General features: G+C 72.4%; 50 protein-coding genes (1 of these 50 running past the window's edge). 19 read left to right on the plus strand and 31 right to left on the minus strand.

Features of this window, described 5'->3' with window-relative positions; genetic code table 11:
• Positions 1 to 1816, plus strand: partial view of a RecQ family ATP-dependent DNA helicase gene (locus tag CJ226_RS02035; RefSeq protein ID WP_102208167.1) — the 3' portion only. The gene continues 311 nt to the left of window position 1, outside the view; only the last 1816 of its 2127 coding nucleotides appear in the window; its start codon lies off the left edge, out of view; its stop codon occupies positions 1814 to 1816.
• 31 nt (positions 1817 to 1847) lie between these two features.
• On the opposite strand, the gene CJ226_RS02040 is transcribed toward CJ226_RS02035, so the two are convergent.
• Entirely contained in the window at positions 1848 to 2615 is a 768-nt protein-coding gene (locus CJ226_RS02040) for an IclR family transcriptional regulator (protein ID WP_102208168.1), read from the minus strand.
• Between the two features lie 148 nt (positions 2616 to 2763).
• On the opposite strand from CJ226_RS02040, the gene dhaK reads away from it, so the two are divergent.
• The 6 genes from dhaK (at position 2764) to CJ226_RS02070 (ending at position 9497) form a co-directional block, all read left to right on the plus strand.
• On the plus strand, positions 2764 to 3756 hold the full coding sequence (dhaK, locus tag CJ226_RS02045) for a dihydroxyacetone kinase subunit DhaK (protein ID WP_062635993.1): 993 nt from the start codon (positions 2764 to 2766) through the stop codon (positions 3754 to 3756).
• Positions 3756 to 4397, plus strand: a complete 642-nt coding sequence (gene dhaL / locus CJ226_RS02050) for a dihydroxyacetone kinase subunit DhaL (protein ID WP_102208398.1) — start codon at positions 3756 to 3758, stop codon at positions 4395 to 4397. The genes dhaK and dhaL overlap by 1 nt, the downstream gene beginning before the upstream one ends.
• Complete coding sequence (ptsP, locus tag CJ226_RS02055) at positions 4394 to 6943, plus strand: phosphoenolpyruvate--protein phosphotransferase (RefSeq protein WP_102208169.1); 2550 nt, start codon at positions 4394 to 4396, stop codon at positions 6941 to 6943. The genes dhaL and ptsP overlap by 4 nt, the downstream gene beginning before the upstream one ends.
• A gap of 108 nt (positions 6944 to 7051) precedes the next feature.
• Positions 7052 to 7477 (plus strand): hydroxyphenylacetyl-CoA thioesterase PaaI, encoded by a 426-nt coding sequence (paaI, locus tag CJ226_RS02060; RefSeq protein ID WP_102208170.1) that lies wholly within the window; start codon positions 7052 to 7054, stop codon positions 7475 to 7477.
• 31 nt (positions 7478 to 7508) lie between these two features.
• The gene (gene paaK, locus CJ226_RS02065; RefSeq protein WP_102208399.1) at positions 7509 to 8825 is read left to right on the plus strand and encodes a phenylacetate--CoA ligase PaaK; all 1317 of its coding nucleotides are present in this window, start codon (positions 7509 to 7511) and stop codon (positions 8823 to 8825) included.
• Positions 8826 to 8888: 63 nt separating this feature from the next.
• Positions 8889 to 9497, plus strand: coding sequence for a TetR/AcrR family transcriptional regulator (locus CJ226_RS02070; protein WP_102208171.1), 609 nt, complete (start codon positions 8889 to 8891; stop codon positions 9495 to 9497).
• Positions 9498 to 9582: 85 nt separating this feature from the next.
• On the opposite strand, the gene paaZ is transcribed toward CJ226_RS02070, so the two are convergent.
• The 8 genes from paaZ to CJ226_RS02110 all read right to left on the minus strand — a co-directional run bounded on the left by paaZ (position 9583) and on the right by CJ226_RS02110 (position 19616).
• Positions 9583 to 11664: a phenylacetic acid degradation bifunctional protein PaaZ gene (paaZ, locus tag CJ226_RS02075; protein WP_102208400.1), complete on the minus strand. Its 2082-nt coding sequence runs from the start codon at positions 11662 to 11664 to the stop codon at positions 9583 to 9585.
• A gap of 14 nt (positions 11665 to 11678) precedes the next feature.
• Positions 11679 to 12554, minus strand: a complete 876-nt coding sequence (locus CJ226_RS02080) for a 3-hydroxyacyl-CoA dehydrogenase family protein (RefSeq protein WP_102208172.1) — start codon at positions 12552 to 12554, stop codon at positions 11679 to 11681.
• Entirely contained in the window at positions 12551 to 13297 is a 747-nt protein-coding gene (locus CJ226_RS02085) for an enoyl-CoA hydratase/isomerase family protein (RefSeq protein ID WP_180964512.1), read from the minus strand. Before CJ226_RS02085 ends, CJ226_RS02080 begins: the two co-directional genes overlap by 4 nt.
• Entirely contained in the window at positions 13294 to 14484 is a 1191-nt protein-coding gene (locus tag CJ226_RS02090; protein WP_102208173.1) for an acetyl-CoA C-acyltransferase, read from the minus strand. The genes CJ226_RS02085 and CJ226_RS02090 overlap by 4 nt, the downstream gene beginning before the upstream one ends.
• Positions 14485 to 14603: 119 nt before the next feature.
• Positions 14604 to 15923, minus strand: coding sequence for an MFS transporter (locus CJ226_RS02095; RefSeq protein WP_102208174.1), 1320 nt, complete (start codon positions 15921 to 15923; stop codon positions 14604 to 14606).
• A 134-nt stretch (positions 15924 to 16057) separates the two neighbouring features.
• Entirely contained in the window at positions 16058 to 17482 is a 1425-nt protein-coding gene (locus tag CJ226_RS02100) for a dihydrolipoamide acetyltransferase family protein (protein WP_102208175.1), read from the minus strand.
• Positions 17479 to 18507 carry an alpha-ketoacid dehydrogenase subunit beta gene (locus CJ226_RS02105; protein WP_102208176.1) on the minus strand — a complete coding sequence of 343 codons (1029 nt, stop codon included), beginning with the start codon at positions 18505 to 18507 and terminating at the stop codon, positions 17479 to 17481. Before CJ226_RS02105 ends, CJ226_RS02100 begins: the two co-directional genes overlap by 4 nt.
• On the minus strand, positions 18504 to 19616 hold the full coding sequence (locus tag CJ226_RS02110) for a thiamine pyrophosphate-dependent enzyme (RefSeq protein ID WP_102208177.1): 1113 nt from the start codon (positions 19614 to 19616) through the stop codon (positions 18504 to 18506). Before CJ226_RS02110 ends, CJ226_RS02105 begins: the two co-directional genes overlap by 4 nt.
• 150 nt (positions 19617 to 19766) lie before the next feature.
• Here CJ226_RS02110 and CJ226_RS02115 point away from each other — a divergent pair, with 150 nt between their 5' ends.
• From CJ226_RS02115 to CJ226_RS02130, 4 genes are all read left to right on the plus strand, one after another.
• Positions 19767 to 20204 (plus strand): Lrp/AsnC family transcriptional regulator, encoded by a 438-nt coding sequence (locus CJ226_RS02115; protein ID WP_062636010.1) that lies wholly within the window; start codon positions 19767 to 19769, stop codon positions 20202 to 20204.
• A gap of 161 nt (positions 20205 to 20365) precedes the next feature.
• Positions 20366 to 21979, plus strand: a complete 1614-nt coding sequence (locus CJ226_RS02120) for an HNH endonuclease signature motif containing protein (RefSeq protein ID WP_102208178.1) — start codon at positions 20366 to 20368, stop codon at positions 21977 to 21979.
• Positions 21980 to 22027: 48 nt separating this feature from the next.
• Positions 22028 to 23506 carry an aldehyde dehydrogenase family protein gene (locus CJ226_RS02125; protein WP_257996451.1) on the plus strand — a complete coding sequence of 493 codons (1479 nt, stop codon included), beginning with the start codon at positions 22028 to 22030 and terminating at the stop codon, positions 23504 to 23506.
• Between the two features lie 2 nt (positions 23507 to 23508).
• Positions 23509 to 24999, plus strand: coding sequence for a GMC family oxidoreductase (locus tag CJ226_RS02130; protein WP_102208179.1), 1491 nt, complete (start codon positions 23509 to 23511; stop codon positions 24997 to 24999).
• 66 nt (positions 25000 to 25065) lie between these two features.
• Here the strand turns inward: CJ226_RS02130 and CJ226_RS02135 are convergent, their stop codons facing one another.
• The 5 genes from CJ226_RS02135 to CJ226_RS02155 are packed head-to-tail and all read right to left on the minus strand — an operon-like array spanning position 25066 to position 29826.
• Positions 25066 to 25452, minus strand: a complete 387-nt coding sequence (locus CJ226_RS02135) for a DUF202 domain-containing protein (protein WP_102208180.1) — start codon at positions 25450 to 25452, stop codon at positions 25066 to 25068.
• Between the two features lie 13 nt (positions 25453 to 25465).
• Positions 25466 to 25822: a YidH family protein gene (locus tag CJ226_RS02140; RefSeq protein WP_025103854.1), complete on the minus strand. Its 357-nt coding sequence runs from the start codon at positions 25820 to 25822 to the stop codon at positions 25466 to 25468.
• 25 nt (positions 25823 to 25847) lie between these two features.
• Positions 25848 to 27491, minus strand: coding sequence for an amidohydrolase (locus CJ226_RS02145; protein ID WP_102208181.1), 1644 nt, complete (start codon positions 27489 to 27491; stop codon positions 25848 to 25850).
• 1 nt (position 27492) lies between these two features.
• Positions 27493 to 28332: a molybdenum cofactor biosynthesis F family protein gene (locus tag CJ226_RS02150; RefSeq protein WP_062636018.1), complete on the minus strand. Its 840-nt coding sequence runs from the start codon at positions 28330 to 28332 to the stop codon at positions 27493 to 27495.
• Between the two features lie 39 nt (positions 28333 to 28371).
• Positions 28372 to 29826, minus strand: coding sequence for an APC family permease (locus tag CJ226_RS02155; RefSeq protein ID WP_102208182.1), 1455 nt, complete (start codon positions 29824 to 29826; stop codon positions 28372 to 28374).
• 243 nt (positions 29827 to 30069) lie between these two features.
• Here CJ226_RS02155 and CJ226_RS02160 point away from each other — a divergent pair, with 243 nt between their 5' ends.
• Positions 30070 to 30819: an SDR family NAD(P)-dependent oxidoreductase gene (locus CJ226_RS02160; protein ID WP_102208403.1), complete on the plus strand. Its 750-nt coding sequence runs from the start codon at positions 30070 to 30072 to the stop codon at positions 30817 to 30819.
• 53 nt (positions 30820 to 30872) lie between these two features.
• Positions 30873 to 31688, plus strand: coding sequence for an SDR family NAD(P)-dependent oxidoreductase (locus tag CJ226_RS02165; protein ID WP_102208183.1), 816 nt, complete (start codon positions 30873 to 30875; stop codon positions 31686 to 31688).
• A gap of 38 nt (positions 31689 to 31726) precedes the next feature.
• Here CJ226_RS02165 and CJ226_RS02170 read toward each other — a convergent pair whose 3' ends face one another.
• From CJ226_RS02170 to CJ226_RS02205, 8 genes are all read right to left on the minus strand, one after another.
• Complete coding sequence (locus tag CJ226_RS02170; protein ID WP_102208184.1) at positions 31727 to 32377, minus strand: HAD-IA family hydrolase; 651 nt, start codon at positions 32375 to 32377, stop codon at positions 31727 to 31729.
• A 111-nt stretch (positions 32378 to 32488) separates the two neighbouring features.
• Positions 32489 to 33181 (minus strand): ABC transporter ATP-binding protein, encoded by a 693-nt coding sequence (locus CJ226_RS02175; RefSeq protein WP_025103863.1) that lies wholly within the window; start codon positions 33179 to 33181, stop codon positions 32489 to 32491.
• Entirely contained in the window at positions 33178 to 34950 is a 1773-nt protein-coding gene (locus CJ226_RS02180; RefSeq protein ID WP_102208185.1) for an ATP-binding cassette domain-containing protein, read from the minus strand. The genes CJ226_RS02175 and CJ226_RS02180 overlap by 4 nt, the downstream gene beginning before the upstream one ends.
• On the minus strand, positions 34937 to 35797 hold the full coding sequence (locus CJ226_RS02185) for a branched-chain amino acid ABC transporter permease (protein WP_102208186.1): 861 nt from the start codon (positions 35795 to 35797) through the stop codon (positions 34937 to 34939). The genes CJ226_RS02180 and CJ226_RS02185 overlap by 14 nt, the downstream gene beginning before the upstream one ends.
• Before the next feature lie 80 nt (positions 35798 to 35877).
• Positions 35878 to 37044, minus strand: a complete 1167-nt coding sequence (locus CJ226_RS02190) for an ABC transporter substrate-binding protein (RefSeq protein ID WP_102208187.1) — start codon at positions 37042 to 37044, stop codon at positions 35878 to 35880.
• A 33-nt stretch (positions 37045 to 37077) separates the two neighbouring features.
• Positions 37078 to 37500, minus strand: a complete 423-nt coding sequence (locus tag CJ226_RS02195; protein WP_102208188.1) for a nuclear transport factor 2 family protein — start codon at positions 37498 to 37500, stop codon at positions 37078 to 37080.
• A gap of 112 nt (positions 37501 to 37612) precedes the next feature.
• The gene (locus CJ226_RS02200; protein ID WP_102208189.1) at positions 37613 to 38401 is read right to left on the minus strand and encodes a MoaF C-terminal domain-containing protein; all 789 of its coding nucleotides are present in this window, start codon (positions 38399 to 38401) and stop codon (positions 37613 to 37615) included.
• A gap of 818 nt (positions 38402 to 39219) precedes the next feature.
• Positions 39220 to 40176, minus strand: coding sequence for a helix-turn-helix domain-containing protein (locus CJ226_RS02205; RefSeq protein WP_025103869.1), 957 nt, complete (start codon positions 40174 to 40176; stop codon positions 39220 to 39222).
• Between the two features lie 105 nt (positions 40177 to 40281).
• Between CJ226_RS02205 and CJ226_RS02210 the strand changes: the two genes are divergently transcribed.
• Positions 40282 to 41424: a DUF998 domain-containing protein gene (locus tag CJ226_RS02210; RefSeq protein WP_257996452.1), complete on the plus strand. Its 1143-nt coding sequence runs from the start codon at positions 40282 to 40284 to the stop codon at positions 41422 to 41424.
• A gap of 15 nt (positions 41425 to 41439) precedes the next feature.
• Here the strand turns inward: CJ226_RS02210 and CJ226_RS02215 are convergent, their stop codons facing one another.
• Positions 41440 to 42297, minus strand: a complete 858-nt coding sequence (locus tag CJ226_RS02215) for a MurR/RpiR family transcriptional regulator (protein WP_062633434.1) — start codon at positions 42295 to 42297, stop codon at positions 41440 to 41442.
• Positions 42298 to 42399: 102 nt separating this feature from the next.
• Between CJ226_RS02215 and CJ226_RS02220 the strand changes: the two genes are divergently transcribed.
• Together CJ226_RS02220 and murQ are read left to right on the plus strand one after the other, a co-directional pair.
• Complete coding sequence (locus CJ226_RS02220; RefSeq protein WP_062633436.1) at positions 42400 to 43290, plus strand: BadF/BadG/BcrA/BcrD ATPase family protein; 891 nt, start codon at positions 42400 to 42402, stop codon at positions 43288 to 43290.
• Entirely contained in the window at positions 43280 to 44212 is a 933-nt protein-coding gene (gene murQ / locus CJ226_RS02225; protein ID WP_062633437.1) for an N-acetylmuramic acid 6-phosphate etherase, read from the plus strand. The genes CJ226_RS02220 and murQ overlap by 11 nt, the downstream gene beginning before the upstream one ends.
• A gap of 104 nt (positions 44213 to 44316) precedes the next feature.
• On the opposite strand, the gene CJ226_RS02230 is transcribed toward murQ, so the two are convergent.
• Complete coding sequence (locus CJ226_RS02230) at positions 44317 to 46305, minus strand: primary-amine oxidase (protein ID WP_102208190.1); 1989 nt, start codon at positions 46303 to 46305, stop codon at positions 44317 to 44319.
• 103 nt (positions 46306 to 46408) lie between these two features.
• Positions 46409 to 46993, minus strand: a complete 585-nt coding sequence (locus CJ226_RS02235; protein WP_102208405.1) for a TetR/AcrR family transcriptional regulator — start codon at positions 46991 to 46993, stop codon at positions 46409 to 46411.
• 66 nt (positions 46994 to 47059) lie between these two features.
• On the opposite strand from CJ226_RS02235, the gene CJ226_RS02240 reads away from it, so the two are divergent.
• Positions 47060 to 47593 carry a hypothetical protein gene (locus CJ226_RS02240; protein WP_146008187.1) on the plus strand — a complete coding sequence of 178 codons (534 nt, stop codon included), beginning with the start codon at positions 47060 to 47062 and terminating at the stop codon, positions 47591 to 47593.
• 36 nt (positions 47594 to 47629) lie between these two features.
• Positions 47630 to 48295 carry an SDR family oxidoreductase gene (locus CJ226_RS02245; protein WP_102208192.1) on the plus strand — a complete coding sequence of 222 codons (666 nt, stop codon included), beginning with the start codon at positions 47630 to 47632 and terminating at the stop codon, positions 48293 to 48295.
• On the opposite strand, the gene CJ226_RS02250 is transcribed toward CJ226_RS02245, so the two are convergent.
• The 6 genes from CJ226_RS02250 to CJ226_RS02275 form a co-directional block, all read right to left on the minus strand.
• A complete protein-coding gene (locus CJ226_RS02250) occupies positions 48289 to 49509 on the minus strand; it encodes a multidrug effflux MFS transporter (RefSeq protein WP_257996455.1) in 1221 nt (406 codons plus the stop codon). The two genes, CJ226_RS02245 and CJ226_RS02250, sit on opposite strands and share 7 nt — an antisense overlap.
• On the minus strand, positions 49506 to 50489 hold the full coding sequence (locus CJ226_RS02255) for an alpha/beta hydrolase (RefSeq protein WP_102208193.1): 984 nt from the start codon (positions 50487 to 50489) through the stop codon (positions 49506 to 49508). The genes CJ226_RS02250 and CJ226_RS02255 overlap by 4 nt, the downstream gene beginning before the upstream one ends.
• Positions 50486 to 51457 carry an alpha/beta hydrolase gene (locus CJ226_RS02260; protein ID WP_102208194.1) on the minus strand — a complete coding sequence of 324 codons (972 nt, stop codon included), beginning with the start codon at positions 51455 to 51457 and terminating at the stop codon, positions 50486 to 50488. The genes CJ226_RS02255 and CJ226_RS02260 overlap by 4 nt, the downstream gene beginning before the upstream one ends.
• Positions 51458 to 51480: 23 nt before the next feature.
• On the minus strand, positions 51481 to 52440 hold the full coding sequence (locus CJ226_RS02265) for an aldo/keto reductase (protein WP_102208195.1): 960 nt from the start codon (positions 52438 to 52440) through the stop codon (positions 51481 to 51483).
• Positions 52441 to 52448: 8 nt separating this feature from the next.
• Positions 52449 to 53549 carry a zinc-binding dehydrogenase gene (locus CJ226_RS02270; RefSeq protein ID WP_102208196.1) on the minus strand — a complete coding sequence of 367 codons (1101 nt, stop codon included), beginning with the start codon at positions 53547 to 53549 and terminating at the stop codon, positions 52449 to 52451.
• A 95-nt stretch (positions 53550 to 53644) separates the two neighbouring features.
• A complete protein-coding gene (locus CJ226_RS02275; protein ID WP_102208197.1) occupies positions 53645 to 54379 on the minus strand; it encodes an SDR family NAD(P)-dependent oxidoreductase in 735 nt (244 codons plus the stop codon).
• Between the two features lie 100 nt (positions 54380 to 54479).
• On the opposite strand from CJ226_RS02275, the gene CJ226_RS02280 reads away from it, so the two are divergent.
• Positions 54480 to 55442 carry an aldo/keto reductase gene (locus tag CJ226_RS02280; RefSeq protein ID WP_102208198.1) on the plus strand — a complete coding sequence of 321 codons (963 nt, stop codon included), beginning with the start codon at positions 54480 to 54482 and terminating at the stop codon, positions 55440 to 55442.
• The last annotated feature ends 751 nt before the right edge of the window (positions 55443 to 56193 follow it).

Below are 56193 nucleotides of genomic sequence, written 5' to 3' on the forward strand. Positions count from 1 at the left end.
GACGAACGCCCACGAGTGGGCCGAGGTGCAGGAGCGGCTCGCCGGAGACGACGTCGACGTGCTGCTCGTCTCGCCGGAGCGGCTCAACAACCCCGCCTTCCGCGAGGAGCAGCTGCCCGCGCTGGTGGCGCGGCTCGGCATGCTCGTCGTCGACGAGGCGCACTGCATCAGCGACTGGGGGCACGACTTCCGTCCGGACTACCGCCGACTGCGCGACCTCATCGCGCAGATGCCCGCCGACGTGCCGGTGCTGGCGACGACCGCGACGGCGAACTCCCGTGTGGTGGCCGACGTGGCCGAGCAGCTCGGGGTGCTGCCGAGTGGCGCGGGCGGAGCGGAGGCGGTGCCCGTGCTCACGATCCGGGGGCCGCTCGGCCGCACCTCGCTGCGGCTCGGGGTGCTCCGCCTCAAGGACTCGGCGAGCCGTCTGGCCTGGCTGCTCAGCCACCTCGACGATTTCCCCGGCAGCGGGATCATCTACACGCTGACGGTGGCGGCTGCGGTCGACACCGCACGGTTCCTGCGCGATCACGGCCATGACGTGCGCGCCTACACGGGGCAGACCGACCCCGAGGAGCGTGCGGAGTCGGAGGGCATGCTCAAGCGCAACGAGGTGAAGGCCCTCGTCGCGACCAGCGCCCTCGGCATGGGGTTCGACAAGCCGGACCTCGGATTCGTCGTGCACCTCGGCGCGCCGTCCTCGCCCGTGGCGTACTACCAGCAGGTGGGACGAGCGGGGCGTGCCAGCGAGAGCGCCGACGTGCTCCTGCTCCCCGGTGTCGAAGACCGTGAGATCTGGCACTACTTCGCGACCGCGTCGATGCCGGATCGGGAGCGTGCGGAACGGGTGATCGCGGCGCTCGGCGACCGGCCGATCTCGACGCCGGCACTGGAGGCACTCGTCGACATCCGCCGCACGCCCCTCGAGCTGCTGCTGAAGGTGCTCGACGTGGATGGTGCCGTGCGTCGCGTGCAGGGTGGGTGGGTCGCGACGGGACAGCCGTGGACGTACGACGCCGAACGCTACGAGCGCATCGCCGCCGAGCGGGTGGCGGAGCAGGAGCACATGCTCGAGTACGAGCGCACGGACGGCTGCCGGATGGCCTTCCTGCAGCGGGCCCTCGACGACGACACCGCGGCTCCGTGCGGCCGGTGCGACAACTGCGCGGGCGTGTGGTTCCCGGCGGAGGTCGCGCAGACGGCGAGCGCGCAGGCGGCCGCCTCCCTCGACCGGGTGGGCGTGCCGGTCGAGCCGCGTCGCGCGTGGCCGACAGGCGCCGACCGCCTCGACGTGCCGGTGCGCGGCCGTATCCCCGCGGGAGAGCAGGCCGATGAGGGGCGTGCCCTCGCCCGGCTCACCGACCTCGGCTGGGGCGGCACGCTGCGCGAGATCTTCGCGGCAGGTGCCCCGGACGCGCCGATCAGCCCGGCGCTGCTGCAGGCCTGCGTGCGCGTGCTCGCGGGGTGGGACTGGGCGGAGCGGCCGGTGGCTGTGGTCGCGATGCCGTCGCGGTCGCATCCGCAGCTCGTCGACTCCCTCGCCCGCGGGCTGTCCGAGATCGGGCGGCTGCCGTACCTCGGCGCGCTGGAGTGGCGCGGCGGAGGGCCTTCGGGGCAGGCGGGCGGGAACAGCGTGTTCCGGCTCGCGGGGGTGTGGGACCGCTTCGACGCGGCGCATCTCGAGGTACCCGCCGGCCCGGTGCTGCTCGTCGACGACCTCATCGACAGTCGCTGGACCCTGACGGTCGCGGCGCGCGCGGTGCGGCAGGCCGGGGCCACGGCCGTGCTGCCGTTCGCACTCGCCCTGCGCGGCTGACCGCCGGGATCGAGGGTGGACGCGCCCGCCGTCAGTCCTCGGCGGGGGCCACGGGCGGTGGCCAGGACGTCGCGCCGAGTTCGCGGGAGATGTTCCGTGCCGTCTCGCGGAGCGCGTGCACGACGGCGTCGGATGCCGGTGCCTCCGCGGTCGGCAGCACGACGGCCACCGCGGCGACGATCGTGTTCGAGGCGTCGGCGATCGGTGCCGCGAGGGACGACTCACCGAGGACGGCCTCATCGCTCTCCGCCGCCGTCCCGCGCTCCGCGATCCCCGGCAGCTCGAGGGTCAGTCGCGCCACGTCGGTGACCGTGTCGCCGGTGAGGCTGCGCAGGGGCTCGGCGAACACGCTCTGCTGGAAGCCCTGGTCGTACGCGAGGAGCACCTTCCCCATCGCGGAGGCGTGCGCGGGGACCGCCATCCCCGTCTCCAGCATCTGCGGGCTGTCGTCGGGGCGGAGGTTGTGGTGGATGACGAGGACGTCCGTGAGGTGCGGGGCGCCGAGACGCACGGACAGCTCCGTCCGCCGCGCCAGGTCCTGCGTCCAGCGCATCGCCCGCGCCCGCACGTCCAGGGTGTCGAGATACACGTTGCTCAGTCGCAGCAGGGTGGGGCCGAGCATGTACCGCTGTCCGCCGCGCTCCTTCGCGACGAGGCCGTGCGCGCGCAGCGACTTCACCAGGCCGTGCACGGTCGACGGCGGCAGGCTCAGGGCCGCGGAGAGGTCCGTGATGCCGAGGTGGCGGGCGCCCTGGAGCAGGTCGAGGATCTTCGCCGCGCGGTCGATCGCCTGGATCATGCGTGTCCTCCTTCCGGTCGTCGTCGAGCCGGGTCTCCGGTCGCCGGATCGACCTTGACAACCCGGCAGGCTCCGAGCATATTCGACATTGACGAATCCTTTTCGGATTTTCGCTCGAGACTCACGCCGCATCAAAGGAGATCGCAGGATGAAGAAGCTCATCAACGCCCCGGAGGACGTCCTCGTCGAGTCCCTGAAGGGCGTCGCCGCCGCACACCCCGAACTCTCGGTCGACCTGGAGAACCACGTCATCACCCGGGCGACGCCGAAGGCTCAGGGCAAGGTGGCCGTCGTCTCCGGCGGCGGATCCGGCCATGAGCCCCTGCACGGCGGCTACGTCGGCACCGGGATGCTCGACGCGGCCGTCGCCGGCGAGGTCTTCACCTCGCCCACCCCCGACCGCGTGCAGGTCGCCACCCAGGCGGTCGACCGCGGCGCCGGCGTGCTGCACATCGTCAAGAACTACACGGGCGACGTGCTGAACTTCGAGATGGCCGCGGAGCTCGCCGCCATGGAAGGGATCGAGGTCGGCACGGTCGTCGTGGACGACGACGTGGCCGTGCAGGACTCGCTCTACACCGCGGGGCGCCGAGGCGTCGGCCTCACGGTCCTGCTAGAGAAGCTCGTGGGGGCCGCTGCGGAGGAGGGCCGCGACCTCGGGGCCGTGGTCGACCTCGCGAAGCGCATCAACGGTCAGGGGCGCTCCATGGGCATGGCCCTCACCAGCTGCACGGTCCCCGCCGCGGGCAAGCCCACCTTCGACCTCCCCGACGACCAGATGGAGATCGGCATCGGCATCCACGGCGAGCCGGGCCGCCACCGTGAGCCGCTCGCCCCCGCGTCGGAGATCGCGCGGCAGCTCGTCGAGCCGATCCTGGGCGACCTCGACGCCACCGGCCCCGCGATCGTGATGCTCAACGGCATGGGGGCCACGCCCCTGATCGAGCTCTACCTCATGTATGGCGAGGTCGCGTCGATCCTGGAGAAGTCCGGCGTGCAGATCGCGCGCAACCTGGTCGGCAACTACATCACCTCCCTCGACATGGCCGGATGCTCCGTCACGGTGCTCAAGGCCGACGACGAGTTGCTGCGCTTGTGGGACGCCCCGGTGATCACCCCCGGCCTGCGGTGGGGCGCGTGATGGCGGCCGTCGGCACCGACGCCCTCGTCGACTGGATCTCCCGGTACCGGGAAGCCGTCACGGCGCAGCGGGACTGGCTCACGGAACTGGACTCCGCGATCGGGGACGCCGATCACGGCGCGAACATGGCGCGGGGCTTCTCGGCGGTGGGGGAGAAGCTCGCGGCGACGACGCCCGCGACGATCGACGAGCTGCTCAAGACCGTCGGCATGACCCTGGTGAGCTCGGTGGGCGGCGCGAGCGGCCCCCTCTACGGCACGTTCTTCCTGCGCATGGGGATGTCCGCCGGTGCGGTGACGTCGCTCGACGGATCGGCGCTCGCTGCCGCGCTCCGGGCGGGCCTCGAGGGCCTCGTCGCGCGGGGCAAGCCCGAGGCGGGCGACAAGACGATGTTCGACGCCATGGCGCCCGCGGTGGACGCCTTCGACGCGGCCCTCGCCGGAGGAGCCGATACCGCGGCCGCCGCCAGGGCGGCGGCGGATGCCGCGGCCGCCGGCCGCGACGCCACGGTGCCGCTCGTCGCCCGGAAGGGCAGGGCGAGCTACCTCGGTGAACGCAGCGCGGGCCACCTCGACCCCGGAGCCGCCTCGACCGCGCTCCTGTTCGAGGCGCTCGCGGCGGCCCTCGCGGACGCCGGATGATCGGGATCGTCGCCGTCTCCCACAGCGCCCGGCTCGGGGAGGCGGCGCTCGAACTCGCCCTGCAGATGGTGCCGGGCGGCGGCGTGCGGGTCCGCGTGGCGGCCGGGGCCGGCGTGGACGCGGACGGCGCGCCCATCCTCGGGACGGACGCCGTCGCGGTCTCGGCGGCGATCGATGAACTCGCCGCCGAGGTCGACGGCGTGCTCGTGCTCATGGACCTCGGGTCGGCCGTGCTGAGCGCCGAGCTCGCGCTGGAGCTGCGCAGCAGCGACGTGCCGGTGCGGCTCGCGCCCGCGCCATTCGTCGAGGGGCTCCTCGCCGCGGTGGTGGCCGCGGCGGCCGGGGGAGACCTCGATGCGGTCGCCGCTGAAGCCGCCTCGGCGCTGGCCGCGAAGACCGGTCAGCTCGGCCCGACGGACGATGCGACGGCAGGGGACATCGAGACGTCGCCCGCGGAGCGCGCTCCTGACGGGTCGGAGCCGGCCGGGGAGACGGTGTCCCGTCGTGTGCGGGTGCGCAACCCTCTCGGCATCCATGCCCGCCCCGCCGCGCTGATCGCGGAAGCGGCGGCGGGCGCGGACGTGCGTCTGCGGCGGTTGCCGGACGGCCCGGAAGCCGCGGCCGGGAGCTTGACCCGGTTGCTCGCACTCGGCGCGCGGCAGGGGACCGAGTTCGAGCTCACGGGTCGGGGAGCGGATGCCGAGGCGGCGATCGAGCGCCTGGTCTCGCTCTTCCAGGGCGGGTTCGGCGAGGGCGTCGAGACGGACGAGGGCGCCGCCGGCAGCCCCGGAACCGCACCCGCACCCGCGCTCGGCACGGCCGGGGACGACCAGACCGGAACCGGGGCCGACCACGCGTCCGCGCCGCCGCCGGAGATCGTCTCCGGGACCGTGCTGCAGGGCCGTGGGGTCAGTCCCGGACGGGTGGCCGCGAGGGCGGTGTCCCTCGCACCGGCACTCCCGGAACCGGATGCCGAGACCGTCGTCCCGCCGGAGGGTCGGGAGGCGGAGGTCTCCACCATCGAGTGGGCGGCGGTCGCCGTCGCCGATCAGCTGCGTTCGCGCGCCGAACGGGCCCGCGGAGAGGCGCGGGCGATCCTGGACGCGTCCCGGCTCCTCGCCTCGGACCCCGAGCTCGTCGCCGAAGCCACCGCCCTCGTGCGCGCACAGGGGCGGACGGCGGCGCGGGCGGTCTGGGAGACGTCCGCGGCACACGAGGCGGCGCTCGCAGCGCTCGGCGGGAGGATGGCGGAGCGCGCCGCCGACATCCGTGACGTCCGCGACCGCATGATCGCCGAGATCCTCCGGGTGGACATGCCCGGGGTCCCCGAGCGCGACGAGCCGTTCGTGCTCGTCGCGACCGACCTCGCTCCCGCCGACACGGCAGCGCTGGACGGCGGGAGCTGCGTCGCTCTCGTGACCGCGGACGGCGGGCCCACGTCGCACACGGCGATCATCGCGCGGGCGCTGGGACTGCCCGCCGTGGTCGGAGTGCCAGGGGCGACCGGCATCCCCGAGGGCGCCATGCTCCTCGTCGACGGGGATCGCGGCACGGTCCACGTCGACCCGGACGAGGCGGAGATCGCCGAGGCGCGGGCCGCGGCGGTCGTGGTGACCTTCGACGGACGGGGCCGTCTCGCGGACGGGACCCGCGTGCCGCTCCTGGCCAACGTCGGGGGCGCCGCGGATGCCGGGAGCGCGGCCGCGGCGCACGCCGAGGGGGTCGGACTCTTCCGCACCGAGTTCTGCTTCCTCGACCGGACAGCGGCGCCGAGCATCGAGGAGCAGGTCGAGGCATACCGCGGGGTGCTGCGCGCATTCCCCGGGCGGAAGGTCGTCGTGCGCACGCTGGATGCGGGGAGCGACAAGCCGTTGCCGTTCGCGAACGACGACGACGAGGAGAACCCCGCGCTCGGTGTGCGGGGCCTGCGCCTCTCCCGTCGCCGGCCCGCACTCCTCGACGATCAGCTCCGCGCGCTGGCCAGGGCCGCCGATGCGGAATCCGCCGAGGTGGAGGTCATGGCCCCGATGGTCGCCACGGTCGACGAGGCCGCGGAGTTCGCCGCGCGGTGCCGTGCCGCGGGGCTGGACAGAGCGGGGATCATGATCGAGACCCCGGCGGCGGCGCTGCTGGCCGCCGAGCTGTTCGAGGTCGTGGACTTCGTGAGTCTCGGGACCAACGACCTCGCGCAGTACACCCTCGCCGCGGACCGGCTGTCCAGTGCGCTCGCCGATCTCAACGATCCCTGGCAGCCGGCGGTCCTGCGGCTCATCGGGACGGTCGGGGCGGCGGGACGCGCGGCGGGCAAGGCCGTCGGCATCTGCGGGGAGGCGGCCGGTGACGCGGCACTCGCCCCCGTGCTCGTGGGGCTCGGCGCGACCTCGCTGTCGATGACGCCGCGCGCCCTCGGGCGGGTGGCGGCCGCCCTCGAGGCCGTGGGGCCGGACGAGTGCCGGCGGGCGGCGGAGGGCGCGAGCCGCGCGGCGACCGCTGCGGAGGCACGGCAGGCAGCAGCTCTCGTGCTCGGCGGGGGCGGCGCCGGCTGAGCCGTACGGCTCCTGCGTCCCGTCTTCTTGTGTTACTGACCGATCGTTCAGTTAGTATGGGCGGACGGGACGCGGTCGTCCCGTCCCAGCGCGACGAGGAGGTCGGCGATGACGGAGGCGACGGATACGGCGGAGGCCGTGCGGCCGAACCGGGCCATGATGGAACGCGACCGGGCCTCGGCGATGCTCGGGCTCGTGGTCGAACGCGACGACCCGGGGCACGCGGTCGTGTCGATGCGCGTCCGTGAGGACATGACCAACGGCTTCCAGATCACTCACGGTGGGCTCGTGTTCGCGCTCGCCGACACCGCCTTCGCGATCGCCTGCAACGAAGACGATCGGGTGACGGTGGCCGCCGGTGCCGACATCTCGTTCCTCAAGCCCACCGTCGCGGGGCAGACGCTCACCGCGACGGCCATCCGCCGCACCCGCACCGGTCGCTCCGGCCTCTACGACGTGACGGTCGTGGACGAGCAGGGCGACGCGGTCGCCGAGTTCCGCGGCCGCTCCCGCACCACCTCCCAGACCTTCTGATCCGCCGTTCCGAGGAGTCCCCGTGTCGACGATGACCGCCCCCGCCTCCGCCCTCCGCCCGCCGACGACCGACGAGCTCGACCCCGAGGAGCGGATGAGCCGCGCCGAGATCGAGCGCCTGCAGCTCGAGCGCCTCCGGTGGACCGTGCAGCACGCCTATCGCAACGTGCCGCTCTACACGCGGAAGTTCGACGAGGCGGGCGTGCATCCCGACGACATCCGCACGCTCGACGACGTGCACCGGCTGCCCTTCACCACCAAGGACGACCTGCGCGAGACGTACCCGTTCGGGATGTTCGCGGTGCCGATGGCCGACGTCGCCCGCATCCACGCGTCCAGCGGCACCACGGGCCGCCCGACCGTCGTCGGCTACACGCGCGGCGACCTCGACCGCTGGGGGACGCTGGTGGCCCGGTCGCTCCGCGCCAGCGGCATCCGGCGCGGCATGAAGGTGCACAACGCCTACGGGTACGGCCTGTTCACGGGCGGGCTCGGGGCGCATGCCGGCATCGAAGCCCTGGGCGCCACCGTGATCCCGATGTCGGGCGGACAGACCGCCCGACAGGTGCAGCTCATCCGCGACTTCGAGCCGGACGCGATCCTGTGCACCCCGAGCTACCTCCTCACGATCGCCGACGCGATGGCCGCGCAGGGTATCGACCCGCGGTCCACCTCGCTCCAGGTCGCGGTGCTCGGCGCGGAGCCCTGGACCAACGAGATGCGGCACGAGCTGGAGCAGCGGCTCAACATCGACGCCCTCGACATCTTCGGGCTCAGCGAGGTGATGGGGCCGGGCGTCGGCAACGAGTGCCTCGAGACCAAGGACGGCCCGCATCTGTGGGAGGACCACTTCCTGCCCGAGGTGATCGACGGCGACACCCTGCAGGCGCTGCCGGACGGCGAACGGGGCGAGCTCGTCTTCACCTCGCTCACCAAGGAGGCGTTCCCCGTCATCCGCTACCGCACGCGCGACATCACCCGCCTGCTCCCCGGCACGGCGCGTCCTGGCATGCGGCGGATGGAGAAGGTCACCGGGCGCAACGACGACATGATCATCCTGCGCGGCGTCAACCTCTTCCCGACGCAGATCGAGGAGCTGGTGCTCGGGATTGAGCAGCTCACGCCGCACTTCATCCTGGAGCTGACGAAGGAGGGCCGGATGGACGCCCTCACCGTGCGCATCGAGCGGCACCCCGACCTGTCCGTGGAGACGTGCGAGGCGGCGGCGCAGGTGCTGGTGCAGCGCATCAAGGTGTTCATCGGCTCGTCGGTCGCCGTGCGGCTCGAGGAGCCGGGGGCGCTGCCGCGCAGCGAGGGCAAGTACAAGCGCGTCTACGACCTGCGCTGACACGCGGGGGTGTCGGCGTCGACCTCCGCGATGCGCGCGGCGGGCGGTGCGAGACTGAGGGGGATGTCCGAGATGCAGACCACGCGGCGCGGCCGCCCCGGGTACGACCAGCAGGGGATCCTCGCCGTCGCGGTGGCCGCCTTCAACGAGCACGGCTACGACGCGACCTCGATCGGGATGCTCGCCGAGCGCCTCGGGCTGTCGAAGTCGGCGATCTACCATCACTTCGGGTCGAAGGACGAGATCCTCGACCGGGCCCTCGACAGCGCTCTCGGCGGGCTGGAAGCGGTGGTCGACGCGCCCCTCCCGGACAGCGGGGGAGCCGCCGATGCGGTCGCCCGCCTGGAGCACGTGCTCCGCGGGGCCGTCCATGTGCTCGTGGACCAGCTCCCCGCCGTGACGCTGCTGCTGCGCGTGCGCGGGAACACCGACGTCGAGCGCCGCGCCCTCACCCGGCGGCGGGCGTTCGACCGCCGCATCACGGCCCTCGTCGCGGAGGCGCAGGCCGAGGGTGCCCTGCGCTCCGACATCGATGCGGCCGTCGTCGCCCGACTGACGTTCGGCATGATCAACTCGATCGTCGAGTGGTATCGCCCCGGTGGTCGCGAGGGCGCTGACCGCCTCGCCGACGACGTCGTCGCGATCGCCCTCGACGGCCTCCGCCACCCCTGACTCGCGAGACCCCGTCTTCGCGCCGAGGCCCCGCCGTCTCCGCGTGGGAAGGGCGGGGCCTCGACGAGAACCCGGGGTCTCGAGATCAGGCGGGGGTGAGCTCCTTCGCGACGAGAGTCAGGACGTCGTAGGTCGCGACGAGCTCGTCGTCCTGGTTCTTCAGCACCGCGTCCCAGCGCACCTCGCCGTACTCGTCGGTCTCCCGCGGCGTGATCTGCTTGGCGGTGAGCTCGACGCGGATCTCGTCGCCGGGGGACACCGGGGTCACGAAGCGCAGGTTCTCCAGCCCGGAGTTCGCGAGCACGGGCCCGGGAGCCGGGTCGACGAAGAGCCCCGCCGCCCACGACACCAGCAGGTAGCCGTGGGCCACGCGTCCGGGGAAGAACGGGTTCGCCGCCGCCGACGCCTCGTCCATGTGCGCGTAGAACGTGTCGCCCGTGAACGCCGCGAACGTCTCGATGTCGTCGAGGGTGACGGTGCGCGAGGGGCTGACGACCTGATCGCCGATGCGCAGCTCCGCCAGCGACTTCCGGAAGGGGTGCACGCCGTCGTCGGTGTCGAACGGGCGGGCCGAGGCCCCCTGGTGCCAGACGCCGGTGAGCGCGGTCATCATCTCCGGGGAGCCCTGCACCGCGGTGCGCTGCATGTGGTGCAGCACCGCCCGGATGCCGCCGAGCTCCTCGCCGCCGCCGGCGCGACCGGGGCCGCCGTGCACGAGGTTCGGGAGCGGGGAGCCGTGGCCGGTCGAGCTGCGGGCGTCGTCGCGGTCGAGGAAGAGTACGCGGCCGTTGTACGCGGCGATCCCCGCGGCCAGCGTCGTCGCGACCTCCGGGTCGTGCGTCGCGACGCTGGTGACGAGCGAGCCGCCGCCGCGGGCCACGAGTGCCGCCGCCTCGTCCAGCGTGCGGTAGCCGAGGATGCTGGAGACGGGGCCGAACGCCTCGATCTCGTTCACGGCGGGGCTCGTCGCATCGGTGAAGCGCAGGAGCATGGGCGCCACGAACGCGCCGTCCTCCGCGGGGCCCTCGCTGCCGTCCGCGCGGCGGACGGTCGGCGTCTCGGGGGAGCCGATCACCAGCTCGCCCCCACCCTCGCGGAGCCGCGCCACCTGCCGGAGCACCTCGTCGCGCTGAGCCGTCGAGGCGAGCGGTCCCATCGTCACGCCCTCCGCGCGCGGGTCGCCCACGACGATCCGCGCGGCGAGCCGGTCGCGCACGGCGGCGATCACGTCGTCCACCGCGTCCTCCGGCACGATCGCCCGCCGGATCGCGGTGCACTTCTGCCCGGCCTTCGACGTCATCTCCGCCACGAGCTGCTTCACGTAGGCGTCGAACTCCGGGGTGCCGGAGGCCGCATCCGTGCCGAGCACCGAGGCGTTGATCGAGTCGGTCTCGCTGATGAAGCGGACCCCGCCGGTCTGCACGGCGTCGTGCGCCCGCAGCCGCTCCGCCGTCGACGCCGAGCCGGTGAACGCGACGAGGTCGCCGAGGCGGAGGTGGTCGAAGAGGTCCGGCACACTGCCGGACACGAGCTGCAGCGACCCCTCGGGCAGCAGACCCGACTCCACCATCACGCGCACCATGGCCTCGGTGAGATACCCGGTGGGGGTGGCGGGCTTCACGACCGTGGGGACACCGGCGAGGAAGGCCGGCGCGAACTTCTCCAGCGAGCCCCACACAGGGAAGTTGAAGGCGTTGATCTGCACCGCCACCCCGGGCAGCCGGGTGTAGATGTGCCGACCGAGGAAGGAGCCGTCCCGCGACAGGTTCTCCACGGCGCCGTCGACGTAGACCTTCGCGTTCGGCAGCTCCCGGCGGCCCTTGCTGGAGTACGCGAAGAGCACGCCGATGCCGCCGTCGATGTCGACCCAGGAGTCCTGTGCGGTGGCGCCGGTGCGGCTGGAGAGCGCGTACAGCTCCTCCTTGCGGGCAGTCAGCGCGAGCGCGAGCTGCTTGAGCAGCACGGCGCGCTGGTGGAACGTGAGCTCGCCGAGCGCGGCCTGACCGGTGGTGCGGGCGAAGTCGAGCGCCGCGCCGAGGTCGAGACCGGTGGTGGAGACGCGGGCGACCGTCTCCCCGGTCGAGGCGTCGCGCACCTCGGTGGCGTCCGTGTCGGAGGCGGGCGTCCACCAGGAGCCCTGCACGTAGCTGGGGAGGATCTCGGTCATGGGGGTTCCCTTCATCAGTCGTCCCATTCGTAGAAGCCGCGTCCGCTCTTGCGGCCGAGGTGTCCCTCCGCCACGAGGCGGCGCAGCAGGGCCGGGGGTTCGAAGCGCGCGCCGAGCTGTGCCGCGAGGTACTCGGCGATGCCGAGCCGGACGTCCAGCCCGACGATGTCGGTGAGCCGGAGCGGTCCCACCGGGTGCTTGTAGCCGAGGGTCATGGCCGCGTCGATGTCGGCCGCGGAGGCGACGCCGTCCTCGAGCATCCGGATCGCCTCGAGGCCGAGGGCGACGCCCAGACGTGACGACGCGAAACCGGGGGCGTCGGCGACGACGATGGGCGTCTTCCCCAGCGCGCGGACCCAGGAGGCCGCGTCCGCGACGAGAGTCTCCGCGGTCGCGCCGCCACGGACCACCTCCACGAGGGTCGAGGCGGGCACCGGGTTGAAGAAGTGCATCCCGAGGAAGCGCTCGGGGCGGTCGAGCACCGCGGCGAGCTCGTCGATCGAGATGGACGAGGTGTTGGACGCCAGGGCCGCGTCGTCGGCGAGGTGGCGCTCGACGCGGGTGAGGGCGTCGATCTTGAGCGACAGCTCCTCCGGGACGGCCTCGACGACGAGGGTGCAGTCCGCGAACAGGGCGGCGTCGGTCCCAGTCGCGAACCGGGCGCGATACGCCTCGGCGGTCTCGATCGCCGTGCCGCGGGAGAGCGAGGCGTCGATCGACCCGTGCACGCGGGCGGCGGCGGCCGCCGCGGCGTCGTCGTCCCGCTCGACCACCGTCACGGGGGCTCCGGCGAGGAGGAAGGCGTGGGCGATGCCGGCGCCCATGCGTCCACCGCCGAGCACGCCGACGCGGGCCGGGGCTGCGGCTTCGGGGGAGGAGGGCGCGCTCATCGGTCTCTCCGTTCCAGGAAGGCGGTCATGCGACGGTGCTTCTCCGCGCTCTCGAACAGCGCGGCCTGCTCCTCGAGGTCGACCGCGGGGTGCTGGTCGCGCGGCGCCCGGAACACCCGCTTGGTCGCGATGGTCGCCGCGGGGTCGTTGCGGGCGATGCGGTCGGCGACCGCGTGGGCGGCGGCGAGAAGGTCGGCGGGTTCGTGCAACGAGGAGACGAGACCGATGCGGACCGCTTCCTCGGCGTGCACCGTGCGGCCGGTCAGCAGCAGCTCGATGGCGCGGGCGTCGCCCACGATCTCCTTGAGGCGCCAGCTCGCTCCGGCGGCGGCGAGGATGCCCAGGCCGGTCTCCGGGTTGCCGATCTTCAGGGTCGGCGTCGCGAGGCGGATGTCGGCGGCATACGCGAGTTCCGCGCCACCGCCGAGCGCGTAGCCGTCGATCGCGGCGATGACGGGCATCGGCAGCTCCGCGACGCGGACGAACGCGTGGGCGTTGATGCCGCGACGGGCGTCGTCGGCGCGGCGTTCGCGCAGCTCGGCGATGTCGGCGCCCGCCGCGAACACCCCGTCGGCGCCGGTGAGGATGAGCGTGCGCGGCGTCTCCTCCAGCTCGGCGCACAGCGCGTGCAGGGCGTCGATCGTGGCCTGGTCGATCGCGTTGCGCTTGTGCGGACGGTTCAGGGTCGCGACGACGCGGTCCGCGGTGCGGGTGACGAGCAGCGGCTCGTCCGCGCCGCTCACACCTTCTCCAGGATCACGGCGGTGCCCTGGCCGACGCCGACGCACATCGTGGCGAGGCCGTAGCGGGAGTCCTCGCGCTCCATGCGTCCCATCAGCGTCACGAGCAGGCGCGAGCCGGACGAGCCGAGCGGGTGCCCGAGAGCGATGGCGCCGCCGTCGGCGTTCACGCGGTCCTCGTCGAGGCCGAGCCGCCGGATGCAGGCGAGCGACTGCGAGGCGAACGCCTCGTTGAGCTCCACGGCGCCGATGTCGTCGAGGGAGAGCCCCGAACGGCGCAGCGCCTTCTCCGTCGCGGGGACCGGTCCGAGTCCCATGATCTCCGGAGCCAGGGCGGCGGAGGTGCCGACGACGATCCGGGCGCGGGGCGTCAGTCCGTGGCGCTCGACGGCTTCGGCGCTCGCCACGAGCACGGCCGAGGCGCCGTCGTTGAGGGCGCTGGAGTTGCCGGCCGTGACGACCTCTCCGCCGGCCACGACGGGACGCAGGCGCGCGAGCACCTCGAGGGTGGTATCCGGGCGCGGGCCCTCGTCGACGAGCACCTCGCCGTCGCGGACGGGAACGCCGACGATCTCCGGGGCGAATCGCCCGGCGGCGATCGCGGCGACGGCGCGCTGCTGCGAGCGGACGGCGAAGGCGTCGGCCTCGGCGCGGGTGATGCCGTCGACGCGGGCGACCTCCTCCGCGGTCTCCGGCATCGTGAAGGTGGCCTTGTCGCGTGCGGCGAGGCGCGGGTTCGGGAAGCGCCAGCCGATCGAGGTGTCGAAGGCAGCGCCGGGCTTCGCCCACGCCTTCTCCGGCTTGGCCTGCACCCAGGGGGCGCGGGTCATGGACTCGACGCCGCCGGCGACGAGGAGATCGGCGTCGCCCGCGCGGATCGCCTGCGCGGCCATGGTGACGGCGGACATCCCGGAGGCGCACAGGCGGTTGACCGTGATGCCCGGCACGGTGTCGGGGAGGCCGGCGAGGAGCACGGCCATCCGGGCGACGTTCCGGTTGTCCTCTCCGGCCTGGTTGGCGGCGCCGAGGATGACCTCGTCCAGCTCCGTACGCGCCGGGTCGAGCCCGGCGCGGCGCACGGCCTCGCCGACGACCAGCGCCGCGAGGTCGTCGGGACGGACAGCGGAGAGGGTGCCGCCGTAGCGGCCGACCGGGGTACGGACCCCTCCGACGAGGTAGGCCTCTGGCATGCGGATCTCCTGACTTCGTCGTCCTAGTGTGGTCCGGGAGCGGCCGGTCGTGAATTACTGACCGATCGTAAGGTAATTATGGCACAGGCGCACGGCCGGCCGCGATCCCGGACCAGGAGTCAGACGCTGAGATCCACGCCCTTCGTCTCCTTCACCAGCGAGACGCCGATGAGCGAGATGAGCGACGCGACCGCGATGTAGACGCCGATCGTCCACGCGGCGTGGAACTGGTTCAGCAGCGCCTCCGCGATCATCGGTGCGAATGCGCCGCCGAGGATGGCGCCGAGGGCGTAGCCGATCGAGACCCCCGAGTAGCGCACGTTCGCGGGGAACATCTCGGCGTACAGCGCCGCCTGCGGCCCGTACGAGAGTCCGAGCGCGAACGTCATGACGAACAGGGCGACGAAGTACCAGACGATGTTCGCGGTGTCGATGAGGAACCACATCGGGATGGCCCACACCGCGAGGGCGACGTACCCGATCTGGAACGTGCGGATGCGGCCGAGGCGGTCGGACAGCGCGCCGCCCCACAGTGTGAAGATCAGCCAGCCGAACGAGGCGAGCGTGGTCGCCAGCAGCACCGGCGGGCGCTCCATGCCGAGAGCCGTGACGGCGTACGTCGCGAAGAACGCGATCAGCAGGTATCCGGCGGCGTTGTTGGCGATGAAGATGACGGCCGTGAGCACGACCTGCTTCGTGTGTGCGCGGAAGAGCTGCCCGAGCGGCGCCGAGGCCTCCTTGCGGCGGCGACGGAGGTCTTCGAACACGGGGCTCTCGTCGACCGCGCGACGGATGACGTAGCCGACCGCGATGAGCGCGATCGAGAGCAGGAACGGGATGCGCCAGCCCCACTCGAGGAAGGCCTCGGGGGACATCGAGCTCGTGAGGGCCCAGAGGGTGAAGGTGGCGAGGATCATGCCGACCGGCACGCCGATCTGCGGGAACGCGCCGAAGAGGCCGCGCCGCGTCGTCGGTGCGTGCTCGACGGCCATGAGGGCTGCGCCGCCCCACTCGCCGCCGGCCGAGAAGCCCTGCAGGATGCGCAGGAGGATCAGGAGGATCGGGGCGGCGACGCCGATGGCGGCGTACGTCGGCAGCAGGCCGATGAGGGACGTGGACAGTCCCATCATCACGAGGGTGAAGACGAGCATCTTCTTCCGGCCGAGCTTGTCGCCGAGGTGTCCGGCGACGATCGCGCCGAGTGGGCGGAAGAGGAACGAGATGCCGATGGTCGCGAACGAGAGCACCTGGGCGAGCCCGGGGCTCGACTCCGCGATAGGAGCGAGGAAGAGCGGGGCGAGCACGAGGCCCGCCGCCTGGGCGTAGATGAAGAAGTCGTACCATTCGATCGACGTCCCCACGAGGGTGCCGGCGAGGACGCGTCGCTCCTCGGCGGGCATCCTTCCGGTCGACGAGGCGGCTGCGGTGGCTGAGGTCATGCGAACTCCGTTGTTCTGCGAGGGGGAGCGCCGACGCGGGTACGTCGGCGATGACTTACCGAATGATCGGTCAGTAATCGCCGAGCGTAGCGTATCGGCGCTCCGCCCACGAGGGTTCGCGGGCCGGGTCGACCTCAGACCCGCCCGAAGGCGCGGAGCGGATGCTCGATGAGCTCCACCACGCGACGGAGGAATCCGGCCGCATACCCGCCGTCGCAGACCCGGTGGTCGAACACGAGCGAGAGCTGGACGATGCGACGCGGCACGATCGCCCCGTCCACGACCCAGGGCCGCTCGATGATCCGGCCGATGCCGAGGATCGCGACGTCGGGGTGGTTGATGATCGCCGCAGAGCCGTCGACGCCGAGCCCGCCGTAGTTGTTGAGGGTGAAGGTCGAGCCGCGGAGCCGCTCGGGCGGGAGCGTGCCGGCGCGCGCGGTGGCTGCGAGCTCGCGCAGGGCGGCGTCGAGGTCGGCGACCGTGAGCCGGTGCGCGTGCGGGACGACCGGGACGAGGAGGCCGCGTTCGGTGTCGGCCGCGACGCCGAGGTTCACGCCGTCGAACGAGATCAACTCGGAGCCGTCGTCGCTGAGCCGCGAGGCGAGGACCGGGTAGTCCTCCAGTGCGAGCAGCACGAACCGCGCGAGGAGCGCCGTGATCGACGGGGCCTTCCCGCCCTCGGGAGCCATCTGCCCGCGGAGGTTCCAGAGCTCGGTGGCGTCGACGTCGACCCACACGGTGGCCTCGGGAATCTCGGAGCGGCTGCGGGCGAGCCGGGCGCTCACGGTACGGCGCAGCGGGGACAGGCGCTCGCGACTGCGGACCGGGAGGCCGTCGATCTCGCCGCTGGGAGCGGTCGCGGAGGTCGGCGCCGGGGCCGCGGCGACGCCGTCCACCGCATGGTCCACGGCGGCGCGCAGCACGTCGGCGCGGGTGATCGCCCCGTCCGCTCCGGTGGGGGAGATCGCGTGCACATCGAGGCCCAGATCGCGGGCGAGGCGCCGCACGAGTGGCGACCGCACGGCGACCGGAGCGGGTCGCGCGGCGTCGCGGGCGGCCGGTGCGGGCGACTCCGGAGCGGTCGCGGCGGGTGCGGCGGGTGCGGGTGCGGGTGCTGACGAGGCGGGGGCCGGTGTGGGGCGTGGCGCCGCGGGGCGCCGTCGCCGACCCGTCGAGGCGGACGCGGAGGTGCCGTATCCGATGAGGACGTTGCCCGACCCCGCACGCTCCTCCTGCCGATACGCCTCGTGCTCGGGCTGCGCGGCGGGAGTCTGCGGGGCGGACGCGGTCTCCTCACTGCCGGGGTCGTCGACCTCCAGCACCGGGGCCCCGACGTCGATGGTGTCGCCGGGCGTGCCGTGCAGCGCCGTCACGACGCCCGCGAACGGCGAGGGCAGTTCCACGACGCTCTTCGCGGTCTCGACCTCGGCGATGGCCTGGTCGGTCGCGATCGTGTCGCCGACAGCCACGAGCCACTGCACGAGGCCGGCCTCGGTGAGTCCCTCGCCGAGGTCGGGGAGGCGGAACACGCGGGTCGCGGTCTTCACCGGGGTGCTCATGCCTCGTCCTCCCAGTGCAGCGTGTCGATCGCGTCGAGCACCCGATCGACGTCCGGCAGATACCAGTGCTCGAACTTCGGCGGCGCGTAGGGGGTGTCGAAACCGGTCACCCGCCGCACGGGGGCCTCCAGGTACTCGAAGCAGCGCTCGAACACCCGGGCCTGGATCTCGGAGGCGACGCTGGCGAATCCCGGGGCCTCGGCGATCACGACCGCGCGTCCCGTGGAGCGCACCGCCGCGGTGACCGTCTCGTCGTCGAAGGGGGAGAGGGAGCGCACGTCGACCACCTGCGCGCTGCGCCCTTCGCCTGCGGCGACCTCCGCCGCCTCCAGCGCGAGCGGCACGGAGGCCCCGTACGCGAGGAGGGTCACGTCGGTGCCCTCCCTGGCGATGCGCGCCGCGCCGATCTCCGCCGTCACCGCGGTGTCGACCTCGCCCTTCGACCAGTAGAGCTTCTTGGGCTCGAGGAAGACCACCGGGTCCGGCGAGGCGATGGCCGCGCGGAGCAGCGAGTAGGCGTCCTGCGGGGTGGACGGGCTCACGACGGTGAGGCCGGGCGTGTGCGCGTAGTACGCCTCGGACGAGTCGCAGTGGTGCTCGACGCCCCCGATGCCGCCGCCGAACGGGATGCGGATCACGAGCGGCATGCGCATCCCGCCGCGGGTGCGGTTGCCGAGCTTCGCGACGTGGCTGACGATCTGCTCGAACGCGGGGAGGGCGAAGGCGTCGAACTGCATCTCGACCACGGGGCGCATCCCGTTCATCGCCATGCCGACGGCGGTGCCGATGATGCCGGACTCCGCGAGCGGGGTGTCGAAGCAGCGGTCCTCGCCGAAGCGGGCGGTGAGTCCGTCCGTGATGCGGAAGACGCCGCCGAGGGCTCCCACATCCTCTCCGAACACGACCACGTCGGGGTCGGCGGCGAGGGCGTCGGCGAGGGCGCGGTTGAGAGCGGCGGCCATGGTCATGGTCGTGGTGGTGCCGGCGTCCGTCGCGACCGGCGTCTCGTGCTCGGCGATGGTCATCGGGGGCCTCCGGTCGTCATCGTCTCAGCGGGGTGGGAGCGCTCGATCTCGTCCCGGAGGAGCTGCCACTGCTCCTCACGCTGCGGCGAGCGGGTCGCGGTCACGAAGCGGAAGAGGTCTTCCGGGTCGAGCTCCGCATCGGTGTTCAGGGCGGTGCGCATGGCGGCGGCGATCTCCTCCGCGCCCGCGGCGAAGCGCGACTCGGCCTCGTCGTCCAGCGTCCCCGTCGCGGTGAGGTGCGCGCGCAGGCGGAGCAGCGGATCGCGGGCGAGCCACGCCTGCACCTCGTCGCGCTCGCGATAGCGGGTGTCGTCGTCGGCGTTGGTGTGCGCCTGCATGCGGTACGTGTGGGCCTCGACGAGGGAGGGGCCGCCGCCGGCGCGGGCGCGGTCGACGGCTTCCGTGAGCACCGCGAGGACCGCGGCCACGTCGTTGCCGTCGACGCGCTGTCCCGGCATGCCGTAGCCGACCGCCTTGTGGGCCAGGGAGGGGGCGGCGGTCTGCCGGGAGAGGGGAACCGAGATCGCGAACTCGTTGTTCTGCACGAAGAACACGACGGGCACGTGGAACACTGCCGCGAAGTTCATCGCCTCGTGGAAGTCGCCCTCGCTCGTCGCGCCGTCGCCGCAGAGCGCGAGCACCACGGTGTCCTCGCCGCGGTGCTTCGCCGCCTGCGCGAGGCCGACCGCGTGCAGGAGTTGGGTCGCGAGCGGGGTGGCCTGCGGGGCGACGCGGTGCGCGCGCACGTCGTAGCCGGAGTGCCAGTCGCCTTTGAGGAGCACCATCGCCTCGGCAGGCGCGACGCCGCGGGCGATCACGGCGACCGAGTCGCGGTACGTGGGGAAGAGCCAGTCGGTGTCGCCGAGCACCATCGCCGCGGCCACCTGGCAGGCCTCCTGGCCGTGCGATGACGGGTAGACCGCGAGGCGTCCCTGGCGCACGAGCGCGCCGGCCTGATCGTTGATGCGACGGCCTTCGACGAGGCCGCGGTAGGCCGCCAGCAGGACGTCGGCGGCGGGGAGCGCGTAGGTCTCGTCGGGGAGGGTGGTCCCGTCCTCGGCGATCAGTCGTACCGCGGTGTCTCGCGGGAGCATGTCGTGGGAGTGCATCCGTCCGCCTTCCTTGCCGAACTCGATGAGGACAGCATGCCGCGCGTGCGACAGTCATCCAAGATCCGTCGCGGGATCGTGGACGATTGCTCGCGACGTGCCAAAATGGCTTCCGAAATGTCAGGATTTCCCGGACGGGAGAGGGGTGCCATGGCGGCGCTGGACGAGACGGATCGCGCGATCCTCGCGGAGTTGCGGCGGGATGCGCGGGCGTCCATGACCGCGATCGCCGAGGCGGTGCACATCTCCCGCGCGGGGGCGCATGCCCGCATCAAGCGGCTCACCGACGCCGGGGTGATCACCGGGTACACCGTGCGCACCGACCCCGTGCTGCTGGGGCATCACGCGAGCGCGTACGTGACCCTCGCGATCGAGCAGGCCACGTGGCAGGAGGTGAGCGCGCGGCTGCGGGCGATCCCGGAGATCGAGCACATGGCGCTCGTCGGCGGCGACTTCGACGTGCTGCTGCTCGTGCGCGCCAACGACGCCCGCGACCTGCGCCGCATCGTGCTGGAGGACATCCAGGCGATCCCGTCGATCCGCTCGACCCGGACGATCCTGATCTTCGAGGACTTCGACCGGGTGTGACGTTTGTTTCCTGCGGCGGGGGTCGTTGGGGTGCGGTGGTGTGGAGGGGGGATCGCGGGTCTCTTCGTGTGCAGGAGGAGTCCTTCGCGCGTGCTGGAATATCGCTCTGAACAGGGGTAATCGGGCCTCGCAATGTCGGTGGCCATCTGTTGAATCGTCGTATGGAAGGCACCCCGGCAGCGGTTCTCGACGACACGGTCGTCGCTCTCGACGCCGTGCTGCAGTCCGGCGCCGTGCGCGCTCTCGATGCCGGGGAGATGATGGACCTGCTGCGGCTCGCGGGCGAGATCCAGCGCCGTGTGGAGGCGGTGATCGTGGAGACGGTCGCGAGCGCCGATCCGCGTCCGGCGGGGTCCGGGGAACCGGCGTTCTGCGGACGGTTCGGCTGTCGCTCGATGAACGAGTTGCTGCAGAGGGTGCTCCGTACCGACGGCGCGTCCGCCGCGCGGGTGGTGAAGGCCGCGCGGTTGGTGCGGCGCGAGGTCGATCTCTCCTCCGGGGAGTGGCTGCCGGCGCGGTGGCCGGCGCTGCGCGAGGCCCTCCTCGACGGGGCGATCGGCGTGACGGGGCTCTTGGCCGCGACCGGGCCGATCGAGCAGGCCGGCCCTCGCGTGCGCCTCGCCGACCGCTGGGAGGCGGACGCGTATCTCGCGGACGTCGCTCGTGGCGAGGAGAGTTGCGACGGTGCCGACAGTGATGGCGCCGAGAACAGTGATGACGCCCAGAACGAGCCCGGTCCGGCGCCGACGCCCGAGGAGCTGCGGGTGCGGGCGCAGCTGATCGTGCAGTACCTCGACCCCGACGGCGCGGAGCCTGCGGAAGACATCGCGCTGCGAGCACGGGGTGTGGTGCTGGGGCGCGCCAAGGACGGCGTGATCCCGGTCCGGGGCGCACTGCTGCCCGAGGTCGCGGGGCAGCTGCAGCGGATCTGGGACGCCTACCTGAACCCGAAGGTCGATGGTCCGCCGCTTCCCGGTGTGCACTTCGTCCCGTCCGCGGAACTCGCGGATGCCGAGCAGCGGGACACGGCGGTGTCCCCGGACGACGATGTGCTCCCGGCCGGCGACCCCGGCGGCATGGTCGACGGGCGCACGCGGGCACAGAAGCAGCACGACGCGCTCGCGGCGGCTCTGGGGATCGCGGCACGGCACGACGACATGCCGCGGCTGGGCGGCGCCGCCCCGACACTCGTGGTCACGGTCGGCGCCCAGGACTATGCCACCGGGCGCGGCTGGGCGCGGGTCGAGGGCGTCGAGACGCCGGTGTCGACGCGGGTCGCTGCGCACACGGCGTGCGGAGGGACGGTCCAGCGGGTCGTGCTGGGGGCCGGCGGGAGGATCGTCGGGCTCGAGTCGAGCGACCGGATCTTCACCCCCGCGCAGCGCCGGGCGATCGGCGTGCGGGACGGCGAGTGCCTGATCCCCGGGTGTCACGTCCCCGCGGCCTGGTGCGAGATCCACCACGTCACGGAGCACGCGCACGGGGGTCCGACGCACACCGACAACGGGGTCGCGCTGTGCTGGCACCATCACCGCACCCTGGACACCTCGGGGTGGCAGATCCGCATGCGAGAGGGAGTGCCGCAGGTGCGAGGGCCGGCGTGGTGGGATCCGAGGCGACGATGGCGCACGCCGCGCCCGGCGCCTCCCGGCTCCACCCACCGGACGGGGGCCCGATTCGCTCACGCGGGACCGGCTCGGGAGCGCATCCTTCGCGCGGGGACATCTCCGGCGCGCTCCGCGACAAGTGCGGCGGCAAGGGCCGACCGAGAATGAGAAGAAGACCGGCGTCCGCGCCGTGACCCGCTCGAAGGAGAGACACCGATGTCCGATTCCGCCGTTCCCGTAGCCGTCGACTCCGGATCCGCCGATGCCGCGGCGTCCGCCGCTGCGGCGCTGCTCGACCGCATCCAGGCCCCGCAGGGCGAGGGGCGCGAGATCCCCGACGCCGCGACGCGGGAGGTCATCGGACGCGCGCCCGTGGCCACCGTCTCCGACCTCGACGACGCCATCGCCCGCGCGAAGGCCGCGCAGCCCGCGTGGGAGGCGCTCGGGCACGAGAAGCGGAGCGCACTCCTCCTGGCCGCGGCCGACGCGATCGACGCGAACGCCGAGGGGCTCGCCTACCTCCTGTCGCGGGAGCAGGGGAAGCCGCTGAACGGCCCCAACGCGCGGTTCGAGCTCGGCGCCTGCTCGGCCTGGCTGCGCACCAACGCCACGACCGTCCTGGAGCCGCAGGTGCTCGTCGACGACGAGACGCTGCACGCCGAGCTCGTCTATAAGGCGGCCGGTGTGGTCGGCGCCATCGGGCCGTGGAACTGGCCGCTCATGATCACGATCTGGCAGATCGGTCCGTCGCTGCGCATGGGCAACACGGTCGTCGCGAAGCCCAGCGAGTACACCCCGCTGAGCGTGCTGGCGATGCTCGCGGTGATGAACGATGTGCTGCCCGCCGACGTCCTCATCGGCGTCTCCGGCGACCGCGAGGTGGGCGCCCGCCTCGCCTCGCACCCCGACATCGCCAAGATCATGTTCACTGGCTCCACCGCGACCGGGCGCCGCATCATCGAGAGCTCCGCGGGCAACCTCGCCCGCCTCACGCTGGAGTTGGGCGGCAACGACGCGGGCATCGTGCTCCCCGGCACCGATCCCTCCGCGATCGCGGAAGACCTCTTCTGGGGTGCGTTCATCAACACCGGACAGACCTGCGCCGCCATGAAGCGCCTCTACGTGCACGACTCCGTGTACGACGAGGTCGTGGACGCGCTCGCCGCGATCGCCGCGCAGGTGCCGATGGGCAACGGGCTCGACGAGGGCAACGTGCTCGGACCGCTGCAGAACCGCCCGCAGTTCGACATCGTCCGTCGCCTCGTCGACGATGCGCGGAGCCGCGGCGCCCGGATCGTCACGGGTGGCGAGCCGGCCACCGAGCTCGGCGAGCTGTTCTACCGGCCCACCATCGTCGCCGACATCGACAACGACGCGGCACTCGTGCAGGAGGAGCAGTTCGGTCCCGCGCTTCCCGTCATTCGCTACAGCGACGTCGACGAGGCCTTCGCGCTCGCGAACGCGCTCGACGTGGGCCTCGGCGCCTCGGTGTGGGCGAGCGACCCGGAGGAGGCCCGCGCCGTCGCCGCGCGCATGCAGTCCGGCACGGTGTGGATCAACTCGCACGGCGGGCTGCACCCGATGGTGCCGTTCGGCGGCGTGAAGAGCTCGGGCTACGGGCTGGAGTTCGGCGTCGAGGGGCTCAAGTCCGTCGCCGTCACCCAGGTCGTCTCCGGACCCGGCCGGAAGGCGTGAGCGTGACCGCGGCGAACAACGGCGCGGTGCGCTCCGCCATCGTCGTCGGTGCCGGCACGTCGGGAGCCATCGTCGCGCGGCGTCTCACCGACGCCGGTGTCGCGGTGACGCTCGTCGAGGCGGGTGGCTATGACACGAACCCGGCCATCCACGACCCCTCGCGGGCGGGCGAGCTCTGGCACTCTGCCGAGGACTGGGACTTCTTCACCGTGCCGCAGCCGCACGCGGCCGGTCGTCGGCTGCATCTTCCTCGCGGCAAGGTCACTGGTGGGTCTCACGCGCTGAACGCCATGATCTGGGTGCGCGGCGCGGCCTCCGACTACGACGCGTGGGAGGCGGCCGGCGCGACCGGATGGGGCTGGGCCGAGGTCGAGCCGATCTACGACGCGATCGAGAACGACCTGCTGCCCGTGACCGACGACTACGCGCTCGCACCCATCCAGGCTTCGATCATCGACGCCGCCGTCGAGGAGGGGCTGCCGCGCAACCCGAACTACAACGGGGGCACGCTCGACGGGGTCTCGCAGGAGCAGGTCACGATCACGGACGGCCGCCGCGTCAACACCTGGACCGCCTATGCGCAGCCCGTCGCCGACCGGATGACGATCCTCACCGGTCGCGCCGTCCACTCCGTGATCGTGCGCGCCGGTCGTGCGGTCGGCATCCGGCTGGGGGAGGGCGACGACGCCGAGGAGGTCTTCGCGGACCAGGTCATCCTCTCGGCGGGAGCACTCGGCACTCCTGTCATCTTGTTGCGCTCGGGCATCGGTCCCGCCGCTGAGCTGAGTGCCCTCGGCATCCCCGTCGTGCACGACGCCCCCGCTGTCGGCAAGAACCTGCACGACCACCTCCTGTCGCCGGTGATCTTCGCGACGGAGAAGAAGCCCGTCGGCCCGCCGCAGCCGGGGGTCTCCGTCACGCAGAGCCACCTGTTCTGGCGCAGCCGCGACGGCCTCGCGCAGCCGGACACGCAGCCCATCCACTTCTCCGTCCCGATGTGGGGAGAGCTCGAGCCGAAGGGCACCGACGGGTTCACGCTCATGGCGGGCCTGGTGACGCCGTACAGCCGCGGCGAGCTGCGCCTCGCCGGTCCCGGCCTCGACGACCTGCCGCACATCGACCTGGCAGCGCTGGAGGATCAGCGAGACGCCGACGCCCTCGCGGCCTCCGTGCGCCAGTGCCGCCGTATCGGCAGGCAGCCCGCGCTCGCCGAGGAGTGGGGAGCGGTCGAGGTCTACCCCGGGCCGGACGTGGCGGACGACGACGTGGAGGAGTGGGTGCGCCGCACCGCCATCACCTATCACCACCAGGTCGGCACCTGTCGCATGGGCTCCGACCCGGAGTCCGTGGTCGATCCGCAGCTCCGGGTGCGCGGGATCGAGGGGCTCCGAGTGATCGACGCCTCGGTCATGCCGACCGTGCCCACCGGCAACACCAACGCGCCCGCGGCCATGATCGGCGAACGCGGCGCGCGGTTCCTCCTCGCGGACTGAGGGAGGGCGGCAAGGGGACGCGGGGCGTTCACGGCATCTGTCGCGTTCGCCCCGCGCTCCTGCGTGTCAGCGCGTGAGCAGCGTCACGGCCACGAGCGCGAGGGCGACGAGACCGAAGCCGGTCGCGAACACCGTCAGCGCGAGCGGGAGTGCGCCGCCGGGCAGCGGCCCGCGCGCCCGGGCGGTGAGCACCGCGGTCGTCCGGCGCTGCCGACGGCGCGCGGCGATCCAGAGCAGCGCCGCCGTGCCGACGCCCAGCACGCCCGGGACGAGGCCCCACCCCTCGGCGCCGGTCGGCAGCACCAGGGGGAACACCCGCAGCGACAGCAGCGAGCCGACCGCGATCGCGAGGGCCGTGCGCCGCCAGGCCAGCTCCGTCCGCTCCGGCTGCAGCCCGGGATCGTACAGATCGGGCGCCGAGGTGTCGGGCACCGGAGTATCGGGGGCGGTCATCGGCAGGGCTCCGTCAGCGCCACAGCACCCCGGCGAGGACGAGCAGCCCCGTCGTCACGACGACCACGGCGAGCACCACCGCCGACAGCGCGCCCGGCAGGGGCCGTCCCTGCCGGAGGGCGCGTTCGGCCCGCATCCACTCGAACCAGGCGAGCGGTGCCACGGCCGTGCCGGCGATCATCAGCAGCAGCGAGGCGGCCAGCCGGAAGCCGGGGTGCAGGTCGAGGCCGAGGACCTCGAGCGCGACGCCACCCGCGATCAGGGCCAGGCCGGTCCGGGTCCAGGCCAGGAACGTGCGCTCGTTGGCGAGGGAGAAGCGGGGATCGGGCTCGTCCCCGACCCGGTAGACGGAGGCGGGGAAGCGGCGCATGCGCCCATCGTACGGCGTGGCGCGCTCAGCGCTCGTGCACCGCGCGCCCGGCGAACCACGTCGAGACGACCTCGGTGTGCACGATCTCCTCCGCCGGTCCGCCGATCGCATCCCGTTCCAGGATCACGAAGTCGGCGGACTTGCCGGGGGTCAGGGAACCGGTCTCCGCGCCGAGCCCCATCGCCGTCGCGGCGTTGATCGTGAAGACCTCCAGCGCCTCCTCGGCCGAGATCGCCTGCTCCGGCCACAGCGTGCCTGCGGCGCGGCCGAGCGGATCGGCCCGTGTCACCAGCCCCTGCAGGCCCTCGAGCGTGTTCGGCGACTCGCTCACCGGCCAGTCCGAGCCGCCGGCCACGAGAGCTCCGGCGTCGAGGAGGGCACGGTTGGGCTGGGAGTGCTCGGCACGCTCTCCCAGCACGTCCGCCAGCGCCTGGGGGATGACGCCCGGGTACCAGATGAACGGGGAGATGTCGGCGGAGACGTCGAGGGCCGCGAGCCGGGGGATGTCGCTCTCCGCGAGGAACTGCCCGTGCGCGATCTGCAGCGGCGTCGTGAGGCCCTCCGCGCGCAGGCGCTCGGCGGCGTCGAGCACGAGGCGTGCCGACCCGTCGCCGGTGCAGTGCACCTTGGCCCCGAGACCGCGGGCGGCGACGGCCCGGAGCCAGTCGGTGAGCTCGTCGAGGGTCATGGTCGTCTCGCCGTGGAAGTGTGCCCCGTGCACCGGATCCGCCGGATACGGGTCGAGGAAGGAGGCGGTGCGAGCGGGCGGCACACCGTCGAGGAAGATCTTCACGAAGTCCGGGCGATGGTGCGGCGTGCGGAACTCCTCGCCCCGGTCGAGGAGGGGAGCGCCGATGGGGTCGAACCCGAAGATCTCGTCGTTGATGAGGAGCGAGGAGACGACCCAGGCATGCAGCTCGTCGGCGCGGTCGAGCCCGGCGAGCGCGCCGAGGATGTCGACGGAGACCCCCGCGTCCTGGAACGCCGTGATCCCGAACGAGTTCAGCAGCTCGATGCCGCGGCGCGACGCGGCGGCATGCTGCTCCGGGGTGAGTCCGCCGCTGCGGTCGTACGCCTCCTGCACCGGGATGCCCGCGGCCTCCAGGAGCACGCCGGTGGGCGTGCCGTCGTCGGGGTCGAGCAGCGTGACCCCGGAGGTCGGGATGCTGTCCGCCGTGATGCCGGCGAGCTCCAGGGCCCGGGTGCTGGCCCAGCGGTTGTGGCGGGAGTCCTCCATGAGCGCCACCGGCCGTCCGCCCGCCGCCTCGTCCAGCCGGCGCCGCGTGGCGGTGTTCGCGAGGGTCGGCAGCAGGGTCGTGGCCACGGCGCCGCCGACGATCCACGCGTCCTCGGGCAGCGCCTGCGCCTTCTCCCGCACCCGGTCGAGGATCTCGTCGAGCGTGAGGGACGGGGCGAGCGACAGTTCGAAGAGCTCGGTCCGTCCGGCGAGCGCGTGGTGGTTGTGCACGTCCACGAAGCCGGGGTAGACGGCCGCGTCGCCGACCTCGACGACCCGCGTGCGGCGGCCCCGGAACGCCTCCACGTCGGCGCGGTCGCCGACGGCGAGGATCCGTCCGTCGCGCACCGTGAAGGCCTCGGCGCGCGGACGGGCGCGGTCGGACGTGCGGATCACGGAGCCGGTGACGAGGAGGTCGGCGACGTCGGTCATGTCAGGCGTCTCCGAAGGTCGCGGGCTCGAGCGCGGGCGTGTGGTGGGTGGTCGACAGCAGGCGGCCGTGCGCGCCGAACGTGAAGTGCGTCGGCACCTCGCCCGTCTCGTCCAGACCGAACAGCACGCCGTGGGAGCGGATCGCGTTCACGTCTCGGTGGTCGGCGATCGTGACCGAGGCGCACGGGATCACCTTCTCGCGCCACGCGAAGATGTAGATCCCGGGGCGCACCTCCCACACGCTGTTCTCGTCGGTGTCGGCGAGCCCGCGCTCCGGACCCGCCAGGCACTGCCACGAGTACCAGCGCGGGGAGAGGTACACGTGCTCGTAGGCGTGCTCCTCGCTGTAGACCCACTCCACGCGGCGCCCGATGAGCGTGGTCGCGGGGGCGGCCTCGGTGCCGGTGACGTCGGCGCCCTCGATGGTGCCGGGGGCGAAGTGGTGCTGCACCCGGGTGCGGCCCTGCTCGGGCGCGGGGAGGATCTCGGAGATCACCGCGAGGGAGCGTCCGTGCCGCAGGTCGAGCACGAGCGAGACGGCCTCGTTCGGGAGGTAGCGGTGGTGGAACTGCACGAAGTAGAGCTCGTCGTCGACCTCGAACGCCTCGTAGTCGTCGGTGTCGGACGCCGCCTCGGTCGGGTCCTCGGCGCCGGGCTGGTACTCCCAGGCCACCGTCGAGTTGTCGAAGCGGTGGACGATGCGGGTGCCGCGGGCGTCGACGACGGCGACCTCACGACCGCTCAGGGCGGTGCTGTGCGGGGCCTTGTTGGCGTCGAAGCCGGGGGCGAGCCCTTCCAGCGGCAGCCAGGTGGAGGTGTCGGCGGGGTTGAGGGTCGTCATGGGGTTTCCTTCCTTCGGAGAACGGGGTCGGCGCGGGCGTCAGCGGTCGCTGAACCGCTCCAGATCGGTGGCGAGGCCGTCGTAGACGGCGGGCTTGGCACGGCGGAGGTACGCGGCGTAGACGATGCCGCCGATCAGCGCGAGCACGAGCAGGAGCGGCATCAGGCGGATCGCGAGCTCCTCGGAGCCGGCCACGATGTTGAAGTTCACGATCGCCAGGATCGAGATGGCCGCGATGCCGAGGAAGCCGATGCCCGGAGCGATGAAGGTGCTCCACCACCGCGGGTCGTTCCGGCGCCGGAAGTACACGACGATCGAGATCGCCGCGAGTCCCTGCAGGATCAGCACGCTGAGGGTGCCGAAGCCGAGCATCGCGGGCACGAGCGTGACGATGGGATCGGCGCCGGCGAGGGCGAACAGGATCGCCACGATCGCCGCGAAGCCCGCCTGCACGATGCCCGCGAGCTGCGGGGCGCCGTTCGCGCGGGTGCGGGCGAGGGCCTGCGGGAGGATCTTCGCGCGGCCCAGCGAGTACAGGTAGCGGGTGGCGGAGTTGTGGAAGGCGAGCATCGCCGCGAACAGGCTCACCAGGAGCAGCACCATCATCACGGTCGTGAGCGGTCCGCCCAGGTACTGCTGCGAGAGCGAGAAGATGAGGTCGCCCGTGGGCAGGTGCTCCAGCGCCGTGGCCTGGGCCTGCGCGACGCCGGTCGCGCTCACCACGGCCCAGGTCGTGACGCCGAGGATCACGCCGATCGCGATGATCGAGGTGTAGGTCGCCCGCGGGATCGTGCGCAGCGGCTGCTTGGCCTCCTCGCTGAAGAGCGCGGTGGCCTCGAACCCGAGGAAGCCGGTCGCCGCGAGCAGCAGGCCGATGGGCAGCGAGCCGGAGAACACGGCCTCCGGGCTGAACGCGGCGATGTCGTAGCCGGTCTGCACGAGCACCGAGATGTCGAACACGACGAGCATGAGCACCTCGAGCACGAGGCACACCCCGAGCACCTTCGAGCTGAAGTCGACGCCGATCCGGGCGAGCACGAAGCACACGACGATCGACAGCAGGCCCCAGACGAGCCAGTGCACGTCGAGCCCGGTGAGGTCGCGGATGATCGTCTGCATGAAGAAGCCGCTGGTGCCGATCGTGCCGACCACGAAGAAGTTGTAGCCGAGCGTCGCGATGAGGCCCGCGACGAGTCCGCCGGTGCGGCCGAGGCCCTTCACGACGAAGGCGTAGAAGCCTCCGGCGTTCACGAGCTGCTTCGACATCTGGGCGTAGCCGATCGCGAACAGCAGCAGGATGGCCGCGACGAGGAAGAACGACATCGGCGTGCCGCCGCCGTTGCCCAGCGCGATGGCGAGGGAGGCGACGACGACGATCCCGGTCAGCGGCGCGACCGCGGCCAGGACGAGGAAGACGATGCCCGCGACACCGAGGGCGCCGGGGCGGAGGGAGGTGTGGTGCGGCGTCGTGGGTGCGGAGGTCTGCTCTGCCACGTCGGCTCCTTTGCTCGGGTGACGGCCGTGTGGACACGGCATCGACGACGAGGGGAATCGTCGATAGAGCGAGTCTGCTCGCCGCCCCGTTCCGACGCTTGACCGTGAGCGAAGGACGATGGTGCCACCGCGCACACCCCGGCGTCGAGCGTGCGGGCCCTCCGCACCGCGGAGCAGGATGACCGGGACGACACCGCTGTCTCGTCGGCGCCGCGCGGCGCCGGGCCGCGGTCGGAGGATGCGATGGACCTGCAGCTCGACGGCACGACGGCCCTCGTCACGGGGGCTGCCTCCGGCATCGGTCGTGCCGTCGCCCGGGCGCTCGCCGCCGAGGGGGTGCGGGTCGCGCTGCTCGACCGGGACGCCGCCGCGCTCCGGGACGCGGCGGGGGAGGCCGGCATCGATCCGGTGCTGCTCGCCGCCGACGTCACGGACGAACAGCAGGTGGCTGTCGCCGTCGGCTCGGGTGTCCGCGCGCTGGGCGGTCTCGACGCGGTGGTCTGCTGCGCCGGGATCTCCGGCCCGGTCGGGACGCCGATCGAGGAGATCCCCCTGGAGGCGTGGAACCGCGTCCTCGCCGTGAACGTCACCGGCGCGTTCCTCGTGCTCAAGCACGCGGTCCCGGCGCTCCGGGAGTCCGCCGCCGGATCCGTCGTGCTGCTCGCGAGCGACTCGGCTGTCGTGGCCTCCCCGGGCATGGCCCCCTACGCCGCGTCGAAGGCCGCGCTCGTCCAGTTCGGGCGGGCGCTGTCGGTCGACCTCGCCGGCACCGGGGTGCGGGTGAACGCGGTGTCACCGTCCATCGTCGACACCCCGATGAGCCGGGGCGACCTCGGCGCTGCGGCGTTCGACGAGCCCGCCTTCCCCGTGCAGAGCGCCGACGAGGTCGCCGCGCACGTCGCCTACCTCCTCTCCTCGCGGAGCCGGGCGGTCAACGGCACCACCCTCCTCAGCGACTTCGGGTACACCGCCCGGTCGGGATTCCCCGCCTGACGCGACCGCGTCCGGCCCCACCGCGCACGCGCGCAGAACACACAGGAGCACACATGGCAACCGTGGTCGGATCGAGCGTCTCCGGACGTGTCGTCGTCATCACCGGAGGAGGCACGGGCATCGGCGCGGCGGTCGCGGAACGGTTCGCGGCCGAAGGAGCGCACGTCGTCGTGGTGGGCCGCCGCCCCGAGCCGCTGCACGAGGTGGAGCGGGCCGTCGGGGCCTTCCCCGTCGTCGCGGACGCGGCGGACACCGCGTCGGCGCAGGCCGCCATCGCCGAGATCCTCGCGCGGTTCGGCCGCATCGACGTGCTCGTCGCGAACGCCGGGGGACACGGCTTCTCCCCGGTCGCCGAGACCGACGACGCGAGCTGGGACGCCGCGATCCGCGCCAACCTCACCACCGCGTTCGTGATGGCGCGGGAGGCGCTGCCGGCGCTGATCGAAGCCAAGGGGCAGGTGGTGGTCGTCTCATCGCTGGCCGGGCTCTTCGCGGGACCGTCGGTGGCCGGGTACACGGTCGGCAAGCACGCCCTGATCGGTCTCACCCGCACGCTCGCGCGCGACTACGGTCGCCACGGCGTGCGCGTGAACGCGATCTGCCCCGGGTGGGTGCAGACGCCCATGGCCGACGAGGAGATGGACGAGTTCGCCGCGCACGCGGGCCTCGGCTCCCGGGAGGAGGGCTACGCCACGGTCACCGCCGACGTGCCGCTGCGCCGCCCGGCGCGGCCCGCCGAGATCGCCTCCGTCGTGCGGTTCCTCGGGTCGGGGGAGTCGTCGTACGTCACCGGCGCCGTGATCGTGGCGGACGGCGGGTCCCACGTGGTCGACGTGCCGACCATCGCCTTCGACCACGCCGGGATGTAGCGCAGGGTCAGGGCCGGGCTGCCGTCCCGGGCCCGGCGTCAGTCGATCCGGAGCTCGAAGCCGTCGTCGGTCGCGACGACCGCCACCTGCGTGAGGTCGTCGACGTGTGCGGTCGGGGCGTGGGCGCCGGCGTGCGGACCGATGCCGATCACGCGCATGCCTGCCGCGTGGGCGGCCTGGATGCCGGCGCCGGAGTCCTCGAACACGACGCAGTCCGCGGGGTCGATGCCGAGGGTGCGGGCGGCGAGGAGGAAGCCCTCCGGATCGGGCTTCGAGGCCGAGACGTTCTCCGCCGTGACAGCGAGCTCGGGGACCGTGAGCCCGGCCTGGCCCATCCGTGCGGTCATGAGGGCGACGTTGGCCGAGGTGACCACTGCGTGCGGGAACGGCTGCAGCGCGGCGAGCAGCTCTTCGGCGCCCGGGATGCCGATCACACCGTCCACGTCGGAGGCCTCGGTGGCGAGCATGACCTCGTTCTCGCGGAGGTTGATCGCGTGGTCGCGCTCGGGGAGCAGGATCGCCATGCTCTGGTGCCCCTGACGCCCGTGGACGGTGCGGAGCACGGTCTCCGGGTCGATCCCGTGCGGCTCCGCCCAGGCGAGCCAGAGGCGCTCCACGACGGCGGTCGAGTCGACAAGGGTCCCGTCCATGTCGAGGAGGGCGGCGCGGGCGTGGAGGATCTCAGTCACTCCCTCAGGCTAACCCCCACGCCGTCGACCCACCCCCTTTCGCGTGCCCCGGCCCCCTGCGAACGCGCGCAAGGGGCCGGGAGGAACGCAACGGGGTGGGTCGACGGGGAGTCAGCCCCCGAGGTAGGCGCGGTGGAGGAGGGCGGGGTCGTCTTGGAGGGCCTGCGGCGCACCCTGGAACGACACGCGGCCGCCGGCGACGACCACCGCCTCCTGCGCGAGACCGAGTGCGAGCTGCGTGAACTGCTCCACCAGCAGCACCGCCACCCCGGACTCCGCGATCGAGGACACGATCGGCATCAGGCGCAGGAACACCACCGGCGCGAGACCCAGGGACATCTCGTCGATGAGCAGCACCCGGGGCTTCGCCGCGAACGCCCGCGCCAGCACCACCATCTGCTGCTCCCCACCCGACAGCAGTGCCGTGGGGGAGTCGATGCGCTTCTCCAGCTCCGGGAACTGCGCGAGCACGGCCTCGATCTCGCCGGCGGTGCGTGCCGTGAGGGAGAGGTTCTCGCGCACGGTCAGCGACGGGAACACGGCGCGCCCCTGTTCGATGTGCACGATGCCGCGCCGGGCCCGCGCCACGCGGGAGAGCCGGTCGATCGGCTCCCCGTCCAGCAGGATCGACCCCGCCGAGTGCGGCGTCACGCCGGACACGGCCTCGATCAGGCTCGTCTTGCCCGCCCCGTTGGGGCCGACCAGGGCCAGGACCTCGCCGCCGGCGACCCGCAGCGAGACGTCCGAGATGACAGGCCCGGCGCCGCGGCTCACCGTGACGCCGTCGAGCACCAGTGCGCTCATTTCAGCAGCTCCGTCTCTCCCATGTACGCCTTGACGACGTCGGGGTTCGCGAGGACCTCCGCCTGCGGGCCGCTCGCCAGGACGCGGCCGAAGTCGAGGACCGTGAGGGTCGGGCACACCGAGCGGACGAGGTCGAGATCGTGCTCGATGATGATGAGGGCCACGCCGTAGCGCCCCGGGAGCTCGCGCAGGCGAGCCGCGAGCGCCAGATGCTCCTCGTGCGAGAGGCCGGCGGCGGGCTCGTCGAGGATGAGCAGGCGTGGGCGGGCGGCGACGTTCGCCGCGACCTCCACGAGCCGCCGGGTGCCGACGTCGACGCTCGAGAGGCGCGCCCGGGCCGGCGGGCACCCGAAGAACGCGAGGACCTCGTCGATGTCCGCCGCGGCGAGCCGCCGTCTGGCCACGAAGCGCACGTAGCCACCCACGGTCAGCGCCGGAGGGACGCGGTCCTGCTGGAAGGTCCGTCGCAGTCCGAGTCGCGCACGCCGGGTGGGGGAGAGCCCGGCGAGGTCGCGGTCGCCGAGGAGCACGCGGCCCTCGTGCTGGGGGAGGAAGCCGCTGATGGCGTCGACGAAGGTCGACTTCCCGGCGCCGTTCGGACCGATGAGCCCCATGATCGAGGCGGCGGGCACAGTGAACGAGACGTCGTCGAGGGCCTTGAGCGCCCCGAACTGCACGGTCAGGCCGTCGACCGTGAGCACCGGGGCGCCGTCGAGGGCCGCCTCGTCGACGGTGGCCGTCGTGGTCGTGGTGATCGCCGTCGCATCGGTTCCCGCGTCCGGCGGGAGCGCGGTGAGTTCCGCGCTGGCCGTGCGCCGGTCGGCCCGCCGGTACAGGAGGTTGCGGATGCCCTGGCCGAGGTTCGTGCCGCTCGTGAGCGCCTGCACCCCCAGTACGCCGAACACGACGAAGCCCCAGTCCTGCGGCACGCCCCAGCGCTTGAGCAGCTCCGGCACGAGCACCCAGAGCAGTCCGCCGAAGATGGCCATATCGATGAGGTGCGCGCCGGACATGATCGCCAGCACGTACAGGGCGAGGGACTGCAGCGGTGTGAAGCTCGAGGCGAAGGGGAGCTGCACCTGACCGGCGAGCAGGCCGCCGGAGATGCCGCCGAGGGCCGCCGACACCGCGAACGCCGTGAGCTTCGCGGTGCGCACGCTCTGCCCGGCCGCGGCCGTGCCCCGCTCGGAGAAGGCGACGGCCTTCCAGCTCGCGCCCCACCGTCCGCGCTGCAGGAAGAACACCGCTAGGCCGCAGACGGCGAGCACGACGACGGAGAGGAAGAAGAACTCCCGGTCGCTCCCGAACAGCGCCGGCCGCTCGATCGCGATGCCGTCCGCGGAGCCGGGGAACTGGATCTGCACGAGCGTGACGTCGGCCGCCGCCGCGAAGCCGAGCGTCACCACCGCGAGGTTCACCCCGCGCAGCCGCAGGGCGGGGAGCCCGACGAGGATGCCGACGAGACCGGCCGCGACACCGCCGAGCACGAGCCAGACGAGGAAGCCGCCCGGCGCCTGCATCACGTTCAGCAGCGAGACGATCCACGCCCCGACCGCAGCGAACGTGAGCTGGCAGAGGGCGATCATGCCGGCCGAGCCGGTGACGATGCCGAGGCCGAGGATCGCGATCGCGGCCGTGACGGCGCTGATCGCGAGGAAGACGAAGTAGCCGGGAAGGGCGGCGCTGAGGAGCGCGCCCACGCCGATGCCGACGACGGCGACGGCGAACGGCCAGGTGATCCGAAACCAGGGGCGGTCAGCGAGCGGCATCCCACACCTCCTTGCGTTGCGTCCACAGCAGCAGGACGACGATGAACAGGAACGGCAGGAAGTTGCGCACGAGCGCCACTTCGTCGATCTGCGCGACGAGTCCGCCGAGGACGCCGAGGAGCAGCCCGCCGACGACGGCGAGGTCGAGGCGGCGGAAACCGCCCAGGAGCGCGGCCGCCGCAGCGGGGACGATGAGCATGGACAGGCTCGTGGCGTCGTTCGACTGCGAGGGCGCGACGATGATGATCGCGATGGCGCTGATGATCCCGGTGACGAACCAGACGGCGATCGACAGCGGCCGGGAGCGGATGCCGAGCAGCTCCGCCGTGGTCGGCCGCTCCGACAGCGCGCGCAGCTGGGTGCCGACCCGGGTGCGGCGCAGCACGATGCGGACGGCGACGGCGGTGACGACGGCCATCGCCACCGTCGCGACGGTGACCTGGCTGATCACCACGCCGCCGAAGGAGAACGCGGGGCCGGCGATGATCGGGGTGAACGGCTGCGGCTTGTTGCCGAACAGGATGAACGACAGCGAGATGAGCAGCAGGAGCGGGCCGACCGTCATGGCCGAGCGGGTCGTCGTCGAGGCCTCCGACAGCCAGGTCGCGGCGATGAACCCGATGGCCGCGGCGAGCACGCCCGCGACGAGGACGCCGAGGACCGAGCCCAGCCAGATGGGCAGCCCGATCTCGCGGACGAACCACACGGCGGTGAAGGCCCCGAACATGCCGGTCGCGGCCTGGGCGAAGTTCACCACGCGCACGAGGCGCGACATGAGGGTGAGGCAGACGCCGAGGACGGCGTAGAGGCCGCCGGCGGCCAGACCGGCGATGGCGCCTTGGAGCATGAGGCGTCCTTTCTGGTGAGGGGCCCTTCGACAGGCTCAGGGACCCAGATGTGGGTCGCTGAGCCTGTCGAAGCGCGGGACTATTCGCCGATCCGGAGCCAGTCGTCGGCGACCTTCTCCCAGGCGTTCGTGCCCGACTTCAGGATGATCGGCCAGCCCGCGGTGTTCTGCGTGCCGAAGGCGTAGGGCGTGCCCACCATCGGGTTCTCGATCGGGTCCATGCCCTTCAGCGCCTCGGAGACGCTCTCCCGGGTGATGTCGCCGTCGATGCTCTTCAGCACCTCGATGAAGTACGTCGCCGCGAGGTAGCCGCCCTGGCTGAACGAGGTGAGCGGGATGTCGTTCTCCTCCATCAGCGCCCGCCAGTCCGCGTTGATGTCGCTGTCGTCCGTGAACGGGTAGAACTCGGCGGGGACGTAGATGCCGGCACCCGCGTCGTCGATCGCGTCGGCGAAGTTCTCGCTGTAGACGCTCGTGAGGTAGAGCCAGGTCACGTCGTCCCAGCCCTGCGCGTTCGCGGCCTTGACCTGTCCGATCGCGTCGGGCTCGACCGGGTTGATCGCGAGGGCCTTGCAGCCCTGATCGCGCGCCTTGACGATGTAGGGCGTGTAGTCGGAGGCGCCGTATGGCACGGTGTCGTCGACGTACTTCGGCTCCTTGCCGGTGATCTCGGTCCAGGTGTCGATCGCCGCCTGGTAGGTCGGGCGGGTGGAGCCGGCGATCTCCAGCAGGATGCAGATGTCGTCGAGTCCGAGCACCTCGGAGCCGTACTGCAGCGTGAGGGTCATGTCGTTGAACGGGCCGACGTTGGCCGGCGAGATGTTCTCGCTGTCGAAGCACCCTGTGTCGACGCCGATGCCGGGCACCGAGAGGATGCCCTCCTGCTCGTAGTACTTCGCGTTGATCTCGCACTCGATGAGGCTCGCGGAGCCCACGAGCGCGACGGCTTCGTCGCTGCCCACGATCTCCCGTGCCGAGGCGGTGGCCGTGGCCGGGTCGCCCTTGTCGTCGAGCATCTTGTACTCGATCTTTCGGCCGTCCAGGCCGCCTTCCTCGTTGAACGCGTCGAAGACGGCGGCGGCCGCCTGCGAGGCCTCCGGGAACGTCGCCGGACCGCTGATCGTGTTCACGGAGCCGACGACGATGGGGGCGCCCTCGCCCCCGGCTCCGTCGCCACCGGCGCAGCCGGCGAGAGCGAGGGCGGCCACGGCGATGACCGCCGCGGTGCCGGATGCTCGTCTGTTCATGTGCTTCCTGCCTCTCCTGTTCGGGTCGTGCTGTCAGCTCGAAGGCTGGGTGTCGGTGCTCGTCGACGGCGCGCGCAGGGCGCGGTTCACGAGCTCCGTGTCGGTGAACTGCTCGAAGGCGACGATCTCGCCGCCCGCCACGCGCCAGACGTGGGCCACCCGGGCGGCGAAGAACCGCCCGGTGCGCTTGTAGGTGCCGGAGTAGGTGCCGATGCCGACCACGACGTCGCCGCCGTCGACGACCTCGTCGATCGCGACGGTGTAGTCGTCCAACTCCTCCTGGATGCGGCCGAAGACGTTCTCGGCGACCGCATCCGGGCCGATGTAGGTCCCGGCGTAGGGGAACCCGGCGGCCTCCGTCCACTCGATGTCGGCCGCGAAGGGCGCGAGCATGCCGTCCAGGTCGCCCCGGTCGTTCGCGGCGTAGTGGTCGCGGATGAGGTCTGCGTTGCTCATGTTCTCTCTTTCGTTCCGGGTCCCTGAGCCTGTCGAAGGGTCGAAGGCTGGGTCCCTGAGCCTGTCGAAGGCTGGGTCCCTGAGCCTGTCGAAGGGTCGAAGGGTCGAAGGGTCAGACGGGCTGGGCGTCGGGGTAGGCGACGGCACCCAGGGGGTAGATGTGTCCGCCGGCGCGGGAGTGCTCGGACTCGCCGTCGCCGTTGAGTCCGAGGAAGATCCCCGTCGTCATGAGCTGGTAGCCGAGGTCGTGGAGCCAGACGCTGGCGACCGCGATCCGGAACTCGCGGAAGCAGAAGAGGTAGAGGCCGTCCGCGAACTTCCACACCGTGGAGAGGTCCATGTCGCCGTGACCGCGCTGGACGCCCTCGAGGCACTGCCACGCGTAGCGCTGGCTGGAGACGTAGACGTGCTCGTACAGGTGGTGGGGACTGTAGCGGTAGACGTTCCGCTTGCCGATGAGGTCACGGCTCGGACCGGGGACCTCTCCGGTCGCGGGGCCGGCGTCGGTGGTCGCGGCCCAGAAGTCCTGCCCGACCTGCGGGGTGCCCTCGACGGCTTCCGCCGCGATGCGGGAGCGGATGACGGTGGCGCGGTGGGTCGTGGTGGAGAACACGACGGTGAGGGCTTCCCGCTCGCGGCTCTCGAAGGGGATGTCCACGAAGACGACGTCGTCGCGCACGCGGACCGCGTCATACGGGTCGCGTCCCGAGGAGCCCAGCCCCTCCCAGGTCACGGAGTCCTCGTCGAACCGGAGCGCGAGCGTGGTGTCGTCGTCGAGGGTGAGCGTGAGCGCGGTTCCGGGGAGCGTCGTGCTCGGCAGGCGGAAGGTGTCGATGCCCGCGGCGAACTCGTCGTACGTGCGCCATGCGTCCAGAGCGGGGTCGGTGGAGATGTCGGTCATGAGGGTCCTGACGTCGCACACGGCGGGGCCTCGTCGCCCCGGGCACCGCGTCGTCGCGATGCGCTTGCCTCATGCTCCGGCCGGCCCGGGGGAGCCCTCAAGCGCGCGGAGTCCATCCCGCACCGAGAGTCAACCGGCGTGCCCTCCCGGGCAAGTCCCGCCCCCGCGGATGCCCCGTACCGGTTCCGTCCCCGCGGCAGCTCCGCCTTCCGGTCACGTCCCCAGCCCCCGTGCGGGATCAAAAGCGCCCCTGCCGGACCCGTTTGGGGTGCGTTCCTGGTCCCGCACGGGCGTCCCGCCTGCTTCCGCCCCGGCGCGGGACGGAAAACGCCCCTGCCGGACGCGGATGGGGTGCCTTTCTGATCCCGCACGCGGGAGTCAGCCGTGTCCTCTGGTGCGCGGGAGCCGCGCCCTCCCGTGCACGGCGTGCCTTTCATCGGAGCGGGATCGAAAGTACCCCTGCCGGACGCGTTTGGCGTGCGTTCCTGATCCCGCACCGGCGTCCCGCGTGCGGCCGCCCCGGTGCGGGACGGGAAACGCCCCTGCCGGACGCGTATGAGGCCCGTTCCTGATCCCGCACCCGAACGCGGTGTACCTCTGGTGCACGGGAGTCGTGTTCTTCCGTGCAGGGCGTGCCGCTCTTCGGTGCGGGGTCGAAAGTGCACCTGCCAAGGGCGTGTGGGGTGCGTTCTTGATCCCGCGCGCGGGGCGGGGGACGGTGCGGGATCAGGAACGTGCGCGGGGCGGGCACTGGCGGGGCGGCTTTGATCCCGCGCGCGACGGGCGCGCGCCGGCGCGGGGCGGGCGGGGGCAGGGGGTCAGTGGGTGGCGCGGTACTCGCTGGGGGAGACGCCGAAGGCGGTCTTGAACGCACGGCTGAAATGCGCGGCGTCGACGAAGCCCCAGCGAGCGGCGATCGCGGCGACGGGGCGGTCGGCGAGCATCGGGTCGAGGAGGTCCCGGCGGCACTGCTCCAGGCGGCGGGTGCGGATCCACGTCGACACGGTCACCCCCTGCTCCTGGAACAGACCGTGCAGGTGGCGGGTGGAGATGAAGTGCGCCGCGGCGATGGAGGCCGGACCGAGGTCCGTGGAGGCGAGGTTGCGGTCGATGTGCGCACGGATCCGCTGCATGAGGGCGCGGTGCGGGTCGGCGGACGCCTGGTCGAGACCGAGCTCCCGCGTGAACACGGTGGTCACGAGGTCGAGGGCGCTGTGCGCGAGCCGAGCCCCCGTCGTGCCGGCCAGCTCGTCGAGGTTGCCGGCCAGCTGCGTCAGGTACGGCACGACCATGCCGCCCAGCCCCTCCTGCCCGGAGATGCGGACGGCCGTGAGCTGTCCGATCATGTCCGCGGGCAGGCTGATGAGGTGCTTCGGGAACATGACCACCATGGTGCGGAAGTCCTGATCGAAGACGAGGGAGTACGGGCGATCGGTGTCGTAGACGGCGAGGTCGCCCGGCTGCAGCACGGCCTCGCGGTCGTCCTGGATGAGCAGCCCGGTCCCGGCGAGCATCAGGCTCACCTTGAAGTACGAGCGGTCGCCGCGGGCGATGAGCTCGGTGGTGCGCTCGACGACGTGCGAGGTCGCGCGGATGTCGTTGACGTGGACCTCGTCGACGGCGGCACCGCGGATCACGCCGCGGAACTGGTCGGCGCCCGCGGAGGACACCTGCAGCGGGACGAACGACTCGGAGACGGCGGCGCGGAACTCGCTGATGTTGCGCGCGACGAGGGTCGACACCGATTCGGCGGGGGTGGTGAGGGCACCGTTCATGACTGATCACCTCGGGCTGGTGGGAACGACGACGTTGTATACGATCCGTTCCGCGATGCTACCACCGGCGACGGCCGCGCGGGGCGGCCGTCTAGGATGTGGTCCGTGAACGGCGGGATGATGTCGACGGTGGGGGAGCGGATCCGGCACGTGCTCCGTCAGGTGCGTGGACCCGCCACCTCGGACGCGGTGTTCGAGGCGACGGCGCTGATCGTCGGCGCGGCGTTCCTGCTGGGGGGATTCCTCGTGGCCCTGCCGGTGTTCTGGGGGCACCAGCTCTCGATCAGCGGCACCGGATCGATCGGCATGTTCGCGGCGTACGGCGGTGCCATCGCGGCCGCCCTCGCCTTCGCTCTGGGACGCCTCGCCGTGAGGTCCCCGGAGTCCGATCCGTCGGTCGCGAGGGACGGATTCGCCGTCCCCGGCGACCGGCTCCGCTGGTACGACCTCGCCGCCATCGCGTTCGCGCACGCCGCCATCGCCTACCTCGGCTGGCTCGGCATCGCGCAGCTGCTGGAGCAGAGCTTCGTCGACGCCCCGGTCTTCCCATTCCCCGGGGCGATCCTCGTCGCGGTGGCCTTCGCACTCACCGGCTACGTCGCCTTCCTCAGCGCCGTCGCACTGACGCCGAGCGTGCTGTCGCTGGTGCTGGCGGTGTTCCTCGTCGTCGGGGCGTTCGCGGCGATGCTGGCGTCGAGCGACGTGCACTGGTGGCGCGACAACCTGTCCGCGCTGGGCATGAGCAGCAACAGCGCCTCGGTGGCCTTCAACGTGACCCTCATCATCGCGGGGATCATGGTGACGACCATCTCCCGGTATGCGACTGCGGGGCTGCCCGTCGACGACCCGGTCGACCGTCGCGGTCGGACGATCGTGCGCGGGGGCCTCATCCTCATGGGGATCTTCCTCGCGTGCGTGGGCATCTTCCCGGTGGACGAGTTCTTCGGCCTGCACAACACGGTCGCGACGGGCATGGCGGTGGTGTTCGCGGTGATCGTCGTCGGGCTGCCGTGGTTCGTGCGCAGCATCCCGCGGGTGTTCGTGGGACTCGGCTGGGCGTACGTGCTGGTCATCGTGCTGCTGGGGGCGTTCTTCGCGGTCGGCTACTACAACCTCACGGCGGTCGAGCTCATCGCGGCCGTGCTGATCTTCAGCTGGATCATCGTGTTCCTGCGGACCGCCGGCACGATGGGACCCTCCGCGACGCGCGCGGATGCCCGTGCCACCCCGGAGTCGGCGCTCGACTGACGGGGCGAGGCGTCGTCAGTCGCGGAGGAGGCGCGTCGCCTGACGCGTGCGCTGCAAGGCGTCGACGGTCTCGGCATACCGGCGCTTGGCGACGCCGATGAACAGGCAGTCCACGAGGGCCAGCTGGGCGATCCGGCTCACCATCGCCCCGGCGCGGAAGGTCGACTCGCGCACCTCGGTGAACAGGGCGTGGTCGGCGACCTGGGCGAGAGGGGAGTCCTTCACGGAGGTGACGGCCACCGTCGTCGCGCCGTTGGCGACGGCGGCTTCGAGGAACCGCACCGTCTCGATGGTCGACCCCGCGTGCGAGAACCCGATAGCGACGGTCGTCCCGACGGGGAGCACGGCGGCGGCGATCGCCTCGTGGGGGTCGGAGAGGACGTGGGCGTTGCGGCCGACGCGGAGCAGCTTGTGTGCGAGGTCCTCCGCGACGAACTGGCTGGCGCCGATGCCGTACAGGAGGATGCGGTCGGCGCTGTCGATGGCCGCGACCGCCGCCGTCAGCACGGCGAAGTCGAGCTGTCCGACGGTCTCCTCGATCGCGAGGAGTTCCAGGGCGGCGAGCTTGGAGACGGCCTCCTCCAGGGAGTCCTCGTCGGAGATCTCGGAGCCGTAGGCGCCGCGGGCGGAGAACTGGGCGGCCTCCTTGCCGAGCTCGGTGGCCAGGGCCATGCGCAGCGCGGCGTACCCGGTGAAGCCGATCGCCCGACAGAACCGGACGACGGACGCGACCGAGGTGCGGCATTCCGTCGCGAGCTCGCTGATCGTCTTGTCGATCACGAGGCTCGGGTTCTCCCGCACAGCGGCCGCGACGCGGGCCAGGGACGGGGGCAGGGTCGCAGCGGCGGCTTCGATCGTCGACTGGATGCTCACGGTATCCTCCGGAACGGCGGAACGGGATGGTAAATTCTTTTCAGCGAGTCTACGTGTTGTGTAGTCGCTTTTCTTTCTTTCCGCCGGATCCGAGGAGTGCCGATGAGCGAGACGACCGCCACCGTCGATCTCGGCAAGTCCCGCTGCCGTCTCGTCGTGCACGGCAGGACGGCCGGGGAGCGCTCCGGGCTCGGAGCCCCGGGCCTCGCCGCCGCGGGCGGAGTGGAGGCGGCGCTCACCGCGATTCTCCCGCTGCTCGACGATGTCGGGCGCATCGACACGCTCGGCGTGGGGGCGGCCGGCGCCTGGTTCGCCCCGGAGGCGGCCGCGGAACTCGCCGCCGCGCTCGCCGCACGGACCGGCGCACGCGTGGCCGTGGCGTCGGACGTGGTCACCGCTCACGCGGGCGCTCTCGACGGCGCGGCGGGCGTGCTGCTCATCGCCGGCACCGGAGCCGTGGCGCTGGGCGTCGACCCCTCCGGTGCGCGTCTGGTCGACGGCTGGGGCCCCGAGCTGGGCGACTTCGGCAGCGGATCCTGGCTCGGCCGGGAGGCGTTGCGCGCCGTGCTCCGTGCCCACGACGGGCTGGCCGCGCCCACCGCTCTCACCGCGGCGCTCGCCGCCCCCGTGGGCCCGCCCTCGGCCGTGCAGGCCTGGCTCGCCGCCGACGGAGCCCTCGCCCGCCGCCTCGCGACCCTCGCGCCCCTCGTGCTCGCCGCGGCCGCAGACGACGACGCCGTCGCCAGCGGGATCGTGGACGAGGCCGTCCGGCTCCTCGCGGCGACGACCGCTGCGGCCGCCGGCGCGACAGCGGACGTCGTGCTGCACGGCGGCCTCACCGACCACGACGGCTTCCGCGCCGCCCTGACCCGCGCCCTGGAGACGAGCGGCCACCGCGTCGTCCCCGCGCGAGGCGGCGCCATGGACGGGGCCCTGCTGCTGACCCGTCGCCTCGACCTCCCCCATGAAAGGTTCGTGCACCGTGCCGAATGACTCCCGTCTGACCACCCTCCTCGCCGAGCTCGCGGGCCTCGACACCGAGGCCTCCACCACCGAGCGCGGCGACCTCGACCTGCTCAGCACGACCGAGCTCGTCGAGCGCATGAACGCCGAGGACCGGCGCGTGCCCGAGGCCGTGGCCGGTCGCACGGCGGAGATCGCGGCGGCGGTGGACGGCATCACGGAGCGGTTCCGACGCGGCGGTCGCCTCATCTACATCGGCGCGGGCACGGCCGGACGCATCGGCGTGCTGGACGCGAGCGAGTGCCCGCCCACCTTCGGCACCGACCCGTCGATGGTCGTGGGGCTCATCGCGGGCGGGGAGACGGCCATCCGCTCGGCGGTGGAGAACGCGGAGGACGACGACGAGGCCGCGGCCGTGGCTCTGCGCGACCTGGACCTCACCGACCTGGACACGGTGGTGGGGATCTCGGCATCCGGCCGCACGCCCTACGTCATCGGCGGGCTGCGGTACGCGCGGGGCCTCGGCGCGCTCACGGTGGCGATCGCCTCGAACGCCGGGTCGGCGATCGGCGCGGAGGCCGAGATCGCGATCGAAGTCGTCACGGGGCCGGAGTTCATCTCGGGCTCCACGCGGCTGAAGTCCGGCACGGCGCAGAAGCTCGTCGTGAACATGCTGACGACGCTCTCGATGATCAAGCTCGGCAAGACGTACCGCGGGGTCATGGTCGACCTGCTCGCGACGAACGAGAAGCTGCACGCCCGCTCGATCCGCACGGTGTCGCAGCTCGCGGGCGTGGACGTCGACGCCGCGTCCTCCGCGTTGGAGGCCGCGGACGGCTCGGTCAAGCTCGCGCTGCTCCTGCTCGCGACCGGCGCCTCCGCCGAGACCGCCGCGGCCGCGCTGGCGGACGCCGACGGCATCCTTCGCGACGCAATCGCCGCCCTCACCTGAGTCGATCGTCGCCCTCCCCGCGGTGCGGGATGCGAAAAGCTCCTGCCCGGAGCGATCGGGGCACCTTTTCGCACCCGCGACGGCGCGGCACCGCCGGACGGTCGCTAGTGGCCGCAGGCGCAGGAGTCGCCGCCGCCGCAGCAGGAGGTCGCCGTCGCACCGCCGTGCGCCTGGGAGGACTCCGGCACGTCCATGGCCGGGTTCTGGTCGAGGAAGCCGTAGGGCTTGAACCAGAATCCCGCGTAGTCCACGGGCATGATCGGCCAGTCCTCCGGGCGGGGGAAGTGCGTGAGCCCGAAGGTGTGCCACAGCACCATGTCCTCGCCGTCGATCCGGCGGTCGTCGGCGGTGTACTCCGGGAGGCCCGCGCCGCCCTGGTGCGCGTTGGGATAGCGCCCGGCGGGCCAGATCTGGCCGCGCTCGTACCGGGTCGCCCAGAGGTGCTTCGTGGCGAAGGCCGCGCGCGCCGCGACGGACGACCCGGGGTCGGCCATCAGCAGAGCGGTCGGCTCCGGCACGAGGTGATAGGCGGTCGGGCGGCCGACGTGGTTCGTCCGCGAGGCGCTCTGCACCTCCCACACCCGGGCGACGGAGGAGTCCGCCTCGCGCTGGGCGGCGTGCTCGGTCTCCAGCACCGTCTCCGACCAGGTGAACGCGTTGCCGAACGGGTTGTCCGGCCCCATCGGCACTCGCTGCGCGTCCACCTCGACGAGGCGGTTGTCCTGGCCGTCGATCGCCACGTCGAGGCGCGCGCAGAACAGGTGCTGGTGGACCGGGGCGAAGACGCCGGGGGCGAGTTCGGTCGCGTGCTTCTGGCGGACCCCCGGCTCTCCGGCACCGGCGAACACGATGCCCGTGGCCTTGGCGACGACCTCGATCGAGCCGTCCAGTCCGAAGTTCCAGTAGAAGCCGTAGTCGTAGTTGCCGATGGTGGAGAAGTACGAGACGACGAAGCGCCGTGAGCGCCGCACGTCGGAGCGTCCGGAGAGGTCGGTGTGCTTCCAGAGGATGCCGAAGTCCTCCTCGTGCATGCAGATCACGTTCGGGATGCGCACCGGGTGGCCGTGGTCGTCGGCGACGTAGCCGTCGAGGTACCGGATCACGCCGAGGCAGTCGCAGCCGAGCTCCAGGTGGTTGGCGTTCTTGCCGAGGAGGTACTCGCCCGCGTCGAAGTAGCTGATCCAGAAGCGCCCGGGAGCGGTGTCGCCGTAGGGCACGACCATCTCCGGCACGCTCGCCCGGTGCAGCACGGAGCGCCCCTGGAACGACACGTCATGCAGGACGAGACCCTCGCGGGCGTTGAAGCCCACGCGCATCGACCAGCCCTCCCACTCGACGAGCGAGCCGGACACGCCGAAGCTCGGCCCCTCCGGCTGGGTGATCTCGATGGGCTTCAGTGTCGTCCGCGCCGCGCCCTGCACCTCCGGGTAGTAGTTGCCGTGTCCGGCCGGGACCGGCACGTCGCCCTCGTCCTCGACGCGGATCACGCTGTCCGTGGTGAGGTCGATGTGCACGATCAGCCCCTCGACGGGGTGCGCCCACGGCGAATCCTGCTCGTCGTATCGGAGGAAGGTGAGGGACCGGATCACGCGGCGGCCCACCTCGTCGGCCCGGCCCGTGTAGCCCGGGGCCAGGGGAGAGCAGAAGGCGAGGGCCATGTGGTCCGTCAGGCCGCGGCGGCGCATGGCTGCCTGCCATTCCGGCGAGGCCTTGGCGATGGCCTCGGCCCGCTCGTACTCCTCGAACAGGTACTGCGGCTGGCCGTAGGGCGGGGCGTCGTTGGGCACCCGGTCCTGGCGCACGATCTCGCCGCGGGTGGTCGAGACGATCACCTCGGTCGCGACGCCGGTGGCGGTGTCGAGCAGCGTCACGTCCACCCGGCGGTCGATGGGGGCGCCGGGGCGCCAGGCCGCGAGCTCCTCCTTCGTGGCTTCGTCGGGGAGCAGCATGGGCACGCGGGTGGTCGCCGTCAGCAGGCCGGCCGCGTCGAGCACCGCGCGGGCGGCGGCGATCTCGGCGCCGGTGAGCGGATCGAGCGGATGCGGAGCGGCGATGGGCTCGAGGGAGACGGGCTGGGGGGCGTGCGGGGACATCGTTGACCTCACTATTTTCGAGCGAACGCTCAAGAAACGGGTTGGCACGATGATACGACGGCGTGCACGGGCGCACAACCGTGGCGTGTGGGCGATGTCGAGGTCAGCGTCGCCAGGGGGCGAGGATGCTGTCGAGAACCGCGAAGTGCGCCGCCGGCGTCTGCGGCTCCGTGACCTCGACGACCTGCTGGCCGTATGTGATCGAGCGCAGGAGGGCAAGGAGGTCGCCGGTGGGGGTGTCGGGGCGCAGCTCGCCGTCGGCCGCCGCCTCGTCCAGGGCCTCACGGATGCTGTCCTGCCACGTCGCGAGGGTCGGGGCTCCGGCGTCGGGGGCCGGGGCGAGAGTGGCCAGGCGTCCCCAGAAGCCGACGACCACGTGCGCCTCGGTGCGGGTGCGCTCGTCGACGGGGAGCACCTCGCCCATCAGGGCCCGCAGGCGGGCGAGGCCGCGCAGTCCGTGCGTCGCGGCGGCGATGCGCTCGTCGGTGCGACGGGTCACCTCGGCCGCCGCGGCGCGGACGACGTCGTCGAAGCCGTCGAAGTAGTGCCACAGGGAGCCGGTCGCGACGCCGAGCTCCTTCGCGACCGCCCGCGAGGACACGCTCTCATGACCGTCCCTGGCGGCGACGACGAGCAGCGCGTCGGCGATCTGACGGCGACGCTCATCATGGTCGACGATGCGGGGCACGTGCTCATTGTGTCGCATCGCGACGGGGTCTCGCTTTTTTGAGCGCTCGATCAATATACTTCGGCTGTGGACCTTCTGCTCCCGGCAGCATCGTGGCTGATGGCGGCGGCGGCGCTCGTGTCAGCCGGCGCGTGCCTCGCCGCGCGGCGCGCTGTGCCGTGGCAGGGACGCCAGGCGGCAGTGGTGATGGCCGTGGGGATGCTGCTGATGGCCGCGGGGGTCCTCGACGCGCTGGGCGGGATCATCTGGGGCGCGTTGCTGCTGCTCTCGGCCATGCTCGGGACGATGGGCGTGCGCGGGATGCCGTCGGCTTCCGCGTGCTGCCACCGGGCGCTCGGCTCGCTCGTGATGGCGGCGTGCATGTTCGATTCGGCCTCGACCTCCGGAGCGGGTACCGGGGTCGAGAGCGGTCACGGCGCCCATGGCTTCGACGGTGTGCTCTCGGCGTTCGTGCTGGTGGGTGCTCTCGGGGTCGTCGGGTGGGCGGTCGTGGCGCCGTGGCGCCGTCCGGAGCTGCACCGCGGGGGAGCGGTGCGGTCGCTGACGGTCGAGTCCTGGGCGATGGCCGGCGGTGTCGTCGTGATGTGCGCCGGGATGTGATCGTGGAGCGTGAGGGAGGTCCGCTACCGTGAACGCATGCCCATCGCCCTGATCACCGGTGCCGCCCGCGCGAACAGCATCGCCGCTGGTATCGTCCCGCGCCTGCGCGCTGCGGGGTGGACGGTCGTCACCAGCGATCTGCGCGACGCCGACCACCCGGCGGACCTGTCGACGCCGGACGGCCCCGCAACCCTCGTGGCGGAGGTGACTGCACAGCACGGTCCGATCTCGGCACTGATCCTCAGCCACGCGCACGATGTCGAGTCCGGAATCCTCGACACCACGGCGGAGAGCTTCGACCTGCACGTCGCCGTGAACGCGCGGGCGAGCCTGCTCCTGATCGCAGCGTTCGCACGCCAGGTCGGCGAGGACGGCGGCGCGATCGTGGCGCTCACGAGCGATCACGTCACCGGCAACCTCCCGTACGGCGCTTCCAAGGGCGCGCTCGATCGGCTCGTCATCTCCGCCGCCCGCGAACTGGGTCCGCGCGGCATCTCCGCGAACGTACTGAACCCCGGCCCGATCGACACCGGCTGGATGGACGACGAGACCCGCACCTCCCTGGGCGAGATGACGCCGCTGGGCAGGCTCGGGCGACCCGCCGACATCGCCGCCGTCGTCGAGTTCCTCGTCTCTGACGAGGGGCGATGGATCTCCGGTCAGCTCCTTCAGGCGGACGGCGCCTTCTCGGCCCGCTACTGACCGCGGGCTGCGGGCCGGACGAAGGCCCAGGCGGCGAACGCCGCTGCCGCAGCCGCGACCGTCATCGTCACGGCCATCGTGAGGGCCGTGGTCCCGCCGAGACCGGCGGCCACGGGGGCGAGCACGGGGCCGAACAGGAATGTCGCCATCCCGAGAAGGGCCGAAGCGGTGCCGGCACGGACTCCGTGATGGGCGAGCGCCAGCGTCTGGCCATTGGGCCCGCCGATGCCGGAGCACAGCATGAATCCGACCAGCGCGATCACGACACCCCTCATGCCGACGCCCAGAAGCGCGAGCACGAGGAAAGCCGTCGTCACCAGGAGCGTCGCGGTGATCCCGCCCAGGTAGACGCGGAGGGGCCCCCAACGCCGCACCACGAGTCGGCTCAGCTGGCTGCCCGCGATACTCGCCAGGGCGCCGGCCGCGAAGGCGACGCTGAACTCCTGCGGGCTGAGACCGAACTCGTCCTGCAGCACGAACGACGACATCGACAGGTAGGTGAAGAACGCGACACCGCCTCCGGCGGCGGCGCACAGCACGGCGACGAAGAGCCGGTCGCGGACGACCGCGCCGGCGTGCGCGCCCCAGACCCGGAGGCCCCCGCGGTGACGGGCGGATGGCGACAGGGTCTCCGGCAGGGCGAACACCACCACGAGCAGCAACAGCACGCCGACCGCGGACAGCACCCCGAAGATCCCGCGCCAGTCCATGATGCGGGCGAGCTGGCCGCCCACCACCGGCGCGATGATCGGCGCGGTGCCCGAGACGAGGAACAGCAGCGAGAGCATGCGGGAGAGCTCGACCCCCTCGAACTGGTCGCGGGCGATCGCCAGGCAGATCACGATGCCCGCCGATCCCGCCAGCCCCTGCAGGAAGCGCGCGACGAGCAGCAGCTCGATGGTCGGAGCGACGGCGCACACCGCGGAGAGCACCGCGAACGCCGCGACGCCGACCAGCAGTGGCAGGCGTCTGCCCAGCCGGTCGCTGAGAGGACCGGCGACGAGCTGCCCCAGACCGAGACCGATCATGCACGCCGACATCGTCACCTGCGCCAGGGCCTCGGTCGTGCCGAGCGAGGCCGCGAGCTGGGGGAGCTGCGGCAGGTAGAGGTCCATCGACAGTGGACCGAAGGCTTCCAGCATGCCGAGCACCAGCATCGCCCGCAGAGTGCCCATGCGGGGCCGCGGGGCGTCAGCGGCGAACGGAAGAGTCATCCCTCGAGGCGCAGCACGCGGCGCAGCCAGCTCTCCCGCGCGGCCACGGCGGCCCGGGAGACCTCGGCATCGGGGGAGAACCCCGAGAAACCGTGGTAGCCGCCGGCCCAGACATGCAGCTCGGCCTGCCCGCCCGTGGCCCAGATCCGCAGCGCGTAGTCGACGGCCTCGTCGCGGAAGGTCTCCGCGGCGCCCACCTCGATGAACGCCGGAGCGAGTCCCGACAGATCCGTGGCCCGGGCCGGTGCCGTGTACGGCGACACGCGGTCGGTGAACCGGTCGGCCCCGGCGATCGCGTCCCACGCGGTGTCGTTGTTGTTGCGGTCCCAGGCGCCGAAGCCGTCGTACTGGCGGCTCGACGGGGTCTCGTTGCGGTCGTCGAGCATCGGGCAGCCGAGGAGCTGCCCGGCCAGCCGGGGCCCGCCGCGGTCACGGGAGAGCAGCGCGACCGCCGCCGAGAGCCCGCCGCCGGCGCTCTGCCCGGAGGCGATGATGCGGGAGGTGTCGATGCCGAGCTCGTCGGCGTGGACGACCATCCACTCCAGCGCCGCGTAGCAGTCCTCCGCCTGTGCCGGTCCCGGGTGCTCGGGGGCGAGGCGGTACTCGACCGCGACGCCGACGACGCCGTGCCGTTCGGCGAGGTCGATGAGCTCGGCGGTCCCGAAGAAGCGCGTGCCGAGCACCATGCCGCCGCCGTGGATCGACAGCACTGCCGGTGCCGGGTCCGTGGGCGCCTGCGCCGGGCGCACGACGGTGATCTCGAGGTTTGGAGCCCCGGCGGGGCCGGGGATGACCCGGTCCTCCCAGGTCACGGCGCGACCGTCCGCCTGCACGGCCATCGGCGGGATGATCGTGGCGAAGTGGTCGCGGTTGGCGTGGATCGTGTCCGCGCGCAGCGGGATGACCTCGACGAGGTCGACGAAGGCGTCGAGTCCGGCGACGAGCTCCGGGTCGTAGGGCACCGGCTCCGGCGTGCTCATGCGGCGGCCCGCCAGATCCGTCGCAGCCAGGAGGCACGGGCGGCGAGGGCGGCGCGGGTGATCTCGGCCTCCGGCATGTACATGTCGAAGCCGTGGGCGCCGCCGCCCCAGACGTGCAGCTCGGCCTGTCCGCCGGTCTCCCAGATCCGGAGGGCGTACGCGGTGTCCTCGTCGCGGAACATCTCCGCCTCGCCGACCTCGATGTACGCGGGCGGGAGCCCGGAGACGTCCGTCGCGCGGCTCGGCGCGGCGTAGGCCGGGGCCTCGGTGCTGAACGCGAGCTCCTCGCCGAGGACGCATGACCAGGCGAGGAGGTTCATGTCGCGCTGCCAGGTGCCGATGCCGTCATACTGCCGACTGGCGACCGTGGTGTTGGTGTTGTCGATCATGGGGCACAGCAGCAGCTGCCCGGCCATGACAGGGCCCCGTCGATCGCGCGCCAGCAGGGCGACGGCCGCAGTGAGACCGCCGCCCGCGCTGCCTCCGCCCACGACGATGCGCGCGGGGTCGATGCCGAGCTCCGCGGCGTGGGCGTGCGTCCACACGAAGGCCGCGTAGCAGTCCTCCACGCCCGCGGGGTACGGGTCCTCCGGTGCGAGGCGGTACTCGACGTTCACGGCCACGACGCCATGCTCCGCGACGATGTCGACGACCCGCGCCGTCTCCCACGAGCGGTGGCCGACGATCATGCCGCCGCCGTGGATGTTCACGAAGCCCGGGAGCGTCGAGGTCTCGGACCCCGCGGGGCGGAAGATCGTGACCTCGATGTCCGGTGCTCCGGGCGGGCCGGGGATGACGCGGTCCTCCCACGTGATGTCCCGGCCGGCGATCACGGTGTCGTTGTCCGGGAACATCCGGTCGACGCCGTCGCGCGGCAGGGTCTCGCGGGTGAGCGCGGGCTGCGGGTTCTTCGCGATCTCGTCGAGCACGGCCTGCACGTCGGGATCGAAGGGGACGGGGATGGTCATGGTTCTCCTCGGGTGGGACGGCGTCAGGGGCCTTCGGGGTCGACGACCCCGCGGTCGGCCCAGAAGGGCTCGACGAGACGGCGCAGCTCGGCGGCGCCGATGCGGTCGACGAGGGCGGCCGCGTCGAGGTTCGCCCGCAGCTGCGCGAGGCGGGAGGCGCCGAACAGGGTGGTCGTCAGGGCGGGGTGGGTGAGGGTGAAGGCGATGCCGAGCTGGGCCGGGGTCACGCCCAGGTCCTCCGCGACCGCGGTGAACGCGGGGACGTCGGCGATGATCCGTTCGCGGATGCCGCCGGGGTCGCGCCCGATCTGCCGGCCGCCGTTCACCGTCCCGGCGAGGATCCCGCCCTCCAGGCAGTCCGAGGCCTGCAGCGTGAGGCCCTGCTCCCAGAGGCGCGCGAACGGCTCGCCGTCCGGGATCGACCGGCGCGAGACGCTGTACTTGAGCTGCGCGATCTGCGGACCGGGCACGCCTTCCGCGGCGGCGAGGTCGATCAGGGTCTGGATGCTCCCCGCCGACCAGTTGTTCACGCCCCACGCGCGGATGAGGCCGGCGTCGGTGAGGGCGGCGAGGTCGAGCACGAGGTCGCGAAGCTCGAGGTCGTCGCGGCGCAGGTCGCCGAGGATCACGAGGTCGGCGTGCTCGGTGCCCACCCGCATCAGGGCGTTCTCGAGCTGCGGGCGGAAGCCGTCGGCGCCGAAGGCCTCCAGCCAGAGCTTCGACGACAGCAGCCACTCCTCCCGGCGCAGCCCCGCCGCGCGCACCATCGCCGAGAAGATCACGTCGGTGAAGACGGGCGGGGCGCCGGGTGCGGAGTACACGCCCACATCGAAGAGGTTCACGCCACGGTCGGTGGCCTCGCGCAGGAGTGCGACCGCGTCGGCGAAGTCCATGCGGTCGTAGGTGTGCCACGAGCCCAGGGAGAACAGGGAGGCATGCAGGCCGCTGCGGCCGATCTCGCGAAGGGGGAGGGGAATGGTCATGATGCTCCTCAGAGGCTCGGGTCGATGACGGCCTTGACCTCATCGAGGTGGTGCATGTGGGCGATCTTGGCGGAGGCGTCGGCGAGTCCGACCGGGGCGCTGAACAGGTCGTCCCACGGGAAGCGGTCGGCGAAGGCCGTGAAGAAGTCGATCGCGCGGGCGTAGTCGGAGATGTCGCCGTTGAGCGAGCCGACCACCGTGAGCTCCTTGCCCATGATCGTGCTCAGGGCGAAGCCGTCTCCCGCGGGACCGGTGGAGCCGACGATCGCGACGGTGCCGCGCTGGGCGGCCATGCCGACCGCGTCCGGTCCGACGCTCGGGGCTCCCGCGAAGTCGAACACGTGGTCCGCCCCCTGGCCTCCGGTCAGCGCCAGGACCTGGTCGACGACGGGCCCGTCGCGGAAGTCGACGACGGCGTCGGCGCCGAAGCGGGTGGCGAGCTCCAGACGGGCCGCGGGAGCGCCGACGGTGATGACCTGCCCGGCACCCGCGATCTTCGCGACGGCCGTGGCGAAGATGCCGAGGGCGCCGGAGCCCTGCACCACCACGCGGGAGCCGGGGCGGATGCGGCCGGCCCGCTCGAACGCGCGGAGGACGGTCTTCGCGGCGCAGCCCGCCATGGAGGCCCAGGTGTCCTTCACCGCCGCCGGGAGCAGGAGCTTGGCGGCACCCGGGGTCACGTACGCGTACTCGGAGAGCCCGGCCGTCGCGAACGGCGGCACGTCGGCGCGCTGGAGGAAGCCGTAGCCGCGGCGGGAGCAGGCGACCGGCTCGCGGAGCACGACGCACCCGTGGCATGCGCCGCAGGTGGACTCCGACCAGCCGATCCGGTCGCCGGGGGACAGCGGGCGGCCGAGCGCGTCGCGGGTGTCGGGTCCGGTGGCCACGATCTCGCCGACCATCTCGTGGCCGAGGACCATGGGGAGCATGCCGGGGAACGACATCTTCCCCTCCCAGATCTCGATGTCCGTGCCGCACAGCGTGGTGCAGGCGATGTGGACGAGGGCGGCGCCGGGTTCGATCTCGGCGGGCAGCGGGAGGTCCTGCAGCGTGAGCGGCTCGCCGTGCGCGGTGAGCACCGCGGCGCGGGTGGTGGTGGGGAGGGTCATGGTTCTCCAGTCGCGGGGCGGGTGGCGGGATCGAAGACGGTCCTCCGCGGTGCCCGGGAGGGGCGGAATCGATCCCGCACGGAGGGAGACGGGGGTCAGACGAGGAGCTGGCCGCCGTCGACGGGGACCGAGACCCCGGTGATGTGGCTGGCGGCCTCGCTCGCGAGGAACAGCACGAGCGGGGTGACCTGGTCGACCTCGGCGATGGTGCCGAGCGGGATGCGCGACTCCCACGCGGCGCGGGCGTCCGGGTTCGAGGCGAAGTCGGCGGTCAGGGGCGTGAGCACGGGGCCGGGGGCGACGGCGTTGACCCGCACCCCGGAGCCGGCGAGCTCGATGGCCGCCGTCCGGGTGAGCGCGTCGACCGCGGCCTTCGTGGCCTCGTAGTGCCCGAGGCCGGGAGTGGGCTGCCGGGCGCCGATCGAGGAGATGTTGACGATGGCCCCGTGGCCGGCCGCGGCGAGCAGCCCGCCGAAGACCCGCAGCATGAGGAACGTGCCGCGGACGTTGACGCGCAGGGCCGCATCGACCGCGTCGACCGCGACCTCCTGGAGCGTTCCGCCGCCGGCGACGACGCCGGCGTTGTTGACGAGGACGTTGAGACCGCCGGCCTCGCGGAGCCGTCCGGCCGCCGCCTGCACCGACGCTTCGTCGCCGATGTCGAGGGGGAGGGCGGTGGCTCCGATCTCGGTGGCGACGGCTGCGGCGGCGCCCGCGTCCACGTCGCCGATGAACACATCATCCCCGGCGGCGCGGAAGGCGGTGGCGATGCCGCGGCCGAGCCCGGACGCGCCTCCGGTGACCAGGATGCGACGGGGGGAAGCGGTCATGTTCGTCCTCACTGACGGGTTCTCTGACGGGATGAGTCCGTTATATTCTACAAACATAGAAAAACACAACCCCGTGCCCCGAGACGGCGAAGGAGCCCTCATGCCCGATGCGACATACCCCCGCACACCGCTGTCTCCGGGAGGCGCGACGGTGCCGCCGCTCGCCCTCGGATCGTGGAACACCTGGGATCGCATGGAGTTCGACGACGCCGTGCAGCTCATCCACCGGGCGGTCGAGCTCGACGCTGGATTCTTCGACATCGCGTATTACAACATGGGGCCGCACGCCGAGAACTCCCGGACCGACATCCTCTTCGGAGAGGCCTTCCGGGCGAGCGGGGTGGACCGTGCCGAGGTCGTGCTGTGCGGCAAGCTCTGGCTCTGGGACTGGCCCAACCAGGGCTTCCGCGGGCAGATCGAGGAGTCGCTCGAGCGGGCCGGCCTCGACCGCTTCGACACCCTCGTGGTGGGCGACTACCTCGACGCCCCGGACATGCCGCGGCTCGTCGCCGACGTGAACGCCCTCCTCACGGACGGCCTGGTCGACTCGTGGGGGATCAACAACTGGCGGATCGCGGACACCAGGGCGGCGCTCGCCGAGGCGGAGGTGCAGGGGGCGACCGGCCCCTCGTTCGCGCAGCTCAAGTACGGCATCGCCCGACGGGCCATGGCGGAGGGCGACGCGTACGGCCCGCTGTTCGCCGACGGAACCCTCGCGCTGCAGGCCTCGGACGTGTTCGAGGGTGGAATCCTCGCGACGGGACGGATGCCTCAGCGCAAGATCGGTGCCGATGTCGGGGGTATCCGCGAGCGGATCCTCGCCGTGTACCCCGAGGTCGCGCGGGTCGCGGGGGAGTTCGGGGTGACCCCGGCCGCCCTCGGCATCGCCTTCTGTCTGGCGAACCCCGCGACGGCCACCGTGCTCTTCGGTGCCTCCCGCGTCGCGCAGCTCGAGGAGAACCACGCCGCTCTCGCTCTCGCCCGCGACCACGGAGCCGAGGTCTGCGCCGCCCTCGCCGGCTGCCGCGTCGACCATGCCGTCCGCCCCGACGGCACCTGGTGACCTTTCGCGCCTGCCCCCTCCTCCGCCCCGCCCCCGCCGGCATCCGGGATCACTTCCGCACCTCCCGCGCGCCCCGCGGGCCCGTTCCTGATCCCGCACTCGCTCGCCCCGCGTCCCACTCCGTGCGGGATCAGTTCCGCACCTCGCAGGCGCCCCGCAGGCACGTTTCTGATCCCGCACTCGCTCGCCCCCGCGCCCTACTCCGCGTGCGGGATCGGTTCCGCACCTCGCAGGCGCCCCGCAGGCGCGTTTCTGATCCCGCACGGCGTAACGTTCCGCGCGCCGATTCGATAACGCGCCACGTGAGAAGGGCGTGCGGCCGATCTTGATCCCGCTTCTGGTGGCGGCTGTGTGTCGGCCGCCGGGCGTGCTGCTCGTGCGCGACCGGACCGCTCTCCGGAGCCCCGGATCAGAAGTGCTCCTCGTGTTCGCAGCAGATCGGAAGTGCTCCTCGCCTCCGTGCTGGATCGGAAGTGCCCCCGCGCACGCGCCGGATCAGAAGCGGTCCTGCGGGCCGGGTGAGCGGTGCGTTTTTGATCCCGGCGAGGGGTGCGGCGGCCCTTGGGGGGGCAACGTGGCCCGCTCGCGCCGTCGCTCACCCCGGTACGGGATCAAAGTGGTGCCGAAAAGGTGTCGCCGAGGGGCGTTTCTGATCTGGCTGGAGGGTGGGCGCGGTGGCGGGATCAGAAATGGGCCGCGCGGGGAGGGCAGGGGTGCGTTACTGATCCCAGTACCCGCACCGGCACGGGCG

It is taken from the genome of Microbacterium sp. UMB0228 (genome assembly GCF_002871415.1).
Classification (GTDB): Bacteria; Actinomycetota; Actinomycetes; order Actinomycetales; family Microbacteriaceae; genus Microbacterium.

Bases quoted from the DNA above. Each gene is read 5' to 3' on its own strand.
- CJ226_RS02040 (WP_102208168.1), bottom strand. From the start codon at position 2,615: ATGATCCAGGCGATCGACCGCGCGGCGAAGATCCTCGACCTGCTCCAG.
- dhaK (WP_062635993.1), top strand. From the start codon at position 2,764: ATGAAGAAGCTCATCAACGCCCCGGAGGACGTCCTCGTCGAGTCCCTG.
- dhaL (WP_102208398.1), top strand. From the start codon at position 3,756: ATGGCGGCCGTCGGCACCGACGCCCTCGTCGACTGGATCTCCCGGTAC.
- ptsP (WP_102208169.1), top strand. From the start codon at position 4,394: ATGATCGGGATCGTCGCCGTCTCCCACAGCGCCCGGCTCGGGGAGGCG.
- paaI (WP_102208170.1), top strand. From the start codon at position 7,052: ATGACGGAGGCGACGGATACGGCGGAGGCCGTGCGGCCGAACCGGGCC.
- paaK (WP_102208399.1), top strand. From the start codon at position 7,509: ATGACCGCCCCCGCCTCCGCCCTCCGCCCGCCGACGACCGACGAGCTC.
- CJ226_RS02070 (WP_102208171.1), top strand. From the start codon at position 8,889: ATGTCCGAGATGCAGACCACGCGGCGCGGCCGCCCCGGGTACGACCAG.
- paaZ (WP_102208400.1), bottom strand. From the start codon at position 11,664: ATGACCGAGATCCTCCCCAGCTACGTGCAGGGCTCCTGGTGGACGCCC.
- CJ226_RS02080 (WP_102208172.1), bottom strand. From the start codon at position 12,554: ATGAGCGCGCCCTCCTCCCCCGAAGCCGCAGCCCCGGCCCGCGTCGGC.
- CJ226_RS02090 (WP_102208173.1), bottom strand. From the start codon at position 14,484: ATGCCAGAGGCCTACCTCGTCGGAGGGGTCCGTACCCCGGTCGGCCGC.
- CJ226_RS02095 (WP_102208174.1), bottom strand. From the start codon at position 15,923: ATGACCTCAGCCACCGCAGCCGCCTCGTCGACCGGAAGGATGCCCGCC.
- CJ226_RS02100 (WP_102208175.1), bottom strand. From the start codon at position 17,482: ATGAGCACCCCGGTGAAGACCGCGACCCGCGTGTTCCGCCTCCCCGAC.
- CJ226_RS02105 (WP_102208176.1), bottom strand. From the start codon at position 18,507: ATGACCATCGCCGAGCACGAGACGCCGGTCGCGACGGACGCCGGCACC.
- CJ226_RS02110 (WP_102208177.1), bottom strand. From the start codon at position 19,616: ATGCACTCCCACGACATGCTCCCGCGAGACACCGCGGTACGACTGATC.
- CJ226_RS02115 (WP_062636010.1), top strand. From the start codon at position 19,767: ATGGCGGCGCTGGACGAGACGGATCGCGCGATCCTCGCGGAGTTGCGG.
- CJ226_RS02120 (WP_102208178.1), top strand. From the start codon at position 20,366: ATGGAAGGCACCCCGGCAGCGGTTCTCGACGACACGGTCGTCGCTCTC.
- CJ226_RS02125 (WP_257996451.1), top strand. From the start codon at position 22,028: ATGTCCGATTCCGCCGTTCCCGTAGCCGTCGACTCCGGATCCGCCGAT.
- CJ226_RS02135 (WP_102208180.1), bottom strand. From the start codon at position 25,452: ATGACCGCCCCCGATACTCCGGTGCCCGACACCTCGGCGCCCGATCTG.
- CJ226_RS02140 (WP_025103854.1), bottom strand. From the start codon at position 25,822: ATGCGCCGCTTCCCCGCCTCCGTCTACCGGGTCGGGGACGAGCCCGAT.
- CJ226_RS02145 (WP_102208181.1), bottom strand. From the start codon at position 27,491: ATGACCGACGTCGCCGACCTCCTCGTCACCGGCTCCGTGATCCGCACG.
- CJ226_RS02150 (WP_062636018.1), bottom strand. From the start codon at position 28,332: ATGACGACCCTCAACCCCGCCGACACCTCCACCTGGCTGCCGCTGGAA.
- CJ226_RS02160 (WP_102208403.1), top strand. From the start codon at position 30,070: ATGGACCTGCAGCTCGACGGCACGACGGCCCTCGTCACGGGGGCTGCC.
- CJ226_RS02165 (WP_102208183.1), top strand. From the start codon at position 30,873: ATGGCAACCGTGGTCGGATCGAGCGTCTCCGGACGTGTCGTCGTCATC.
- CJ226_RS02175 (WP_025103863.1), bottom strand. From the start codon at position 33,181: ATGAGCGCACTGGTGCTCGACGGCGTCACGGTGAGCCGCGGCGCCGGG.
- CJ226_RS02180 (WP_102208185.1), bottom strand. From the start codon at position 34,950: ATGCCGCTCGCTGACCGCCCCTGGTTTCGGATCACCTGGCCGTTCGCC.
- CJ226_RS02185 (WP_102208186.1), bottom strand. From the start codon at position 35,797: ATGCTCCAAGGCGCCATCGCCGGTCTGGCCGCCGGCGGCCTCTACGCC.
- CJ226_RS02190 (WP_102208187.1), bottom strand. From the start codon at position 37,044: ATGAACAGACGAGCATCCGGCACCGCGGCGGTCATCGCCGTGGCCGCC.
- CJ226_RS02195 (WP_102208188.1), bottom strand. From the start codon at position 37,500: ATGAGCAACGCAGACCTCATCCGCGACCACTACGCCGCGAACGACCGG.
- CJ226_RS02200 (WP_102208189.1), bottom strand. From the start codon at position 38,401: ATGACCGACATCTCCACCGACCCCGCTCTGGACGCATGGCGCACGTAC.
- CJ226_RS02205 (WP_025103869.1), bottom strand. From the start codon at position 40,176: ATGAACGGTGCCCTCACCACCCCCGCCGAATCGGTGTCGACCCTCGTC.
- CJ226_RS02220 (WP_062633436.1), top strand. From the start codon at position 42,400: ATGAGCGAGACGACCGCCACCGTCGATCTCGGCAAGTCCCGCTGCCGT.
- CJ226_RS02230 (WP_102208190.1), bottom strand. From the start codon at position 46,305: ATGTCCCCGCACGCCCCCCAGCCCGTCTCCCTCGAGCCCATCGCCGCT.
- CJ226_RS02245 (WP_102208192.1), top strand. From the start codon at position 47,630: ATGCCCATCGCCCTGATCACCGGTGCCGCCCGCGCGAACAGCATCGCC.
- CJ226_RS02250 (WP_257996455.1), bottom strand. From the start codon at position 49,509: ATGACTCTTCCGTTCGCCGCTGACGCCCCGCGGCCCCGCATGGGCACT.
- CJ226_RS02255 (WP_102208193.1), bottom strand. From the start codon at position 50,489: ATGAGCACGCCGGAGCCGGTGCCCTACGACCCGGAGCTCGTCGCCGGA.
- CJ226_RS02260 (WP_102208194.1), bottom strand. From the start codon at position 51,457: ATGACCATCCCCGTCCCCTTCGATCCCGACGTGCAGGCCGTGCTCGAC.
- CJ226_RS02265 (WP_102208195.1), bottom strand. From the start codon at position 52,440: ATGACCATTCCCCTCCCCCTTCGCGAGATCGGCCGCAGCGGCCTGCAT.
- CJ226_RS02270 (WP_102208196.1), bottom strand. From the start codon at position 53,549: ATGACCCTCCCCACCACCACCCGCGCCGCGGTGCTCACCGCGCACGGC.
- CJ226_RS02275 (WP_102208197.1), bottom strand. From the start codon at position 54,379: ATGACCGCTTCCCCCCGTCGCATCCTGGTCACCGGAGGCGCGTCCGGG.
- CJ226_RS02280 (WP_102208198.1), top strand. From the start codon at position 54,480: ATGCCCGATGCGACATACCCCCGCACACCGCTGTCTCCGGGAGGCGCG.